This window comes from Cupriavidus sp. WGlv3, from assembly GCF_023952475.1.
In the GTDB taxonomy this organism is placed as follows: domain Bacteria; phylum Pseudomonadota; class Gammaproteobacteria; order Burkholderiales; family Burkholderiaceae; genus Cupriavidus; species Cupriavidus phytorum.
Genome location: NZ_JALHRX010000005.1, coordinates 57,672 through 114,627 on the forward strand (window position 1 = coordinate 57,672; position 56,956 = coordinate 114,627).

Here is a 56,956-nt window from a genome sequence, read left to right on the forward strand (position 1 = left end):
CGGGCTGCGGCAGATATTGCCGATGCAGACCACGAGTACGGTCTTGATCATTTGACTGCGTTCGCGGTGGAGGTGAAGAAGTTGCCGCTCGGCACCAGCTGGTTGATCACGCGGCTCCAGCGCACCACGCCCGCGGCGTCGACATAGACCACGTCGCGCGGCTTCAGCTCGAACGCCTCGGCCAGGGCGAACGCGACCGGCGACTTGCCGTCGAGGTGGAACACCTCGGCCTCGCCGTCAGCGGCCTTGCGGATGACGTAGAGCTCCTTGGCGTTGGCCGAATTGGGATTCAGGCCGCCGGCCTCACCGATCGCTTCGCTGAGCGTGAGCCGGCCGTTGCGCGGCATCACCGGCGTCGGCTTGACGACTTCGCCGGTGACGAAGACCTTGCTGTCCTCGCGCTGCTCCACGCGCACGATGTCGCCGTTGCGCAGCAGGATGCGCGCCGGATCGATGCCCTGCTGCAGCAGCGCCGGCAGGCTGACGTAGTAGATCTTGCCCTCGCGCGAGATGCGGATGCGGCTGTTGTCGCCGGTCAGCACGTTGATGCCGCCGGCGCGGTTGAGCGCCTCGACCAGCGTCATCGGCACGTCGTCGATATTCTGCGGGCCGGGCGTCTTCACCTCGCCGTCGAGGTAGACACGCTTGCTGCGAAACGCCAGCACGCGCACCGTGACCTGCGGCATCGTCACCACCGGCTTGAGCTGGGTACTCAGCTGCCCGCGGATCTGGTCCGGAGTCTGGCCCAGCACCTTGAGCACGCCGGCATAGGGAAACTGGATGGTGCCCGCCGGGCTGACCACGTAGCCCGGAATGTTGGCCGCGCCGCTGTAGCTGGGAATCTCGTAGGCGGCGCCGATCGAGTAGGTCTGCGTGGGAAACACCAGCTCCGGATGGTCCCACACCACGATCGAGAGAATGTCGCCGACGCCTACGGTATAAGGTCCGGGCTCGCCGAACAAGGCCTCGACGCCGGCGTTCGCGGGCGGCGTGGCGGCCTTCAGCGTGCGCACCAGCGCCGGCGTGATCTGCGTGACCTTGGGCACCGACTGCGGGTCCTCCGGATCCAGCGGGCGCTGCGGATCGAAGCGCATACCCGGCGCCAGTGCGCACGATGCCAGCAACGGAACAATCCCCAGGCACATGACGGCCCTGCCAAACCTCAAGCTGCTTGAAAGCTTTAGCACTCTCGATGATTCCCTTGTTTGCAAGAAGACCCGCATGGCCCGCCGCCACCCTGTCGTAACGCACAGCGGTGACCCCGCTGGTTCGGCATGGCACCGGGGGTGCCTGTCCGCTTGTCTGCACGGCTGCGGAACTGAACCTGGCGGTGTTGACTGGTTGTGCCCGGCGCGCTGGGCGCGCTCTTTTCTGCACTGCGTCATCCGTAAATGACCGGCGAAGTTTATGGCTCGCGGGACTACATCTTCAAGGCGCGGCCGGCGTTTTTACCAAGTTTCCGATCCCCCCATCGGAGTGGAAACAAATTCCGTCCCAACGCCTGAGGGGTACCGCGGGTGGTGCGACGCAGCACAATCGCGGGTGGCACCCCGTGCCGACTTAAGGGTGTAGGCGATTGATTCCCTGTTGCGCCTACACCCTCTTTCTTTGCCGGCGAATGAAGGCAGACATAGAGGCAGGCCTCGCTGCCATCGCACCGAGCATTGCCGAACCTTTGAAGGGAACCACTGAAATGACAAGTCGCGTTAGCAAGGCCGTCTTCCCGGTCGCAGGCCTGGGCACCCGCTTCCTGCCGGCCACCAAGGCCAGCCCCAAGGAAATGCTGCCGGTGGTGGACAAGCCGCTGATCCAGTACGCCGTGGAAGAAGCCATGGCCGCCGGCATCACCGAGATGATCTTCGTCACCGGCCGTTCCAAGCGCGCCATCGAAGACCACTTCGACAAGGCCTTCGAACTGGAGGTCGAGCTGGAGGCCAAGAATAAGCAGGCGCTGCTGGACGTGGTGCGCTCGATCAAGCCGGCCAACGTCGAATGCTTCTACGTGCGCCAGTCCGAAGCACTGGGCCTGGGCCACGCGGTGCTGTGCGCGGCCAAGCTGGTGGGCGACGCCCCGTTCGCGGTGATGCTGGCCGACGACCTGATCGACGGCCACCCGCCGGTGATGAAGCAGATGGTGGATGCGTACGACCACTACAACTGCTCGGTGCTGGGCGTCGAAGAGATCCTGCCGGAGCAGAGCCGCTCCTACGGCGTGGTCGAGGGCCGCGAGTGGGCCGAAGGCGTGATCAAGGTCTCGGGCATCGTCGAGAAGCCCGCGCCGGAAGAGGCGCCGTCCAACCTGGGCGTGGTCGGCCGCTACATCCTGACGCCGCGCATCTTCGACCACCTGCGCGCGCTCAAGCCCGGCGCCGGCGGCGAGTTCCAGCTGACCGACGCGATCCAGTCGCTGCTGAGCCAGGAACAGGTGCTGGCCTATCGCTATCACGGCACGCGCTATGACTGCGGCAGCAAGCTGGGCTACCTCAAGGCGACCGTCGAGTTTGCGCTGAAGCACCATGAAACCGGCGCACAGTTCCGCCGCTACCTGGAGCAGCGCGAGCCCCAGCTGCTGCACAGCCTGGCGGCCTGACGGTCTCCTGCCCCACGCCCCTTCCGAACCGCACAGCAACCACGAGGCCGCCGCCAAATGATCGACTGGATCCACCTGGGCAAGGCATTCCTTCTCGGCCTGCTCGAGGGCCTGACGGAATTCCTGCCCATTTCGAGCACCGGGCACCTGATCCTGGTCGGCGACTGGATCGACTTCGCCTCGCACGAGGCGCGCGTGTTCGACGTGGTGATCCAATTGGGCGCGATCCTGGCCGTGTGCTGGCTGTACCGTGCCAAGATCACCGACCTGTGCGAAGGCGTGGTGCGGCGCGATCCCGACGCACTGCGCTTCGCCACCGCGGTGCTGGTCGCCTTCCTGCCGGCCGCCATCATCGGCGCGCTGCTCATCGGCCCGATCAAGCACCATCTGTTCGATCCGGCCGTGGTCGCCGCCGCACTGATCGCGGGCGGTCTGGTCATACTGTGGGTCGAGCGCCGCAGCGCCGTGCCGCGCATCCACGCCATCGAAGACTTCGGCTGGAAGCAGGCCATCGGCATCGGCTTCGCGCAATGCGTGGCGATGATCCCCGGCACGTCGCGCTCGGGCGCCACCATCATCGGCGGCATGCTGTCAGGCGTATCGCGGCAGGCGGCGACCGAGTTCTCCTTCTTCCTCGCCATCCCCACCATGCTCGGCGCCGCCACCTACGACGCCATGCGGCACTACCACCTGCTCAGCCTGCAGGACATCTGGTCCATTGCCGCCGGCTTCACCGCCGCCTTCCTCTCCGCGCTCTTTGTGGTCAATGCGCTGGTGCGGCTGGTGGCGCGGCATTCGCTGCGGGTATTTGCGTGGTATCGGATCGGGTTGGGGGTGGTGATTGGGGTGGGGAGTCTGGGGTGGTGGTTTTGAGTGGCCGGTAGCATCGTCGGGCGGGCCGCAGCCAGTGGCTGCTGTCCGGTGTCGCGCATCGTTGAGCAAGCATAAGGCGCCTCGAAGGCGCCTTGTTTGTTGGATCGCGAATCTCGGGCGCTACCACTCCAGGATGTTCTCCTGACCTACGAACGACACCCCCCAATGGATGGGTGTCCAGTTGGCGCAACAACAGAGCGAATCAGACCGGCGCCGTGACGCAAAGCGCTCCCGCTTTGGCAAAATGCCATGGTCGTCGGCATGCCTGTGCCAGACGGCAATCGTCGCGGCATGGTTACTGCGGCCGACGACGCAACAAAAACATAGAACACAAAAAGGTGTCCGCAGTGGGTCGCATCAAAACCAGCCTGGCGCTTGGCGTGCTGGGCTTCATCCTGTCCGGGTGCAGCGTCGTTGCACCGCCTTATCCGCCATCGCTCGACAACGTCCAGACGCTCAGGAACAGCGGCGCCGCGCCCGCGCGCGTCGGCACGTTCACTGAGAGCGGACCCGGCGTGAAGCACCCCATGTCGCTGCGCGCCAACAGCCTGGAGTCACCGTATGGCGGGACATGGTCGGCGTACCTCTCCGAGGCCGTGACGCGGGAGCTGACCATGGCGGGCAAGTTGTCGCCGACCGCCGATGTGGTGATCTCCGGCACGCTGCTGCGCAACGAGATCGATGCCGCGATCGTCACTGCCTCTGGCGACGTATCGGCGCGCTTCGTCGTCAAGAAAGGCGAGACCGTGCGTTACGACCAGGTCAAGTCGGCCCATCGCGAATGGGATTCATCGTTCGCGGCGGCAGTGGCGATTCCGAAGGCTGTCAGCGAATACGGCTACACGGTGCAAGCGCTGCTCGCCACGCTCTACGCCGACCCCGCTTTCCTCGACGCTTTGAAGTAACGCCCATCACGACGCAAAAAAGGAGAAACACGATGCGTGCCTGGTTCACGATCGCCAGCCGCTGCGCGGCTGTTGCCGCGCTGATCGCGCTGACTGGCTGTGCCCACCCGATTCAGATTGCGACCGACAAGTCCGCGCCCGCCGCACCTGCGCAGAAAAAGGTCGACAAGAACATCGGCTTCGTTATCCCGGACCCGCTACTGACCAAGGAAGTCATCACGCCCGGCGGCGGTGGCGACAAGGTCAGCTACCTGCCGTACCGCGACCTCGAGGTGCCGCTCTACAGCACCTTGTCCAACGTGTTCGCCAACGCTACCAAGCTCAAGGCGCCGGACGACCGCGCGGCAATCGACAAAGCGCAGCTCGCCTATATCCTGACGCCCGAGATCTCGACCGATTCGTCGTCGGACAGCGCCTTCACCTGGCCACCGACCCGCTTCACGGTCAACCTTACCTGCACCGTGACGGATCTCAGCGGCAAGGTCGTGTTCAAGAAAGTCGTCTCGGGCCAGGGCAACGCGGAGTTCTCGGAATTCAAGAGCAACTTCGCGCTGTCGGCCCAGCGCGCCAGCGAGAATATGCTGAGCAATCTGCAAAAGGCGCTCAGCGAAGCCCCCGAGTTCAGCTCGGCTCCGCAGCCGTCGGCAGCGGTCGCCACGGCACGCTGAGGTCTCGCGCGGCTCCGCTGCGCGAAGCAAAAAAAGGGCGCCTTGCAGGCGCCCCGAGCATTCATTTAACGACCTGGCGGGTCACTCCCACTCAATCGTAGCCGGCGGCTTCCCCGACACGTCATACACGACCCGGTTCAAACCCCGGACTTCGTTGATGATGCGGTTGGAGCAGCGGCCCAGCAGCGCATACGGCAGGTGCGCCCAGTGCGCGGTCATGAAGTCGGTGGTCTGCACGGCGCGCAGTGCGACGACGTAGTCGTAGGTGCGGCCGTCGCCCATCACGCCGACGGACTTGACCGGCAGGAATACGGCGAAGGCCTGGCTGGTCAGGTCGTACCAGCTCTTGCCGACCTGATCGGGCTCGCACAGGCCGGCAGCGGCGTCGTGTTCGGTGGCGATGGTCTTGCGCAGTTCTTCGATGAAGATGGCATCGGCGCGGCGCAGCAGGTCGGCGTAGTCGCGCTTGACTTCGCCGAGGATGCGCACGCCCAGGCCCGGGCCCGGGAACGGGTGGCGGTAGACCATTTCGGGCGGCAGACCCAGGGCCACGCCGAGTTCGCGCACTTCGTCCTTGAACAGATCGCGCAGCGGCTCCAGCAGCTTCAGGCCCAGCGTCTCGGGCAGGCCGCCGACGTTGTGGTGGCTCTTGATGGTGGTGGCCTTCTTGGTCTTGGTGCCGCCCGACTCCACTACGTCCGGGTAGATCGTGCCCTGCGCCAGCCATTTGGCGTTGGTCAGCTTGCGCGCCTCGGCCTGGAAAACTTCGACGAACTCGCGGCCGATGATCTTGCGCTTCTGCTCGGGGTCGGTGACGCCGGCCAGGTGGCCCAGGAACTGCTCGGAGGCGTCGACATGGACCACCTTGGCGTGCAGGCGGCCGACGAACATCTCCATCACCAGCTTGCCTTCGTCCTGGCGCAGCAGGCCGTGGTCGACGAACACGCAGGTCAGCTGGTCGCCGATGGCGCGATGGATCAGCGCCGCGGCCACCGACGAATCGACGCCGCCGGACAGGCCCAGGATGACTTCCTCATCGCCAACCTGCTCGCGGATCTTGGCGACCGCTTCCTCGATATGGTCGCGCATGACCCAGTCAGGCTTGCAGCCGGCAATCTGCAGCACGAAGCGCTCCAGCATCTGGCGGCCCTTGACCGTATGCGTGACCTCGGGGTGGAACTGTACGGCGTAGTAGTGGCGCGTTTCGTCGGCCATGCCGGCGATCGGGCAGCTCGGCGTGGATGCCATCAGCTTGAAGCCGGGCGGCAGGCCGGTGACCTTGTCGCCATGGCTCATCCACACCTTGAGCATGCCGTGGCCTTCCGGCGTGCGGAAATCCTCGATGTCCTTGAGCAGCCCGGTATGGCCATGGGCGCGCATCTCGGCGTAGCCGAATTCACGGTGGTCGCTCCATTCGACCTTGCCGCCCAGTTGCACCGCCATGGTCTGCATGCCATAGCAGATGCCCAGCACCGGCACGCCCAGGTCCCACACCGCCTGCGGCGCGCGCAGCTGGTGGTCTTCATAGGTGCTGGCGTGGCTGCCGGACAGGATGATCGCCTTGGGGGCGAATTCGCGCACGAACGCGTCGCTGACGTCGTTCGGGTGGATTTCGCAATAGACGTGCGCCTCGCGGACGCGGCGGGCGATCAGCTGCGTGACCTGCGAGCCGAAATCAAGAATGAGGATTTTGTCGTGCATGATGGGCCGATGGCGTGTCTTCCGGGATGGGCTCGGTCACGACTTCCGTGCCGGGGCCATAGCCCGGCGGCGGCGTGATGACCGGCTCGCGCCGGTATTCTGGGGTATTCGTGGGGCGCGCCGCGGGGGCAACGCCGGGTTCCTTCCTGCTTTCCTGTTCCTGCAGCGCGCGTTCCATCTTCCGTTGCTGTTCGCGCACGCGCACGCGCTTGGCCGCCGGGATCTGCACCACGGCAAAGAACAGCAGCACCACGGCCATGGTCGGCAGCCAGAGCTTGCCGGCGCCTTCCAGCGGCAGCTCCAGGAACACCATCCAGGCGATGATGAGCACCGCGCTGGCGAGGTTCACGTAGCCTGCGGTGCGCGCCACCGGAACCGTCAGCTGGCCATTGAAGGCGGCCTGCCACAGCAGCACCGACAGCCCCACCAGCGCCACGCCCAGCAACTGCCCGAACAGCGCCGGCTGCGGCTGCGGCAGCTGCAGCGCCGCGTACAGCGTGGTGAACGGGGACATCAGCAGCAGGATGCCCAGCAGCAGGTCCACCAGGGCATCGAAAAACAGCACGGCTCGCAGCAACACCTTCATTGGCGCTCCTCGTCTTGGCCCCGGCCGGTGGTGCGGCGGGCATCAGGACAACGCCTGCATGGCGCGCGGCCAGGTTCGGATGGGATGGCGGGTCGGGCGCGGGCACGCACCGGCGCGCCCTCGCCCCGATGCCGGCGGCCGCGCACCGCCTGCAGGGACGGTGCGCGGCCGCGTGGCATCAGTCGATATGGTAGTTCGGCGCTTCCTTGGTGATCTGCACGTCGTGCACGTGCGATTCACGCATGCCGGCTGCCGTGATCTGGACGAACTGGGCGCTCTCGTGCCAGTCGGCAATCGACTTGCTGCCGCAATAGCCCATCGAGGCGCGCACGCCGCCGGTCAGCTGGTGGATGATGGCCATCACCGAGCCCTTGTACGGCACGCGCCCTTCGATGCCTTCGGGCACCAGCTTGTCGACGTTGGCGGTGTTGTCTTCCTGGAAGTAGCGGTCGGCCGCGCCGTCCTTCATCGCGCCCACCGAACCCATGCCGCGGTAGCTCTTGAACGAGCGGCCCTGGAACAGGAAGGTCTCGCCCGGCGCTTCCTCGGTGCCCGAGAACATGCCGCCCATCATCACGGTGTGCGCGCCGGCCGCGAGGGCCTTGGCCACATCGCCGGAGTAACGCACGCCACCGTCGGCGATCAGCGGCACGCCGGTGCCCTTGAGCGCTTCGGCCACGTTGGAGACGGCGGTGATCTGCGGCACGCCGACGCCGGCAACGATACGCGTGGTGCAGATCGAGCCCGGGCCGATGCCGACCTTGACGCCGTCGGCGCCATGCTCGACCAGCGCGCGCGCGGCGTCGCCGGTGGCGATGTTGCCGCCAACCACCTGCACCTGCGGGAAGTTCTGCTTGACCCAGCGCACGCGGTCCAGCACGCCCTGGCTATGGCCGTGCGCCGTATCGACCACAATCACGTCGACACCGGCCTTGACCAGCAGCTCGACGCGCTCGTCGTTGTCCGGGCCCACGCCGACCGCGGCGCCGACGCGCAGCTGGCCGTGGTCGTCCTTGCTGGCGAGCGGGTTGTCCACGGCCTTCTGGATGTCCTTCACCGTGATCAGGCCGCGCAGCTCGAAGGCCTGGTTCACCACCACCACGCGCTCGAGGCGGTGGCGGTTCATCAGCCGCTTGGCTTCTTCCAGCGGCGCGCCCTCGGCCACGGTCACCAACTTGTCCCGCGGCGTCATCTTGGCGCGCACCGGGGCGTCGAGCTCTTCCTCGAAGCGCAGGTCACGGTTGGTGATGATGCCGACCACGGCCTTGCCCTCGACCACCGGGAACCCGGAAATACCGTGCTGCTGCGACAGCGCGATCACATCGCGGATCTTCATGTCCGGCGAAATGGTGATCGGATCACGCAGCACGCCCGACTCATACCGCTTGACGCGCGCGACTTCGCGGGCCTGGTCGGCGGGCTTCAGGTTCTTGTGGATGATGCCGATACCGCCGGCCTGCGCCATGGAGATCGCCAGGCGCGCTTCCGTCACAGTGTCCATCGCCGCGGATACCAGCGGGATGTTCAGTTCGATGGAGCGGGTCAGGCTGGTGCGGAGGGAAACATCCCGGGGAAGGACGGCCGAATAGGCCGGGACGAGCAGCACGTCATCGAATGTGAGTGCTTTCTGGACAAGACGCATAGCAATTCCTCTAGGCGCAAAACCGAATTATACAGGAATGCGCGATTTGCTGATGCCCGGCAACGGCCTTTCCCAGGTGCCGTCTGCTATGCTCGTTGTCTTTTTACTCGGGCACGGCGAAGTATGGGAATCGGCGTATTGTGCGGGCTGCTGGCTGGCGCGTTCTGGGGCATGGTCTTCATCGCCCCCAAGCTGCTGCCCGCGTTTTCGCCGTGGGAACTGGCCATTGGCCGCTACCTGGCCTACGGGCTGGTGGCCTTCGTGGCCGCGCTGCCGCTGCTGCGGCGCATCGCGCGCAAGCTGACCCGCGCCGACTGCGTGGCGCTGCTGCGCCAGGCCTTTACCGGCAACCTCCTTTACTACGTGCTGCTGGCCTTCGGCGTGCAACTGGCCGGGGTCGGCCCGACCTCGCTGATCATCGGCATCCTGCCGATCTCGGTCACCATCATGGGCCGGCGCGACCACGGCGCGGTGCCGCTGGCGCGGCTGCTGTGGCCGCTGCTGGTGGTGGCCGCGGGCATTGCCTGCATCAACATCGACCTGTTCGGCGGCGGACAGGGCGCCCATGCGGCGACGGCCGGCGCCGTGGCGCGGCCGGTGTGGCAGAAGCTGGCCGGGGTCGGCTGCGCTGCCGGCGCGCTGGTCTGCTGGACCCTCTACGCGGTCGACAACGCGCGCTACCTGCAGCGCAACCCGCATTACAGCGGCAATGAATGGTCGGCGCTGTACGGGCTGTCGACCGGCGCGGTGTCCGCAGTGCTGGCGCTGGCCGGCTGGATCATCGCCGGCGACAGCCTGAGCGCCGCCGACAGCGGCCGCGACTGGCAGTGGTTCTGGATGGTCAACGCCGCGGTGGCGCTGGGCGCTTCGCTGATCGGCAACAACCTGTGGAATATCGCCAGCCGGCGCCTGCCGCTGACGCTGTCGGGCCAGATGATCGTGTTCGAAACGCTGTTTGCGCTGGCCTATGGCTTTGTCTTCGACCAGCGCTGGCCACGCCCGCTGGAAATCGCCGCGATCGTGTTGCTGATGATCGGCGTGGCCTGGTCGGTGCGCTTGCACGCCACCGACAAGTCTGCGTAGACTAGCGAACCATGGCGCGGGGGTCACACGCGCCGCATAAAAATACCAGGCATTTACCAGGGTCAGACCGGCGCTACGCATTGCCTTGCAGGCGAGCGCCCGCGATCTCCGCGGTGTCCTGCCGCGGTCCTCGCCACGCATGCAGCCGGCGGCCCATGCTTACAGAGCCACTTTGAGACGTCCCGCCATGCAACGATCGTCCGCGCCGTGCCTGCTTGCCGCTGCCCTTGCCGCCGCTCTGGCGTCGCCCGCGCCGGCCCTCGCCTACTGGCAATGGCGCGATGCCAACGGCCACATGGTCTACAGCGACGTGCCGCCATCCACAGCCGCGGCCAGGGTTCTGCGCGCCCCTGGGCGGCATGCCGGCGATTTCCTGCCGGTCCATGCGGCCCAGGCAGGCGACGCCGCCATAGCCGCACCGGCTCCCGCCAAGGCCTCGACCAAGCCCGCCGCGCCCACGCCCGAAGAAGCGTTCCAGAAGCGCCGCGAAGCCAGCCTCAAGGCCGCCGCCGAAGACACTCGCAAGGAAACCGAGGCGGCCGAGCGTGCCGTGCGCTGCGCGCAGCTGCGCAACTACGCCACCGGACTGCAACAGGGCATGCGCGCCGCGGTCGCCGGCCCCGATGGTTCGCTGCAACACCTGAACAGCGAACAGCGCCAGGCGGAAATTCTCAAGACCAGCGCCAACCTGGAAAAGCACTGCAACTGAAGCAACGAAAACGGGGCCGCCCGGGCCCCGTTTGCTTTTGCGGCGAGACGCGGCTCAACTATTGCCGCGCAACCATTTCTGGCCCTCGCGCGTGCCGCCGGCGCGCTGCTTCTGCACCCGCTTGCGGCGCGCCTGCTTCGGATCCGCCGTCAACGGCCGGTAGACCTCGATGCGATCGCCGTCGCGCACCACCGTCTCCGGGGTCTTGAGCTTGCCGAAAATGCCCACGCGCATGGTAGCCGGATCGACCTCCGGGCATGCCTGCTGCAGCCCGGAGCCGACGATCGCCGCGGCAATGGTGGTGCCGGCGGGCACGTCGATGTCCTGCAGGAACACGGCATCCGGACGCGCGTAGCAGACCGAGATATGCACCGTGCCGGCGCTGCGTTCAGCTGGTGCCATAGACCACCTCGGCGCGCTTGACGAAGGCATCGACAAAGGTATTGGCGATCATGCTGAAGACCGGGCCGATGAGCTTCTCCAGCAGCAGGCTGGAAAACTCGTAGTGCAGGTGGAACTCGATCTTGCACGCGTCTTCGCGCAGCGGCGTGAAACGCCATGAGCCGTTGAAGGTCTTGAACGGCCCGTCGGCAAAGGTCATGTCGATACGCGTCGGGCGCTCCTGGGTATTGCGCGTATGGAAGAACTGCTGGATGCCCTTGAAGTGGATATGGATCTTGGCGTCGAGCTTGGTCTCGGTCTGCTCGAACACCTCCACGCCGCCGCACCATGGCAGGAACTTGGGATAGTCCTCCACGCGGGTGACCAGGTCGTACATTTGCGCGGCGGAGTAACCGAGCAGGACGGATTTATGGACGTCTGCCATGTAAGGGGAAATCTGGCTTGCGGCCTTGCCGCGCGCGCTGCGCGGCAGGCATGCGCCTGTGCCGGGGGCTGGTTTGCTAGAATCCCGATTTTAGCCGACCCGCGCGCCCCGCGGCATCCCGCCATGCGGCGCTGCAGCGAACCGGCCAGCATCCACCCTACCGCACCCTACCCGCACGCATGACCATTGCAGATAACAAGAAGGCCTTCTTCGACTATTTCATCGAGGAACGATACGAGGCCGGGATCGTGCTGGAAGGCTGGGAGGTCAAGGCGATCCGCGCCGGGCGGGTGCAGATCAAGGAAGGCTACGTGGTCGTGCGCGACGCCGAGATGTTCCTGATCGGCGCTCATATCAGCCCGCTGCAAAGCGCCTCCACCCACGTCCAGCCCGATCCGGTGCGCACGCGCAAGCTGCTGCTCAAGGCCGACGAAATCAAGAAGCTGATCGGCAAGGTCGAGCAGCGCGGCTACACGCTGGTGCCGCTGAACCTGCATTACACGCGCGGTCGCGTGAAATGCGAGATCGGCCTGGCCAAGGGCAAGAAGCAGTTCGACAAGCGCGAGACCGAAAAGCAGCGCGACTGGCAGCGCGAGAAGGCCCGCATCATGAAGGGCGACAACAAGGACTGAACCGCCGCGCCGCGCGCCCTTCGTTCAGCCCTCCTTCATTCAGCCCCACTTCAAGCGGCCTTCTGCTGCCCCTTTACGATCTGCAAGGCCGTGGCGATCATGCTGCTCATGTCGCCCATATTGCCCGGCACGATCAGCGTATTGCCCTGCTTGGCCAGGTTGCCGAACGCGGTCACGTATTCCTCGGCCACCTTCAGGTTGACCGCGTCCATGCCACCCTCGGTGCGGATCGCATTGCCGATCTTCTGGATTGCCTGCGCATTGGCCTCGGCCACCGCCAGGATCGCGCTGGCTTCGCCCTGGGCCTTGTTGATGGCCGCCTGGCGCTCGCCTTCCGACTTCTGGATCGCCGCTTCGCGCGCGCCGGTGGCCAGGTTGATCTGCTCCTGGCGCTTGCCCTCGGACGCCGCGATCAGCGCGCGCTTCTCGCGCTCGGCGGTGATCTGCGCCTGCATCGCATGCAGGATCTCCTTGGGCGGGGTCAGGTCCTTGATCTCGTAGCGCAGCACCTTCACGCCCCAGTTGGAGGCGGCCTCGTCCAGCGCATTGACCACGCTGTGGTTGATGAACTCGCGCTCCTCGAAGGTCTTGTCCAGCTCCAGCTTGCCGATCACCGAGCGCAGCGTGGTCTGCGACAGCTGCGTGATCGCGACCACGAAGTTGCTCGAGCCGTACGACGCCTTCATCGGGTCGGTGACCTGGAAGTACAGCACGCCGTCGACCTGCAACTGCGTGTTGTCCTTGGTGATGCAGACCTGGCTGGGCACGTCCAGCGGGATTTCCTTGAGCACGTGCTTGTAGGCGACGCGGTCGACAAACGGCACCACGATCGACAGCCCCGGCGTCAGGGTCGCGTGATAGCGGCCCAGGCGCTCCAGCACCCAGGCGTGCTGCTGCGGCACGATCTTGATGCCCTTGGCAATCAGCACGATAACGGCGATAAGGATGATCAGCGGCAGCAAACCAAGCTGAAAAGCGAGCATGTAACGACCCTCCAGGCAGAACACATCGGTACGGCGCCGCCGGTCGGCGGCAGACGGAACACATCGCGGCCGCGGCCGCGATGCGAAAAGGACTCGGAAGACAGGGCTTCAGCGGGGCGACACCACCAGCGTGCTGCCGCGCACCGCGACGATGCGGTAGCGCCCCGGCGCGACGGCGCGATCGGGGGGACAATCGGGCGCCAGCTCGACGGTCCAGTCGGCGCCGCGATACGGCACGCGCGCGCGCCGGTTGGCGTCCCACGCGGGCACGTCGAGCTCCTGGCCGATATCGAGATTGACGTTGGGATCGGCCGCGGCATTGCCGCGCCGCAGCTTGCCCAGGCGGGTGCGGCGCAGCCCGGCGATCAGCACCGCCGCGACCAGCGCCCCGGTCAGGGTCTGCGCTGCGGGCGAGGCGCCGAGCAAGGCCGCCACCCCGGCGGCAGCCAGGCCCACCGCCACCATCAGCAGATAGAAGGTGCCGGTGTTCAGTTCGACGATCACCAGCAGCACCGCCGCCACGAACCAGATGTAGTACGCCATCCAAGCTCCCGTTCGACCACGGATTTCCCGAAAAAGTAAAAGCCCCGCAGCGCCATACAGCGTCTGCGGGGCTTTGCAACACCTGACGCAGGGCCGGTGCCTCCGCCGGCTACCCGAAGGTGCCGGCAGTCGTTATTGTGACGTCAAATGCCTCAGGAAGCCAGCTTTTGCCAGGTCTCCACCACCGAGTCCGGATTCAGCGAGATCGACTTGATGCCTTCCTTGGCCAGCCATGCGGCAAAGTCCGGATGGTCCGAAGGACCCTGGCCGCAGATGCCGACGTACTTGTCCAGGCGGATGCACGCCGAGATCGCGCGCGACAGCATGAAGCACACCGCCGGATCGCGCTCGTCGAAGTCCCTGGCCAGCAGCTCCATGCCCGAGTCGCGGTCCAGGCCCAGCGTCAGCTGGGTCAGGTCGTTCGAGCCGATCGAGAAGCCGTCGAAGAACTGCAGGAACTCTTCGGCCAGGATCGCGTTGGACGGCACTTCGCACATCATGATGATGCGCAGGCCGTTCTCGCCGCGCCTCAGGCCATGCTTGGCGAGCAGCTCGATGACCTTCTCGGCCTGGCCGAGCGTGCGCACGAACGGCACCATGATCTCGACGTTGGTCAGGCCCATTTCGTCGCGCACGCGCTTCATGGCCTTGCATTCCATCTCGAAGGCTTCGGCAAAGTCTTCGGCGATGTAGCGCGAGGCGCCGCGGAAGCCCAGCATCGGGTTTTCTTCATCCGGCTCGTAGCGCGAGCCGCCGATCAGCTTCTTGTACTCGTTGGACTTGAAGTCCGACAGGCGCACGATCACGGGCTTCGGGTAGAAGGCCGCGCCGATGGTGGCGATGCCCTCGGCCAGCTTGTCGACATAGAACGCGCGCGGGCTGGCATGGCCGCGGGCCACGCTTTCGACGGCCTTCTTCAGGTCGGCGTCGACTTGCGGGTAGTCGAGGATCGCCTTCGGGTGGACGCCGATATTGTTGTTGATGATGAATTCCAGGCGGGCCAGGCCGACGCCGTTGTTCGGGATCTGCGCGAAGTCGAACGCCAGCTGCGGGTTGCCGACGTTCATCATCAGCTTGACGTCGATTTCCGGCATCTCGCCGCGCTGGACCTCGGTCACTTCGGTTTCGAGCAGGCCGTCGTAGATGCGGCCTTCGTCGCCCTCGGCGCACGACACCGTCACCAGCGTGCCGTCCTTGAGCACGTCGGTGGCATCGCCGCAGCCGACCACCGCCGGCACGCCCAGTTCACGCGCGATGATGGCGGCGTGGCAGGTACGGCCGCCACGGTTGGTGACGATGGCCGAGGCACGCTTCATCACCGGTTCCCAGTTGGGGTCGGTCATGTCGGCCACCAGCACGTCGCCGGGCTGCACGCGTTCCATCTCGGACGGGTCGTTGATCACGCGCACCGGGCCGGTGCCGATCTTCTGGCCGATGGCGCGGCCGCTGGTCAGCACCGGGGCGGTGCCCTTGAGCTTGAAGCGCTGCTCGGCCTTGCCGGCCGACTGGCTCTTCACGGTTTCCGGGCGGGCCTGCAGGATGTAGATCTTGCCGTCCTTGCCGTCCTTGCCCCACTCGATGTCCATCGGGCGGCCATAGTGCTTCTCGATGATCATCGCGTAGCGGGCCAGCTCGGTCACGTCTTCGTCGGTGATCGAGTAGCGGTTGCGCAGTTCGGCGGGCACGTCGACGGTCTTCACGCGGCCGGCTTCGCCCGGCTTGGTGAACTCCATCTTGATCAGCTTGGAGCCGATCGAGCGGCGGATGATCGGGTACTTGCCGGCCTGCAGCGTCGGCTTGAACACGTAGAACTCGTCCGGGTTGACCGCGCCCTGCACCACCGTTTCGCCCAGGCCGTAGCTGGAGGTGATGAAGACCACGTCGGGGAAGCCGGATTCGGTGTCGATGGTGAACATCACGCCGGAAGCGGCCAGGTCCGAACGCACCATGCGCTGGATACCAGCGGACAGCGCCACCACGTCGTGGGCAAAGCCCTTGTGCACGCGGTAGGAGATGGCGCGGTCGTTGTACAGCGAGGCGAACACGTGCTTGATCTTGTCGAGCACGTCGTCGATGCCGCTGACGTTCAGGTAGGACTCCTGCTGGCCGGCGAACGAGGCGTCAGGCAGGTCTTCGGCGGTGGCCGACGAACGCACCGCGAACGAGGCCTCGGCGCCTTCGCGCTCGGCCACGCGGGCATAGAATTCGCGGATTTCCTGTTCCAGGCGCGGCTGGAACGGCGCAGTGGCAACCCAGCCGCGGATCTCGGCGCCGGCCTCGGCCAGGGCCTTGACGTCGTCGACGTTCAGGGTCTTCAGGCGCTGCGAGATGCGCTCGGTCAGGTTGTTGTGGGCAAGGAAGTCGCGGAAGGCGAGCGCGGTGGTGGCAAAGCCGCCCGGAACCCGGACGCCGGCTTGCGCCAGCTGGGAGATCATCTCGCCCAGCGACGAATTCTTGCCGCCGACGATTTCCACGTCAGCCATGCGCAACTGCTCGAACGGCAGCACATAGGCGCCGTTATCTGCCTGGTTAGTCATGAGAGCCTCAAAACAAAGTAGAAAACTGGTTGCGCATGCCCGGTATGTTGTTGATGTTCTGTTCCCGGACGGATCGCTTGGCTAAGCAACCCCGAACTGGCGCTGCGGACCTGGCGCTACGGCTCTCATCGCGTAGCGCGCATTGTCGACAATTCCGGGCGCGGTTGTGGCGTAGGCATGTTGCGGAGCCGGCCACCCTATGGAATTGCTTAGCGAAAAGATCGCCGCTATTCTACCGTGCTGCGCCGCACTTTTCTGCGGAAGATTCAATCTATTTATTCCCACCCTCCCCATGTCCCAGCCAGAAGCGCCCGGAACGGCGACACCCGGGTCCCAGCCTGGAACGCACACTGAAACCCCTGCGGCGCCCACGCCTCAGGCGGCCGAGCGCCCTGCGGTGCGCACCGTGTTTATCGTCTCGGATGGCACCGGCATCACCGCCGAGACCTTCAGCCATTCCATCCTGGCCCAGTTCGAAATGCGCTTCCGCAAGGTGCGCATGCCCTTCGTCGATACCCCGGAAAAGGCACATATCGCCGTCGGCAAGATCAACGAGGCGTTCCACAACGAGGGCGTGCCGCCGATCGTCTTCACCACGCTGGTCAACCAGGAAGCGAACAAGGCGCTGCGCCGTGCCAAGGCGATGATCCTGGACATGTTCCAGACCTTTATCGAGCCGCTCGAGAAGGAACTGGGCCTGAAGTCCACCCACGCCATCGGCCGCTTCCACCAGAATGCGGACACCGAGGCCTACAAGAACCGGATCGAGGCGATCAACTTCTCGCTGGCGCATGATGACGGCCAGTCACACAAGAACCTGGAAGAAGCCGATGTGATCCTGGTGGGCGTGTCGCGCAGCGGCAAGACCCCGACCAGCCTCTACCTGGCGATGCAATACGGGTTGAAGGCGGCCAACTATCCGCTGATTCCCGACGACTTCGAGCGCGGCAGGCTGCCGTCGGCGCTGTATGCGTTCAAGCCGAAGATCTTCGGCCTGTCGATCGACCCGCAGCGCCTGACCGAGATCCGCAACGAACGCCGCCCCGGCAGCAAGTACGCCGCGCTGGAAAACTGCCGCTACGAGGTCAACGAAGCCGAGGCGATGATGCGCCGCGAAGGCATCAAGTGGCTGTCGTCAACGCACAAGTCGATCGAAGAGATCGCGACCACGATCCTGCAGGAGATCAAGGTCGATCGGGACAACTACTGAAGCAAGAAAAAAAGCGGCCGCCGGGCCGCTTTTTTTTGGGGCCACGCCGGCGCGCTCAGCCGGCGCGACGCTGGCGCACCGCCTCGAACAGGCAGATCGCCGTCGCCGCGGCCACGTTCAGCGACTCCATCCCGCCCGGTTGCGGAATGCCTACCTTGCGGGTCACATGCGCTATCCAGCCCTCGCTGACCCCTGCCCCTTCGTTGCCCACCACCCACGCCACCGGTGCGCGCAGGTCGGTATCGAACACCGCGGCCTCGGCGTGCGACGAGGTCGCCAGCAGCGGGATCGCCAACCGCGGCGCCAGGGACTCGAGCGTGCAATGCTCGACGATATTCAGGTGGAAGTTCGCGCCCATGCCGGCGCGCAGGGTCTTGACCGACCACGCGAAGGCGCAGCCGGTGGCGAGGAAGGCATCGCGGATACCCGCCGCGGCCGCGCTGCGCAGGATCGAGCCGACATTGCCCGCGTCCTGCACCCCGTCCAGGATGATGCAGTCCTGCTCGATGCGCGCCGGCAGGTGGCCCGCCGGGGTCTCGATCACCAGCATCAGGTCGATGCCGTTGACCACGCCGCTGATCTGCGTGAACAGCGCATCGGCCAGCACCACCACGCGCTCGCTGTCCACCTGGGCCAGCAGCGGCGCCACTTCGGCGTGGTCGTAGTGGCGCTCCGACACCAGGCAGGTCACGGGCTGCCCACGCGCGGCCACGTAGGCCTGCGCCAGGTGCACGCCGTCGAGCAGCGACTGGCCGGCCTTGCGGCGCTGGTGCGTGGAACCGGCAAGCGCCTTCAGGTGCTTGAACAGCGCGTTGTCGCGCGAGGTAACGTGCTTCACGATGCTTCGGGTGGCGGGAAGGCGCCCAGCTGGGTGGCGGCCTCGGTTGCGGCACCGGCGAAGATGCCGGCGTCAGCGACCGCAATGTCTTCGGTCACCGGCGCGGCGGCGACCATGGCGGTAAACAGCGGCCGTTGCGCCAGCGCCTCGCGCACGGGCGCGAACGAGCGGCGATGGTGCGGGGTCGCGCCGAATTCGGCCAGCGCCGCCATATGCTGCGGCGTGCCGTAGCCGACGTGCGAATCGAAGCCGTACTGCGGGTAGGCAACGTGCAGTTCCATCAGCGCGCGGTCGCGCGCCACCTTGGCCAGGATCGAAGCCGCCGAGATCGCCTTGACCAGCGCATCGCCCTTGACGATGGCTTCGACCGGGAACGCGACCTGCGGGCAGCGGTTGCCGTCGACCTGCACCAGGTCCGGCACCACGCCGCTGGCGGCCAGGCCCTGCACGGCACGCTGCATCGCCAGCATGCTGGCGTGCAGGATGTTGATCGTATCGATTTCCTCGACCGTGGCGAAGGCGATATGCCAGCCCAGCGCGCGTTCGCAGATCTTCTCGTACAGCGCCTCGCGCCTGGCGGCGGTCAGGATCTTGGAATCGGCCAGGCCGCGGATCGGGCGTTTCGGGTCGAGCACCACCGCGGCGGCATAGACCGGCCCCGCCAGCGGGCCGCGGCCTGCCTCGTCGACGCCGCACAGGCGCTGGATGGCGACGGCGGCCGGCGCCAGGTCCAGTCCCAGCTGCGGCGAAGCGGCATTGCGGCGTGCCATCAGACGGTCCCCCGGCTGCGCATCAGGTCGACCACGACATCGGCGGCCAGCTGCGCGGTGTTGCACTTGAGCGTCTCGTGCATGCGGGTGAAATGCTCGTACAGGAAGGCGGTATTGCCTTCGTCGTTGAGCTGCAGCAGGGTCTCGCGCGCCAGCGCCTCGGGCGTGGCGTCGTCCTGCAGCAACTCGGGCACGACAAAGCGCCCTGAAAGGATATTAGGCAATCCCACGTAGGGCAGATAACCCTGGCGCTTCATGATCTGCGCGGTCAGCCAGGGCACCTTGTACGAGATCACCATCGGCTTCTTGTACAGCGCCGCCTCGAGCGTGGCGGTGCCGCTCGCCAGCAGCACCACGTCGGCGGCTTCCATGGCCTGGTGCGACTTGCCGTCGACAATGGTGAGGCACAGTTCCGGATGCTGGTGGTGCAGCTCTTCGACGATGGCGCGCAGCGGCGCGCTGGCCGCCGGCAACACGAACGCCAGCTTCGGGTCCATGCGCTGCATGCGAGCCATCGCCGCGAAAAAGGTGGCGCCGAGGTTGCGCACCTCGGACTGGCGGCTGCCCGGTAGCACCGCCACCACGCGGTGCCCCGGCGGCAGCTTCAGCGCCGCGCGCGCGCCGGCCACGTCGGGCACCATCGGGATCACGTCGGCGAGCGGATGGCCCACGTAGGTGGCCGGTATGCCGGCCTTGGCGTAGATCTCGGGCTCGAACGGGAACAGGCACAGGATGTGGTCGACCGCGCGCGCGATGGTGCGGATGCGTCCGCCGCGCCAGGCCCAGATCGACGGGCTGACGAAATGCACCACCGGGATGCCGGCGCGGCGCAGCGGCACTTCCAGGCCGAAATTGAAGTCCGGCGCATCGACCCCGATAAAGCACAGCGGCGGCTCCGCCAGCAGCCAGTCGCGCACCGCGCGCCGCGTGGCGAGGATCTCGCGCAGCGAGCCCAGCACCTCGACATAGCCGTTGACCGACAGCGTTTCCATCGGCCAGCGCGAGGTGAAGCCCTGCGCCATCATGCGCTTGCCGCCGATGCCGGCGTAGTCGACCGTCTCGCCGGCCTCGGCCAGGCGGGCCTGCAGCCCGCCCATCATCAGCGAAGCCAGCAGGTCGCCCGAGGCCTCGCCGGCCACCATGGCGATGGTGCCGCGCTTGCCCGCGGCGCTACCGTTGCCCGCGGGCAGGTCCTTCCGAATCGCGGCGTCAGCCATGTGGGACCGGTCTCAGCGCACGATGCCGCGCTGGGTGGCGGCAAGGAAGTCGACAAAGGCCTGCAGCGGCGCCGCGGTGCCGGCATCCACCTGGGCCAGCAGTGCGGCAATCTCGTTGCGCGCCTCGTCGAAGCTGAGGTCGGACTTGTAAAGCAGCTTGTAGGCCTGGCGCAGCGCGGCGATCTGGCCGGCGTCGAAGCCGCGGCGGCGCAGCCCTTCGACATTGATGCCGTGCGGCGTGGCCTTGTTGCCGCTCTTGTCGCTGGCCGCGATCACGAACGGCGGCACGTCCTGCACCAGCGCCGAGGCGCCGCCCAGCATCGCATGGGCGCCGATGCGCACGAACTGGTGCACGCCGCTCATGCCGCCCAGGATGGCCCAGTCACCGACCTCGACGTGGCCGGCGATCTGCGCGTTGCTGGAAAACACGGTGTGGTTGCCGACCATGCAGTCATGGGCGATATGGACGTAGGCCATGATCCAGTTGTCGTTGCCGATGCTGGTCAGGCCGCGGTCCTGCACCGTGCCGGTGTGGATCGTGGTGAATTCGCGAATGGTGTTGCGGTCGCCGATCTCGAGCCGGGTCGGCTCGTTGCGGTACTTCATGTCCTGCGGCACGCCACCGACCGACGCGTAGGGTCCGATGTTGTTGCCCGCGCCGATCGTGGTATGGCCCTCGACCGTTGAATGCGAGCCGATCCGGGTGCCACTGCCGATCCGCACGTTGGGCCCGACGATGGAGAACGGGCCGACGCTCACGTCGGCTGCCAGTTCTGCCTTCGGGTCGACCAGTGCGGTGGGGTGGATTTGCGTCATGTGTCCTGTCCTGTCCTGTAGTGTGTCTGGTGAAGGATGGGCCAATGCGCTGGGCAAAGGTTCCCGTCCGCGCCGGCCGCCTCCGCTGCGCGGAGGCGCGGCGGTCAGCCGGCGGCGATGCTGCCGGCAGCGGGCGGCCTCACTCGGCCTGCTTCACGGTGCACATCAGCTCCGCCTCGCAGGCGACCTTGTCGTCGACCGTGGCAAACGCCTTGAACTTCCAGATGCCGCGGATATAGCGCTCGACCGTCACGTTCATGTGCAGCTGGTCGCCCGGGTACACCACCTGCTTGAAGCGGGCGCCGTCGATGCCGACGAAGTAGTACAGCGCGCCTTCCTTGCGCTCCATGTCGGCGCCGAAGGTCAGCAGGCCGGCCGACTGCGCCAGCGCTTCCAGGATCATCACGCCCGGCATCACCGGCTGCTCGGGGAAATGGCCCTGGAAGTACGGCTCGTTGATGGTGACGTTCTTCAGGGTCTTGATCCGCTTCTGCGCCTCGAACTCCAGCACGCGGTCGACCAGCAGGAACGGGTACCGGTGCGGCAGCAGCTTGAGGATCTTGCGGATATCGATTTCGGCCGCGCTCATGATGATTTCTCTTTAGTCTTGTGAGGGTTGGGACCCGGCGGCCTGGCCGCGCAGGCGGCGTTCCAGCGCCACCACCCGTTCGCGCAGCTTGCTCAGGCCGCGCACGATGGCTGCGTTGCGCTCCCACTCGCCGTGCGGCAGGAACGGGAACACGCTGGTGAAATGGCCGCCGGGCTTGGTAATGGATTTGGTGATCGAGGTGCCGCCCGACACCGTGGTGCGGTCGGCAATGGTCAGGTGGCCGGCAAAGTTGGCGGCGCCGCCGATCACGCAGAAGCGGCCGATGCGCGTGCTGCCCGACACCGCGGCGCAGCCGGCGATGACCGTATGCGCGCCGACCCGCACGTTGTGCGCGATCTGGACCTGGTTGTCGATCTTGCAGCCATCTTCGATCACGGTATCGGCCATGGCGCCGCGGTCGATCGCAGTATTGGCGCCGACCTCGACATCCTGCCCCAGCACCGCGCGCCCGGTCTGCGGGATCTTGACGTATTCGACGCCGGTCGCGCTGATGTCCGGCGCGAAGCCAAAGCCGTCGGCACCGATCACCACACCGCTGTGCAGGATGGCCCGGGCGCCGACCACGCAGTGGTGGTAGACCGATACATTGGCGTAGAGCAGTGAATCGTCGCCGATTTCCGCGTGCGCGCCGACATAGCCGTTGGCCAGGATGCGCACGCGCTCGCCCAGGCGCGCGCCGGCTTCGATGACCACGTTGGGGCCGATGTAGCACGAGGCCGGCACCACCGCGTCGGGCGCCACGGTCGCGCGCGCGTCGATGCCGGTGCGCGCGTCGGTATTGGCGGCGCGGTCGAAACGCTGCGCCACGCGGGCAAAGCATACGTAGGGATTGCGCGCCACCAGCCAGTTGCGGCCGTCGGCCTTGCCTTCGGCGCGCACGCGCTCGAGGTCGGCGGCCGAGACGATCACGGCGCCGGCCTTGGCATCCAGCGCCTGCTGAAGGTAGAGCGGATTGGACAGGAACGAGAGCTCGCCCGGTCCGGCCTGGTCCAGGGGGGCCAGGCCGGTGATCGCCAGGTCGGGGTCACCCACAACCTGCGCGCCGTTCTCGGTGGCGAGCTGACCCAGTGTGGGTGTCTGCATGGCGGTACTTCCTGATGAAAGAACGAACGAAGGAACGAACGATGAAGCGGCGGCGGCTTACTTGCCGCCGGCGTTCAGCACCTTCATCACGTCGTCGGTGATATCGATGCGCGGATTCACGTACACCGCTTCCTGCACGATCAGGTCGTACTTGCGCTGTTCGGCGAGCTGGCGGATCACGCGGTTGGCGCGCTCCAGCACCTGGGCCAGTTCCTCGTTGCGGCGCTGGTTCAGGTCCTCGCGGAACTCGCGCTGCTTGCGCTGGAACTCGCGGTCCAGGTCAGCCACTTCGCGCTGGCGGCGCTGGCGGTCGGAATCGGCCAGCACGGCCGTGTCCTTGTCCAGCTTGTCGGCCATGCCCTTGATCTTCTGGGCCATGTCCTGCAGCTCGCGGTCGCGCTTGGAGAACTCCTGCTCCAGCTTGACCTGGGCCGCCTTGGCCGGCTGCGAATCGCGCAGGATGCGCTCGGAGTTGACCGCGGCGATGCGCGCTTCCTGGGCCGAGGCCGGCAGCGCGGCACACAGCGCCGCGGTGGCGAGCGCGGCGGCGCCCAGGGACTTGACCAGTTTGGATGTTGTAGTCATGAAAACAGATCCTTTTTCAGAATCAGAATGCCGTGCCGATCTGGAACTGGAAGCGCTGGACCTTGTCGTTGGTGTCGCGCCTGAGCGGGAAGCCCATGCTGAGCTTCAGCGGCCCGATCGGCGACAGCCACGACATGCCGAAGCCGGTCGAGTACTTCAGCTCGCTGAAGCTCAGCGGCTCGCCTTCCTGATAGACGTTACCGAAGTCGAAGAAGGTGAACAGGCGCAGCGTGCGGTCCACCCCGGAGCCCGGCAGCGGGAAGATGAACTCGATGTTGCCGATCATCTTGGAGGCGCCGCCCACCGGGTTGCCGTTCTGGTCCTTCGGACCCAGCGTGCTGGTCTGGTAGCCGCGCACCGAGCCGATACCGCCGGCGTAGAAGTACTTGAACACCGGGAACGGCGTGTTGCCGTAGCCGTGGCCGTAGGCGACCTCGCCGTTCAGTGCCAGCGTGAAGGCCTTCGAGATCGGGTAGAAGTACTGCTGCTGCACGCTGGCGCGGTAGTACTGCGTATCGCCGCCCGGCAGGCCGACTTCGAGGTTGGCCTGGGTGTACGGGCCCTTGGTCGGGACCAGCGCGCTGTCGCGGCGGTCACGGGCCCAGCCGATCGTGAACGGGAAGTTGTTGATGCCGTCGCCGGAGCTCTTGCCGATCTGGTTCAGCCAGTTCGTGTACTGAGTCGGCGTGTTGACCGAGGTGTACACCTGGGTGCGTTCGTAGCCGATGCCGAAGAACACGGTATCGACTTCCGAGAACGGCACGCCGAACTTGAAGCCGCCGCCGGCCGAGACGATCTTGTAGTCCTGGTCGCCGGTGTAGTACAGCGGGCGCGAGGTACGGTAGTAGATATCAGTCGAGCGGCTGATGCCGTCCACCGTGAAGTACGGGTCGTACTGCGTCAGCGCAATGGTGCGGAACGACTTGGCGGTGTTCACGTCCAGGCCCAGGCTGGTACCCGAGCCGAACACGTTGTCCTGGCGCAGGCCGGCCTGCAGCACCAGCTTGTCGGTCGACGAGAAGCCCACGCCCAGGCTGATCTGGCCGGTCGGCTTTTCGGTCACGTTGACGTTCACATCGACCTGGTCGGGCGCGCCGGGCACGTCCTCGGTGGTGATGTTGGTGTCGGTGAAGTAGCCGGTACGGTTGATACGCGCCTGCGACTGCTGCAGCTTTTCGCTGTCGAACCACGAGCTTTCCATCTGGCGCATCTCGCGCCGCACCACTTCGTCGCGGGTCTTGCTGTTGCCGACCACGTTGACGCGGCGCACGTAGACGCGGCGGCCCGGATCGACCATCAGCGTCAGCGCGACTTCGCGCTTTTCCTTGTCGATCTGCGGTTGCGGGTTGATGGTGGTGAACGCGTAGCCATAGGTGCCGAGCAGGTCGGTAATAGCCTTGGTGCTCTGCGTCAGCTTCTCGGACGAGAAAATATCGCCCTTCTTCAGCTGCAGCAGCTTTTCCATTTCTTCCTGCTTGCCCAGCAGCTCGCCGGCCAGGCGCACGTCGGACACCTTGTACTGCTCGCCTTCCTTGATGTTCAGCGTCAGGAAGATGTCTTTCTTGTCAGGCGTGATCGAGACCTGGGTCGATTCGATGGCGAATTCCAGGTAGCCGCGGTTCAGGTAATACGAGCGCAGCGCTTCCAGGTCGGCGGTCAGCTTCTGCTTCGAGTACAGGTCGTTCTTGGTGTACCACGACAGCCAGTTCGGCGTGGACAGCTGCATCTCGTCGCGCAGCGTGCTTTCCTTGAAGGCCTTGTTGCCGACGATATTGATCTGGCGGATCTTGGCGACCGGACCTTCGTCGACATTGAACACCACCGAGACGCGGTTGCGGTCCACCGGCGTGATCGTGGTCTGCACGTCGGCGGCATAGTAGCCGCGCGCGACGTACTGGCGCTTGAGCTCCTGCTCGGCCTTGTCGATCAGGGCCTTGTCGTAGTAGCGGGCCTCGGCCACGCCGACCGCGCGCAGCGAACGGCGCAGCGTGTCCTTGTCGAATTCCTTGATGCCGACGAACTCGAGCTGCGAAATCGCCGGGCGTTCCTCGACCTGCACCACCAGCACGCCTTCCTCGGCGCGGATCTGCACGTCCTTGAAGAAGCCGGTATTGTAGAGGGCACGGATGGCATCGGCACCCTTGTCATCGGTGAAGGTTTCACCGACGCGCACTGGCAGGTAGCCAAACACGGTACCCGGTTCGACGCGTTGCAGTCCCTCAACGCGGATGTCCCTGACAACGAACGGATCGGCAGCCCAGCCCGCCGGGCTCCAGGCTGCAATAACGGCACTCGCCAGCAAACCCAGCGAAATGCGCTTATGTCTGATCAATGTTGATCCCCTCTTTGATTCCATCCAGGATTGCGCTCCGATGCCTCATTGGACTGCGCCTGGCAAATGGCGTCCCCGGCGACGGTGTCCGACGACACCACCACCCCTTGCCGACACACGTTTCTAGCCGTTCGCCAGAAACATTCGGCTGACGTCATTGAACAAAGCGAGCGAAGTCAGGAGCAAGATGCAGGCGATGCCAACCTTCTGCAGCATTGCCTGCCAGTGGTCTGGGACGGGCCGGCCAGTCAAAAATTCCACGCAATAATACAGCAAATGCCCCCCATCCAGAACCGGAATGGGTAACAAATTGAGTACGCCAAGACTAACGCTGACCAGCGCCAGGAAGCTGACAAAGGCTTGTATGCCGAGGTTTGCGGCACGTCCGGCGTAGTCCGCGACGGTCAGCGGACCGCTCAGGTTCTGCAGCGACGCCTGACCCACCAGCATCTTGCCCAGCAGCTTGAGCGACAGCGCGCTGGTGTCCCAGACCTGCCCCGCCGCGCGTGCCAGCGCCTGGTCCGGCCGGTAGCGCACGGTCTCCATCTGCACCGCCTGGGTAAGCGCGGCGCCCAGCTTGCCCGCGGGCGCCGGCGCGGCGCCGCTGGCATCCGTGGCGCCGTCGCGCGCCGCGGCGGTATCGAGCGTGACCGGCACGTCCAGGTGCTGGCCGTCGCGCTCGATGCCCAGCGTCACGGCCTGGCCCGGCTGGCTGCGCACCGCCTTGATCAGCGCGCTGGCCTGCGTCAGCGGGCTGCCCTGCCAGGCCACGATGCGGTCGCCCTTGCGCAGCCCGGCGCGTTCGGCGGCCGAATCCGGCAGCACCTCGGTGATCGTCACCGGCCCGCCCTTCAGGTTCAGGCCGAGCGTGGCGAGCGGGTCCTGCTCGGGATTGCCGCCGGTATTGGGCAGGCGCGGCAGCGTGACATCGCGCTCGGCACCGTCGGCGCCGCGCACGCGCAGCACCGCGCGCGCATCGCCGAAGCCTTCGGCAAACACCGCCATGCGCAGGTCGTTCCAGGAGCGGACCGGCTCGGTATGGCCGTTGGCGGTCAGCGACAGCACCCGGTCGCCCTCGCGCACGCCGGCCTGCGCCGCCATGGTGCCGGCCGCGGGCGCCGCCACCACCGGCACGGGCTCGCGCATGCCGCCGGCGAACAGCGCGAAATACAGGACGATCGCCAGCGCGAAATTGGCCAGCGGGCCGGCCGCGACGATGGCGAAGCGCTTGCCCACCGGCTGGCGGTTGAAGGCGCGCGGCAGGTCGGCGGGGTCGATGGGCGTGTCGCGCGCGGGATCGAGCTCGCGCTCGTCGAGCATCTTGACGTAGCCGCCCAGCGGGATCGCCGCCACGGTCCATTCGGTACGGTCGCGGCTTTTCGAGATCCAGCGCAGCAGCGGCCGGCCGAAGCCGATGGAAAAACGCAGCACCTTCACGCCGCAGGCGCGCGCGGCCAGGTAGTGACCCATTTCGTGCACGTAAATCAGCACGCACAGGGCAACGATGAAAGCGAGTACGGTTTGCATGGTGCGGGACGTCGTTAAGGTCGCTGGGCCGGCCTGCGCGGCCCCGGGGGACCGGCCGGCGCAGCCGCTATTGTCGCAGATGCGGCAGACCGCCCCGCCCGATCAGCGGGCCGCGGCGCGCGCGGTGACGCCGGCCCGGGCCGCCTCGCGCGCCAGCGCGTCGGCGCAGAGCACAGCCTCGAGCGTGTCGGCGGGGCCGTTCGGTGCTTCCTCCAGCACCTGGCGCACGATGCCGGCGATATCGGTAAAACGCACGTGGCCGGCCAGGAATGCCTCCACCGCCACCTCATTGGCGGCGTTGAGAACCGCCGGCGCCACCCCGGCCGCGCGCAGCGCGTCGAAGGCCAGTCCCAGGCACGGGAACCGCACCAGGTCCGGTTTTTCGAAATGCAGGCCGCCGGCAAGGGTCAGGTCGAGCGGGGTCACGCCCGCGTCGATCCGTTCCGGATAGGCCAGGCCATAGGCGATCGGCGTGCGCATGTCGGGGTTGCCCAGTTGCGCCAGCACCGAGCCATCGGCGTAGGCCACCATCGAATGCACGATGCTCTGCGGGTGGATCAGCACCTCGATGCGTTCGGCCGGGGCGCCGAACAGCCAGTGCGCCTCGATCACCTCGAGGCCCTTGTTCATCATGGTGGCGGAGTCGACCGAGATCTTGCGGCCCATGACCCAGTTGGGATGGGCGCAGGCCTGGTCGGGCGAGATATCGTGCAGCGTGGCCGGGTCGCGCGTGCGGAACGGCCCGCCCGACGCGGTAAGCAGCACCTTGGCCACGCCGCGGCCGTAGCGCGGGTCGTCGGCCGGCAGGCACTGGAAGATGGCGTTGTGCTCGCTGTCGATCGGCAGCAGCGTGGCGCCGTGCTCGCGCACCGCGTCCATGAAGATGCGCCCGGACATCACCAGGGCTTCCTTGTTGGCCAGCAGCACGCGCTTGCCCGCGCGCGCCGCCGCCAGCGTCGGGCGCAGGCCCGCCGCGCCGACGATGGCGGCCATCACCGCATCGGCCTGCGCATCGGCGGCGATGGATTCGAGCGCGGCTTCGCCGTAGCTGACCTCGGTCGGCACGCCGGCAGCGCGCAGCAGCGTTTCCAGTTCGCGCGCCGCCTCGGCGGTTCCGACGACCGCGCGCGCCGGGCGGAACTCGATGCACTGGTCGGCCAGCTTGCGCACCTGCCGATAGGCGCTGAGCGCATGCGCCGCGTAACGGTCGGGATGGCGCCGGATCACGTCGAGCGTGCTTGCTCCGATCGAGCCGGTGGCGCCCAGGATGGTGATGCGATGCATGGCAGACGGCTTCAGAGAAAAATCAGCATCAGGGCGGCCAGCGGGAACACCGGCAGCAAGGCGTCGATGCGGTCCAGCACGCCGCCATGGCCGGGCAGCAGCCGGCTGCTGTCCTTCTTGCCGACCTGGCGCTTGAGCAGGGACTCGAACAGGTCGCCCACCACGCTGGCCGCAACCAGCAGCGTGGTCAGCGCGGCGACGAAGCCCAGCCCGCCGCGGTCACCCATCGCCGAGAACCAGGTTGGGGCAAAGGCATGGGTGGCGGCCAGCGCGAGGCCGATCGCCAGCGCCAGCACCCAGCCGCCGATGGCGCCCTCCCACGACTTGCCCGGGCTGATGCCGGGCGCCAGCTTGCGCCGGCCGATCGCCTTGCCGGTGAAATACGCGCCGATGTCGGCGGCCCATACCAGTACCGCGGCGGTCAGCAGCACGCCGATGCCGGCACCGCGCAGGATCATGGTGGCATGGGCAAACGCGGGCAGCATCACCAGCCCCAGCACCGCGCCCAGCGCGGTGAAGGCCGGAGTGGCGGTGCGCACGCCGCGCGCCAGCAGCAGCACGGCCACGCCCCAGCACACCACCGCAGCCTCGAGCAGCCAGGTGGTGGCGTGGCGCAGCGGCAGGTCATGCCAGGTGATGGTGGCGATCAGGCAGGCCAGCGCATAGACATAGGGCCACGGCCCGCGCAGGCCGATCAGGCGCCCGAATTCCCAGCCGGCCAGCAGCACGATCACGCCGAGCAGTCCCGCCAGGCCCGCCGGCGGCGCCAGGAACAGGATCGGCAGGATCAGCAGCAACAGGCACAGGGCGGTGATGACGCGGGTGAGGAGCATGCGCTGCAGTCCCGTGAAAAGTTGGAGTGGCCGGGCTCAGGCCGTACCGGAAAGACCGGGCGCGACCAGCTGCGCGCTGGTGCGGCCGAAACGGCGTTCGCGCTGGCGGTACGAGGCAAAGGCCTTGTCGAGTTCCGCGGCGTCGAAATCCGGCCAGTAGACGTCGGTGAAGTACAGCTCGGAATAGGCGAGCTGCCACAGCAGGAAATTGCTGATGCGCTGTTCGCCGCCGGTGCGGATGAACAGGTCCGGCTCCGGGGCGTAAGCCATGGCCAGGTGCGGCGCCAGCAGCGATTCGTCGATGGTTTCGGGATCAAGCATGGGCGAGCGCGCCAGCATCTTGCGCATGGCCTGCAGCAGGTCCCAGCGCCCGCCGTAGTTGGCGGCGATGGTGACGGTCAGGCCGGTATTGCCGGCGGTGCGCGCCTCGGCATCCTTGATCAGCCGCTGGATGCGCGGGCTGAAGCGGCCCAGGTCGCCCACCACCCGCAGCCGGATGTTGTTGGCGTGCATCTTCACCACTTCGCGCCGCAGCGACATCATGAACAGCCGCATCAGGAACGAGACCTCATCGGCCGGACGGCGCCAGTTCTCGGAACTGAACGCGAACAGCGTCAGGTACTGCACGCCCCGGGCGGCGCAGGCTTCCACCACCGCGCGCACAGCGTCGAGCCCGCGGCTGTGCCCCGCCACGCGCGGCAGGTGCCGCTGGGTCGCCCAGCGGCCGTTGCCGTCCATGATGATGGCAACATGCCTGGGCACGTAGGAAGTATCGGGTACGGCAAGCGTCGAGCTGATGTGCTGCATGGGCGTGAGACGGTCGCTGACAGACCCGGCAAGGCCGGGACGGGCGTCAGACCGTCATGATCTCCTTCTCTTTTTCGGCGACCATCTTGTCGATCTCGGCCACGTACTTGTCGGTCAGTTTCTGCACCTCGTCCTGGCCGCGGCGCTCGTCGTCCTCGGAAATGGTCTTGTCCTTGACCAGCTTCTTGAACTGCTCGTTGGCATCGCGGCGCAGGTTGCGCACCGCCACCTTGGCACCCTCGGCCTCGCCCTTCACGACCTTGGTCAGCTCCTTGCGGCGCTCTTCGGTCAGTGCCGGCATCGGCACACGGATCACTTCGCCCATGGTGGCCGGGTTCAGGCCCAGGTCGCAATCGCGGATGGCCTTCTCGACCGCGCCCACCATTTTCTTTTCCCACGGCTGCACCGTGATGGTACGGGCATCGGCCAGGCCGATCGCCGCCACCTGGCTGATGGGCACCATCGAGCCGTAGTAATCCACCTGAACGTGGTCGAGCAGGCCGATATGGGCACGGCCGGTGCGGATCTTAGCCAGATCGGCCTTGAAGGCTTCGATCGACTTCTGCATTTTCTGCTCGGCGCTCTTCTTTGTGTCGGCGACGCTCATTTTTACCTCCGGAAATCAGCCAACCAAGATCCCCTCTGGTGGGGATCGAAAATGAATCATTCTACTCTTTGCCCGGCTGGATACCAGCGCCGCGGCGCGGCATCCGTTACCGGACTCACAGATGCGGCTCAGCGATGAGCATCACACATGCACCAGCGTACCCTCATCCTCGCCCAGGATGACGCGCTTGAGCGCGCCCGGCTTCACGATCGAGAACACCTTGATCGGCAGCTTCTGGTCGCGGCACAGCGCGAAGGCGGTGGCGTCCATCACCTGCAGGTTGCGCGAAATGGCCTCGTCGAAGCTGATGGTGGTGTAGCGCGTGGCGCTCGGATCCTTCTTCGGGTCGGCGGTGTAGACGCCGTCGACCTTAGTCGCCTTCAGCACGATCTCGGCGCCGATCTCGGAGCCGCGCAGCGCGGCCGCAGTGTCGGTGGTGAAGAACGGGTTGCCGGTGCCGGCGGCGAAGATCACCACCTTGCCCTCTTCCAACTGGCGGATCGCACGCGGGCGGATATACGGCTCGACCACCTGGTCCATGCGCAGCGCCGACTGCACGCGGCCTTCGATATTGGCGTGGCGCATCGCGTCCTGCAGCGCCAGCGCGTTCATCATGGTCGCCAGCATGCCCATGTAATCGGCAGTGGCACGGTCCATGCCGGCAGCGCCGCCGGCGACGCCGCGGAAGATATTGCCGCCGCCGATCACCACCGCCACCTGCACGCCGAGCTTCACGATCTCGGCAATGTCGTTCACCATCGCCTCGATGGTGGAGCGGTTGATGCCGAAGGCATCGTCGCCCATCAGGGCTTCACCGGACAGTTTCAGAAGGACGCGCTTGTAGGCTGGCATGTTCACCCTCGGAAGGAGCAGTTCGCTCGGTTGAGACGGCTCGGTCGAGACGACTCGGTTGAGACACTGGGACGTATGTTTTGGCACCGGCGGCACGGATCATCGTGCCGCCGGCAGGAGAAAAGCCGGTTTTCGGGGTGCCCCGGCCGGAACCGGACCACCGCGGAAACAGACTGCTGCAGTGCCACGCCGGCTGCGCCGTGCTGCACTACTTATGCAGAGGGGCACCTCGCGGCGCCCCTGCGGCATTATAGGCGCCCGCGCCGGCCCTGACGGCCAGCCCGGTGCGCCCCGGACATCAGCCCTTCTGGGCTGCGGCCACCTGGGCGGCCACTTCAGCGGCGAAGTCGTCCTGCTTCTTCTCGATGCCTTCGCCCACCACGTACAGGGTGAAGCCCTTCACGGTCGTGTTGGCGGCCTTCAGCATCTGCTCGACGGTCTGCTTGTCGTTCTTCACGAACGGCTGGTTGAACAGCGAGACTTCCTTCAGGTATTTCTGCACCGAACCCTCGACCATCTTGGCGACGATCTCGGCCGGCTTGCCCGATTCGGCGGCCTTCTGCTCGGCGATGCTGCGCTCCTTGGCGATCAGGTCGGCGGGGACTTGTTCGGCCGACAGCGACACCGGCTTCATCGCGGCCACGTGCATGGCGACGTCCTTGGCGGCGGCTTCGTCGCCGTCGAACTCGACCATCACGCCGATGCGGGTGCCGTGCAGGTACGAGACCAGCTTGCCGCCGTTGGCATAGCGCACGAAGCGGCGGATCGTCATGTTCTCGCCGATCTTGCCGATCAGGGCAGCGCGGGTGGTTTCGACGCTGACGCCGTCGATTTCCAGCGCCGACAGCGCAGCCACGTCGGCCGGGTTCTGCTTGGCGATCAGTTCGGCCACCTTGGCCGAGAAGGCCAGGAAGTCGTCGTTCTTGGAGACGAAATCGGTCTCGCAGTTCAGTTCGACCAGCACGCCGGTGGTGCCGTCGATGAACGAAGCGACCACGCCTTCGGCGGTCACGCGCGAGGCGGCCTTGCTGGCCTTGTTGCCCAGCTTGACGCGCAGCAGCTCTTCGGCCTTGTTCAGGTCGCCGTCGGCCTCGGTCAGGGCCTTCTTGCACTCCATCATCGGCGCGTCGGTCTTCGCGCGCAGTTCTGCAACCATGCTTGCGGTAATTGCCGCCATTTGTCACTCCTTGAATGGTTCGCGCCGGCTGCCGGCAGTCGCCCGCGGCACCCGGTCGGTGGGTCTTCAGCGCACCCGCGGCAGATCTTGCCTGCGGCGGATGACAACAATTCAAATTCGAAAAAAGGGGGCGCCAGATGTGCCCCCTTTTTTTTTGCCCTGCTGCCGAAGTACCCCGGCTTGCGCCCTGCGCGCTGCCCGGCGTGCCGGGCGGCAAGCGATGCTTGCCTGTCGTATGTTGACGTGCGCGCTAACGGGTTCCTTTCAGCAGCGGGCCGGGAGGCTATCAGCCTTCCTGCACTTCGACGAATTCGTCGTCGCCGCGCGCGGCTTCAACGACTTCCTGCACGGCGTTGGCACGGCCTTCCAGGATGGCGTCGGCCACGCCGCGCACGTACAGGGCCACGGCCTTGCTCGAGTCGTCGTTGCCCGGGATCACGTAATCGATGCCTTCCGGCGAGTGGTTGGTATCGACCACGCCGATCACGGGGATGCCCAGCTTGTTGGCTTCGGTCACGGCAATCTTGTGGTAGCCGACGTCGACCACGAAGATCGCGTCAGGCACGCCGCCCATTTCCTTGATGCCGCCGATCGACTTTTCCAGCTTGATCATCTCGCGCTCGAACATCAGCGCTTCCTTCTTGCTCATGGTTTCCAGCGCGCCGGCTTCCTTGGCGGCTTCCATGTCCTTCAGGCGCTTGATCGAGGTCTTGACCGTCTTGAAGTTGGTCAGCATGCCGCCGAGCCAGCGGGCGTCGACGTAGGGCATGCCGGCACGGCCAGCTTCTTCAGCCAGGATTTCGCGCGACTGGCGCTTGGTGCCCACGAAAAGGATGGTGCCGCGATTGGCCGCCAGCTGACGCACGTACTTCATGGCGTCCTGGAACATCGGCAGCGTCTTTTCGAGGTTGATGATGTGGATCTTGTTGCGATGACCGAAGATGAAGGGGGCCATCTTCGGGTTCCAGAAGCGGGTCTGGTGGCCGAAGTGGCAACCGGCTTCCAGCATTTCGCGCATGGTCACGGACATGTAATTCTCCAAAGGGTTAGGTCTGAAGCCCGCCCCGACATTCCTGAAAAGGAACACCCCGGATAGGCGGGCCAGCGATTTCAAGCGGCAGGAAGGGCCCTGCCAAAAACCGAACCGGCCGGCGCAATTGCTGCGGCGCAACCAGGTCAGCCCGCTATTGTAGCAACAAAAGTGCCGCCCGCTCAAGCCGCCCCGACCTCTCCCACCACTGGTACCCGCTTGCAGGCGGCCCGGAACAGGCTGCGATCCGGCCTCGATGGTGCGATAATCCCACTTTGATTCATCGATTCCGGCGCGGCCCATGGCCCCGCCATCACATTTTCTGGCGACGCAGCATGAGCATTTACCTGAACACCGCCGAAGACATCGCCCACATGCGCGTGGCTTGCCGCCTTGCCTCCGAAGTCCTCGACTACATCACGCCCTTCGTGCAGCCCGGCGTCACCACCGGCGAACTGGACCGCCTGTGCCACGCCTATATGCGCGACGTGCAGGGCACCGTGCCGGCGCCGCTGAATTACGCGCCGCCGGGCTACCCGCCCTTCCCCGGCGCGATCTGCACCTCGGTCAACGACGTGATCTGCCACGGCATTCCCGGCGAGCGCGTGCTCAAGAGCGGCGACGCCGTCAATCTCGACATCACCGTCATCACCAAGGACGGCTACTACGGCGACACCAGCCGCATGTTCATCGCCGGCGAGGGCTCGATCCTGGCCAAGCGCCTGGCGCAGGTGACCTACGAGTGCATGTGGAAGGGCATCGCGCAAGTGCGCCATGGCGCGCGCCTGGGCGATATCGGCCACGCCATCCAGGTGCACGCCGAAGCCGCCGGCTACAGCGTGGTGCGCGAGTACTGTGGCCACGGCATCGGCAAGAACTTCCACGAAGACCCGCAGATCCTGCACTACGGCCGTCCCGGCACCGGCGCCGAGATCAAGGCCGGCATGATCTTCACGGTGGAGCCGATGATCAACGCCGGCAAGCGCGATATCCGCACCATGCCCGACCAGTGGACCGTGAAGACCCGCGACCGCAGCCTGTCGGCGCAGTGGGAGCACACGGTGCTGGTCACCGAGACCGGCTACGAGGTGCTGACGGTGTCCGCCGGCACCCCGGCGCCGCCGGCCTTCATTACCGATTCCGTGGCGGCCTGACGCCGCGCAGAAGCCAGGGCGCCTGACCGGGCGCCCTTCTTTTTCCAGCCGTGCCGACGAACCCCTCCGCCCTCTCCATGGACACCACGCCGGAACTGTTGCTGGCCGCGCGCGTGCGCGACCAGCTCAAAGCCGACAAGCAGGCGCTGTTTGCGGACTTCAACGCCAGCGCCAATGCCGCCACGCTGACCACGCGGCTGCGCCGCGCCGTCGACGCCGCGCTGGGCGAGGCCTGGCGCGGGCTGGAAATGCCGCAGGACGCGGCGCTGGTGGCGGTGGGCGGCTACGGCCGCGGCGAGCTGTTCCCGTACTCCGACGTCGACGTGCTGCTATTGCTGCCCGCCGAGCCCGACCGGGATACCGCAGGCAAGCTGGAGCGCTTTATCGGCCTGTGCTGGGACCTGGGACTCGAGATCGGCTCCGCCGTGCGCACGGTGGATGATTGCATCCGCGAGTCGCGCCAGGACGTCACCATCCAGACCTCGCTGCTCGAGGCGCGCCTGCTGACGGGCAACCGCAAGCTGTTCGAGGCGCTGCGCAGCCGCTACCAGGACGACCTCGACCCGGCGGCGTTCTTCCAGGCCAAGCTGCTGGAAATGCGCCAGCGCCACGCCAAGTACCAGGACACGCCCTACGCGCTCGAGCCCAACTGCAAGGAAAGCCCGGGCGGCCTGCGCGACCTGCAGGTGATCCTGTGGATGACCAAGGCCGCGGGCCTGGGCGACAGCTGGAAGGAATTGTTCGAGAAGGGCCTGCTGACGCAGCGCGAAGCGCAGGAGCTCGCCCGCAACGAGCGCCTGCTCAAGACCATCCGCGCGCGCCTGCACCTGGTCGCCGGGCGCCGCCAGGACGTGCTGGTGTTCGACCTGCAGACCGCGCTGGCCGAGGCCTTCGGCTACCGCCAGAACGCCCACAAGCGCGCCAGCGAGCAACTGATGCGGCGCTACTACTGGGCGGCCAAGGCGGTGACCCAGCTCAACAGCGTGCTGCTGCTCAATATCGAGGCGATGCTGTTCCCGAGCGAGTCGCAGGTGACGCGCGTGCTCAACGAGCGCTTCGTCGAGCGCCAGGGCATGCTCGAAATCACCAGCGACGACGTCTACGAGCGCGACCCGCACGCCATCCTCGAGACCTTCCTGCTGTACGAGCGCACCCCCGGCGTGAAGGGGCTGGCGCCGCGCACGCTGCGCGGGCTGTACAACGCGCGCACGGTGATGGACGCGCGCTGGCGCAACGATCCCGAGAACCGCCGGCTGTTCCTGGCCATCGTGCAGGAGCCGCAGGGCATCACCCATGCGCTGCGGCTGATGAACCAGACCAGCGTGCTGGGCCGCTACCTGATCAACTTCCGGCGCATCGTCGGACAGATGCAGCACGACCTGTTCCACGTCTACACCGTGGACCAGCACATCCTGATGGTGGTGCGCAACATGCGCCGCTTCGCCATCGTCGAGCACACCCACGAGTTCCCGTTCTGCAGCCAGCTGATGGCCAGTTTCGACAAGCCCTGGGTGCTGTGCGTGGCGGCGCTGTTCCACGACATCGCCAAGGGCCGCGGCGGCGATCATTCCCGGCTCGGCACCGTCGATGCGCGCCGCTTCTGCAGGCAGCACGGCATTGCGCGCGAGGACGCCGACCTGATCTGCTGGCTGGTCGAGCACCACCTGACCATGAGCCACGTCGCGCAGAAGCAGGACCTGACCGATCCGGAGGTGGTCCACGCCTTCGCCGAAGTGGTCGGCAGCGAACGCTACCTGACCGCGCTCTACCTGCTGACCGTGGCCGATATCCGCGGCACCAGCCCCAAGGTATGGAATGCGTGGAAGGGCAAGCTGCTGGAAGACCTGTACCACATCACCCTGCGCGTGCTGGGCGGCGCGCGGGTCGACTCGCATTCGCTGTGGTCGCAACGCAAGCAAGACACCATCTCGGAGCTGCGCCTGAAGGCGTTCGACCCGGCGCTGGGCAAGTCGCTGTGGGCGCAGCTGGACGTGGCCTTCTTCCTGCGCCACGATTCGCACGACATCGCCTGGCTGACGCGCCATCTCTACAACAAGGTCGACAGCCCCGTGCCGGTGGTCAAGGCGCGCGTGTCGCCGGCCGGCGAGGGCCTGCAGGTGGCGGTCTACATCAAGGACCAGCCCGACCTGTTCGCGCGCATCTGCGGCTATTTCGAGCGCAAGGCGTTTTCGATCCAGGACGCCAAGATTCACACCACGCGCCACGGTTACGCACTCGATACGTTCCAGGTCACCGACCCCGGCATGGCCGGCGATGGCGGCAATTACCGCGACATCATCGCGCTGGTCGAGCACGAGCTGTGCGAGCGGCTGCGCCTGCAGGGCGCGCTGCCCGAGCCCACGCAGGGGCGGCTGTCGCGCCAGTCACGCAGCTTCCCGATCAAGCCGCGTGTCGACCTGCGCCCGGACGAGCGCGGCCAGTATTACCTGCTGTCGCTGTCCGCCAACGACCGCACCGGCCTGCTGTACGCCATCGCCCGCGTACTGGCACGGCATCGCGTGTCCGTGCACACGGCACGCATCAACACCTTGGGCGAACGCGTCGAAGACGTGTTCCTGGTGGACGGCAGCCGCCTGGCCGCCGACAACCGATTGCAGATTCAGCTTGAACAGGACTTGCTCGCCGCCCTCGCCATCTGAGGCGGGCGGGCAGCATCAACATATGACCGACAGCAATTCGCCGAAGCGCAAGACGCTAGGCATCAAGGCCGCCAGCGATACCGGCACGCCCGCGCGCAAGGGCGGCACCCGCCCCGTGCGCGTGTCCGACCTGAACCGCAAGCGCGTGCAGTCCGTTTCCGAGGGCATCAAGCGCGCCCAGCAGCGCGCCGGCGGCAAGACCGGTGCCAGCGGGGGCCAGGGCGAAGCGCCGGCACAGCCGCGCAAGCCGCGCGCGCCCCGCCCCGCTGACGGCGAACGCCAGGCGCGTCCGCGCCGCCCGGATGCCGGCGAGGCACGCCCGCGCCGCTTCGGGGACGACGAAAGCCGATCGCGCCGCTATGGCGATGACCGCGGCGACGCGCGCCCGCGCCGTTTCGAAGGCAACGAATCGCGCCCGCCGCGTCGCTTCGGCGATGACGACAACCGCCCGCGCCGCTTCGAAGGCGGCGAGTCGCGTCCGCCGCGACGTTTCGGCGACGACGACAACCGTCCGCGCCGCACTGGCACCGACCGCGGCGAAGCGCGTCCGCGCCGCTTCGAAGGCGGCGAGTCGCGTCCGCCGCGACGCTTCGGCGACGACGACAACCGTCCGCGCCGCACTGGCGATGACCGCGGCGAAACGCGTCCGCGCCGATTCGAAGGTGGCGAGTCCCGTCCGCCGCGTCGCTATGGCGACGACGACAACCGTCCGCGCCGCACTGGCGATGACCGCGGCGAAGCGCGTCCGCGCCGCTTTGAAAGCAGCGAGTCGCGCCCGCCGCGCCGCTATGGCGACGACGACAACCGCCCGCGCCGCACTGGCGAAGACCGTGGCGAGGCACGCCCACGCCGTTTCGAAGGCGCTGACACCCGCCCGCGCCGCTTTGGCGACGACGAGAACCGTCCCCGCCGCTTCGAAGGCGCCGATTCGCGTCCGCGCCGCTTTGGCGATGACGACAGGCGCGCGCGTCCCGCACCGTCGGGCGAGCGCCGCCGCGAAGGCATGGCGCCGGCGCCCCGCTTCAGCGACGCGGCCGACCGTATCCGCACCGCCGGCCCGGCACGCGAGCACGCACCGGCCGCACGCCAGGAAAAGCCCGCTCCGGTCCGCGACGAGTCCACTCACGACGACGGCCTGGTACGCCTGTCCAAGCGCATGTCCGAACTCGGCCTGTGCTCGCGCCGCGAGGCCGACGAATGGATTCCGCGCGGCTGGGTGCTGGTTGACGGCAAGCCCGTGACCGAACTCGGCAGCCGCATCCGCCCCGACGCCGAGATCGAGATCCTGCAGGAAGCGCGCTCCGAGCAAGGCGAGCGCGTCACCGTGCTGCTGAACAAGCCGGTGGGCTACGTTTCCGGCCAGGCCGAGGACGGCTACGAGCCCGCCGCGACCCTGTTTGCCCCCGAGAACCAGTGGGAAGGCGACCCCACGCGCAAGCGCTTTGCGCCGTGGCAACGCAAGAACCTGGCGCCGGCCGGCCGCCTCGATATCGACTCCACCGGCCTGCTGGTGCTGACCCAGGACGGCCGCGTCGCACGCGCGCTGATCGGCGAGGATTCGACCGTCGAGAAGGAATACTTGGTGCGCGTGGTCTGGCACTCGACGCAAGGGCCGGTCGAGCGCAATATCAGCGCGGAATTCCCGGCCGATGACCTGGAACTGCTGCGCCACGGCCTGTCGCTGGACGGCGTGCCGCTCAAGCCGGCCAAGGTCAGCTGGCAGAACGAAGAGCAGCTGCGCTTCGTGCTGCGCGAGGGCCGCAAGCGCCAGATCCGCCGCATGTGCGAGCAGGTGGGGCTGCAGGTGGTGGGCCTCAAGCGCGTGCGCATGGGACGCGTGGTGCTGGGCGACCTGCCGCCGGGCAAGTGGCGGTTCCTGGGGCAGTTCGAGAAGTTCTGATGAAAAAAAGCGGCTGGGATGGCCGCTTTTTTTTAATCGTCGCTGTTCGCCGGCAAGTCCGGAAACAGAACCTCGGTAAACCCGAAGTTCGAAAAATCCTTGATCCGCATCGGATAAAGAATCCCCTGCAGATGGTCGCACTCATGCTGCACCACGCGCGCATGGAAGCCCTCGGCCACGCGTTCGATGTGGTTGCCCATCAGGTCGTAGCCGCTGTACTTCAGCCGCAGGTGGCGCGGCACCACGCCGCGCAGGCCCGGCACCGACAGGCAGCCTTCCCAGCCGTCCTCCATCTCGTCGGACTGCATTTCCAGCACCGGGTTGATCAGCACGGTCTTGGGCACGGTGGGCGCGTCCGGGTAGCGCGGATTGCGGTCGAAGCCGAAGATCACCACCTGCAGGTCCACGCCGATCTGCGGCGCGGCCAGGCCCGCGCCGTTGGCGTGGTCCATGGTGTCGAACATGTCTTCAATCAGTGTGCGCAGCTCCGGTGTGTTGAAGCGCTCCACCGGCCGCGCCACCTGCAGCAGGCGCGGATCGCCCATCTTGAGAATCTCGCGGATCATGGTTGTGTTCCCGGTTATTGCTCGGCCGGCGCGGCGCCGGCTTGCGCCAGCAGTGCCAGCATGCCGGCCTCGTCCAGCACCGGCACGCCCAGCGCTTCGGCCTTGTCCAGCTTGCTGCCAGCCTCGGCGCCAGCGACCACGTAGTCGGTCTTCTTAGAGACCGACCCCGCCACCTTGGCGCCGGCGGCTTCCAGCAGCTCCTTGGCGTCTTCGCGCGACAGCGTCGGCAGCGTGCCGGTCAGCACAAAGGTCTTGCCCGACAGCGGCGCCGGCGCCTTTGCCACCGGCTCGCTTTCCGGCCAGTGTACGCCGGCGGCGCGCAGTTGCTCGATGACCTCGACGTTGTGCGGCTCGGCCAGGAAGTTGGCGATCGACTGCGCCACCACCGGGCCGACATCGTTGACCTCGAGCAGCGCCGCTTCGTCGGCAGCCAACAGCGCATCCAGCTTGCCGAAGTGCCGGGCCAGGTCCTTGGCAGTGGCTTCGCCGACGTGGCGGATGCCGAGCGCGAAGATAAAGCGGTTCATGGTGGTCGCGCGCGACTTGTCGATCGCCGCCACCAGGTTGGCGGCGGACTTGTCCGCCATGCGCTCCAGCGCCGCCAGCTTGGCCACGCCGAGCTTGTACAGGTCGGCCGGCGTGCGCACGATGCCCTGGTCGACCAGTTGCTCGACCAGCCTGTCGCCCAGGCCTTCGATGTCCATGGCGCGCCGCTGCGCGAAATGCAGCAGCGACTGCTTGCGCTGCGCCGCGCAGATCAGGCCGCCGGTGCAGCGGGCAATGGCTTCGTCCTCGAGCTTCTCGATATGCGAGCCGCACACCGGGCAGGCGCTCGGCATCACGAAGGCGCGGGCGTCGGCCGGGCGCCGCTCGGTCACCACCGCGACGACTTCCGGGATCACGTCGCCGGCGCGGCGCACGATCACGGTGTCGCCGACATGCACGTCCTTGCGCCGGATCTCGTCCTCGTTGTGCAGCGTGGCGTTGGTCACGGTCACGCCGCCGACGAACACCGGCTTGAGCCGGGCCACCGGCGTGATCGCGCCGGTGCGGCCGACCTGCACCTCGATGTCCTCGACGATGGTGGTCATTTCCTGCGCCGGAAACTTGTGCGCCAGCGCAAAGCGCGGCGCGCGCGAAACAAAGCCCAGGCGCTCCTGCTCGGCCAGCGCGTTGACCTTGTAGACCACGCCGTCGATGTCGTAGGGCAGGTCGTCGCGGCGCTTGCCGATATCGCGGTAGAAATCGAGCAGCCCCTGCGCGCCCTTCACCACGGCACGGTCCTTGCACACCGGCAAACCCAGCGCGGCAAAGCCGTCGAGCATGGCGCCGTGGGTCGGCGGCCGCTCCACGCCCTGCAGCTCGCCCAGCCCGTAGGCGAAGAACGACAGCGGACGCCGTGCGGTGATGCGCGGATCAAGCTGGCGCAAGCTGCCGGCGGCGGCATTGCGCGGGTTGACGAAGGTCTTGTCGCCGGCCTCGGCCTGGCGTGCGTTGAGCTTGTCGAAGTCGCGGCGGAACATGAAGACCTCGCCGCGCACTTCCAGCACCGCGGGCGCCTGGCCGCGCAACTTGAGCGGGATCGCCTTGATGGTGCGCACGTTGACGGTGACGTCCTCGCCGGTCTCGCCATCGCCGCGCGTGGCGGCCAGCACCAGGCGGCCGTCTTCATAGCGCAGCGACATGGCCAGGCCGTCGAACTTCAGCTCGCAGGCGTATTCGACCGCGTCGGCGGCGCTGAACAGGTCGGCCTCGCCCGCCGGGGGCGCGCTGCGGCCAAGGCCCTGCGCGCAGCGGCGGTCGAAGTTGAGCACGTCTTCGTCGGCGAAGGCGTTGTTGAGCGACAGCATCGGCACGCGGTGCCGCACCGAGTCGAACGCCGCCAGCGGCTCGCCGCCCACGCGCTGGGTGGGCGAGTCCGGCGTCTGCAGCTCGGGATGCTCGAGCTCCAGCGCCATCAGTTCGCTGAACAGCGCGTCGTACTCCGCATCGGGAACGGTGGGCGCGTCCAGCACGTAATACTGGTAGTTGTGGCGGTCCAGCTCGTCGCGCAGCCAGGCCACGCGGCTGGCGGCGGCGTCGGCCGGCAAGGCGCCGGCGGGCGCGGAGGCATCTGCCTGCGCGCCGCGGTGTTTTGCGGTCATGGCAGGCTCCGGCTAGTTGCTGAACAGGCGCAGCGCCACCGGCGAACCCGCCGGCATGCCGCGCGCTTCCAGCTTCTGGTACAGCGCTTCGAGCTGGCTGAAGATGGCGACGAACGAGGCTTCGGTCAGCGGCCGCATATTGTCGTCGACCAGTTGCGCGCCCATGCGCTGGGCCAGCGTATGGCCGTACTCGCACACGGTCTTGAACGGCCTGGCGCCCTGGTCGGCCACCGGCACGTCGAGCAGCAGCGTGATCTGGCGGCCGGCCTTGACGGTGAGGTCGTCGCGCAGGAAGTTGGTGTCGCCGAACTGCAGCGTGAACAGCGGGCGCTGCACGCCCTCGGCATTGGCCTGGTAGCGGATAAAGCGGGTGCCATCGCGCGACAGCACCAGCCCGTCCTGCGTCGCCACGTTCTGCACATAGGCGGCCGACCACGGCGCGCCGTCGGAGATCACGTTGACGCCCAGCTGCACATCGCAAGCGGCGCCAAAGGCGTCGAGCTCTCGCGCGTTGGCGACGGTCTCGCCCATGTCCGGCAGGTCGGCCGAGGCGTCGAGCGACTCGGCCAGCGACTCCACCGCGGTGACGAATTCCGAGAACTCGAGTGCGTTGAGCGGGCCGCCGCGGTTGGCCAGCTGCACGCCGACCTGCAGGTCTTCGTACTGATGGCCGGCAGTGACGGGCTCCCACGCGTTGGCTTCGGCGCGCAGGCCTTCGATATGGACCGGCTTGGTGCCGGCGCGGCGCAGCCGGCCGGTCAGCGGCAGGATGCGGTCACCGGACGCCTTGCGTTCCAGGTGCAGCGGCACGATGCAGTCGATCAGCGGATCGACGACTGCGGGCGCGGGCTGGCCGTCCGGTACCGCAGCGACCGGGGCCGGTGCAGGCGCCGGCGCTGGCGCTGGCGTGGGTGCGGGAGCTGGCGTCGGCGCCGGTGCCACGGCGATAGCGGCATCCGCCTCATCCTGCGACGCGCGCGACGCCGCGGCCCCGACCGCGACTTCCTCGGCGACGGCTTCGTCGGCATCGGCGCTGCTGGCTGCCGCGGCCGCGGCCGCAGCGGCGTGGTTGTTGTCAGCCACGGCGGCGCCGGCGCTGCCCGGTGCCTGCGACAAGGTGGGCTCGCGCCGCGGCGGCTGCTCGGCGGCGGCTTCGTGCAGGCGCGCGGCGGTTTCCGGCGCGGTGCTCTGGCCGACCACCGGCTCGCGCATCGGCGGCAGGTCGTCTTCGGGCCGCAGCTCGCGCGGGCGGCGCGCCTTGCGGATCTGCCACTGGTTGTAGCCGAACACCAGCACCACGAAAACCAGGCCCGCGACGATCAGCGCGGTCTGCAGGTCCATATTGAGCTTCATGCTGCAATCTCCAAAGCGCCCGGGATGGTTACAGCACGGTAGTGTCGGTTGCGCGCAGCATTCGCGGACGTGCGCCTCCCCGCTGCGCGGGGCCCCTGCTTACTGCTCATGCTGCCTCCGCCATCGACACGGCTGCATCCATATCCACGGCCACGATCCGTGAAACGCCCTGCTCCTGCATGGTCACGCCAATGAGTTGATGAGCCATTTCCATGGCGATCTTGTTATGTGAGATGAAAACGAATTGGGTCTTGTCCGACATGCGCGCCACCATATTGGCGTAGCGCTCGGTATTGGCGTCGTCCAGCGGCGCGTCGACCTCGTCCAGCAGGCAGAACGGCGCCGGGTTCAGCTGGAACATCGCGAACACCAGCGCAATCGCGGTCAGCGCCTTCTCGCCGCCCGACAGCAGGTGGATGGTCGAGTTCTTCTTGCCCGGCGGCTGCGCCATCACCTGCACGCCGGCATCGAGGATTTCCTCGCCGGTCATGATCAGGCGCGCCTGGCCGCCGCCGAACAGCGACGGGAACAGCTCGCCGAAATGGTGGTTGACCTGGTCGAAGGTGCCCTGCAGCAGCGCGCGGGTTTCCTGGTCGATCTTGGCGATCGCGTCCTCGAGCGTGCCAATGGCGTCGTTCAGGTCGGCCGACTGCGCGTCGAGGAAGGTCTTGCGCTCGCGCGCCGCGGCCAGTTCGTCGAGCGCGGCCATATTGACGGGGCCCAGTGCATTGATGGCGTTGTTGATGCGCGTGACTTCGCCCTGCAGGTAGGACGGTTTCAGGTCGCCGGTCAGCTTGTCGGCCAGCGCGGCCTCGTCCACCTCGGCGGTGGCCAGCTGCTCGCTGAACTGTTCCTGGTTCAGGCGCGCAGCCTGTTCCTTGAGCTGCAGTTCGGTGATGCGGTCGCGCAGCGGCTGCAGGCTGCGCTCGGCGGCCAGGCGCTGCTCGTCGTGCTGGCGCAGCTGCGCCGACAGCGCATCGAGCTCGGTGCGCGCGATGGTCAGCTTCTCTTCCTTCTCGGCACGGCGTTCGAGCGCTTCCTGCAGGCCGGTATGCGCGGTCTGCTCGTTGATGGTCTCGAGTTCGGCGCGGGCGTTCTCCAGCGATTCGGCGATGCGCTCGGCCTGGTCCGCCGCCACCTGGATATTGCGGCGCAGCTCGTCGATGCGGCTGGCCAGGTTGCGCTCGGCAAACAATGCTTCCTGCGCGGCGCGCTCGAGGTCGCGCAGCTGGTGGCGCGCGCCGGAGAGCTTGCTGTCCAGCGCCTCGAAGGCCATCTGCTGGTCTTCGTGGGTGGCCTGCATCTCGGCCAGCGCGGCGTCGTGCTGCTCGAAGCTGGCTTCGGATTCGGCGCGGATCGCGCGCTGCTCTTCGATCTGCGCGTGGATCTCGTCCAGTTCCTCGCGGATCTGGCCGCTGCGGGCGGCATAGCGCTCCATCGCCTGCGACAGCTTGAGCACGTCCATCTGCAGCGCATGCACGCGGCGGGTGGCCTGCTCGGCGCGGGCACGGGCGTCGCCCAGGGCCTGGCTGGCCTGGGTATAGGCCGCTTCGGCACGCACCGCCTCGGTCTTGGCCTCGTCGGAGAGCAGTACCTGCGCGCGCGCCTGCTTGTGCAGGTTTTCGATTTCCTGCTCGCGCGCGAGCATGCCGGCCTGCTCGGAATCGGCGGCGTAGATCTGGATCGCGTTGCGGCCCACCAGGTGGCCTTCGGCGACCACGAACGAGGCGCCCTCGGGCAGCGCGTTGCGCGCGGCCAGCGCCTGCGCCATGTCGGTGGCGACATAGACGTCGGCCAGCCAGTCCTGCATCACCGCGCGGATGCCGGGCTCGGTGATCTGCACCAGCGCCATCAGCGGGCGCAGGCCGGCGGGCGTTTCCAGCGGACGAGCCGCGGCCGGCGGCGAGTAGAACGCCAGCTTGGCCGGCGGCGCGTCGGACAGGAAGGCCTTGACCCAATCCAGGTTCGACACTTCCAGCGCTGCCAGCTTCTCGCGCAGCACGGATTCGAGCGCGTTTTCCCAGCCCGGCTCGATATGGACCTTCTTCCACAGTCGCGGCAGCTCGGCCAACTCGTGCTTCGCCAGCCAGGGCTGCACCTTGCCGTCGGTCTGCACGTTCTCCTGCAGCTGGCGCAGCGCCGCCAGGCGGGCTTCGAGCGTGGCGATGGCGGCGGCTTCGCTGTGCACGCGCGCCTGCGCGGCGCGGCGCGCCTCGTCCAGGCGCGGCACGTTCTCTTCGGCGTCGGCGAGCATGGCCTGGGCTTCCTCGACCAGCGCCTCCTGCTCGGCCAGCTCGGCGCGGGCCTGCTCCAGCCGGGTTTCGTCGGGGCGGTCCAGGCCCTTGTCTTCGGCCGACAGCCGTTCGCGGCGCTGTTCCAGCTGCTGCAGCATCTGGTCGGCGCTGCGCTGCTGCGCGGCTTCCAGCTTCAGCGCCTGCTCGGCCTGCATGATGCCGGCGCGCTGCTCGTTGAGCAGTTGCTGCGCGTCGCGCCACTGCGCTTCGAGCGTTGGCAGCTCGTCGTTCTTGTGCGCGACGGCCTCCTGCGCCTCGACCGTGCGGCCTTCGGCCACGGCCAGGTTTTCCTCGGCCTGCGCGAGTTCGTCGGTGGCCTGTTCGGCCTTGCCCTGCCACTGCTCGCGCTGCGCGGTCAGCGCCGCGATCTGGGCCTGCACGCGGTTGCGCGACTCGACCACGTAGCGGATCTCGGCCTCGAGCTTGCTGACCTCGGCATTGGCCTCGTACAGCGCGCCCTGCGCGGCGTGCATGCCATCCGATGCCGCATAGTGCGCGGCGCGCATGGTTTCCAGCTCGGCCTCGACATGGCGCAGCTGCGCGGTCTGCGCTTCCAGGTCGATCTGGGCCTGCTCGATGGCGCGCTGGTGGCGTTCCTGCTCCTGCTGGGCCTCGCGCTTGCGCAGCAGCCACAGCAGGTGCTGCTTCTCTTCGCCGTCGGCCTGCAGCGTCTTGAAGCGCTGCGCCACTTCGGCCTGGCCTTCGAGCTTTTCGAGGTTGCTGCCGAGCTCGCGCAGGATGTCCTCGACCCGGGTCAGGTTTTCGCGGGTGTCGGACAGCCGGTTCTCGGTCTCGCGGCGGCGCTCCTTGTACTTGGACACACCCGCCGCCTCTTCCAGGAAGATGCGCATGTCATCGGGCTTGGCCTCGATGATGCGCGAGATCATGCCCTGCCCGATGATGGCGTAGGCGCGCGGGCCCAGGCCCGTGCCCAGGAAGATGTCCTGGATGTCGCGCCGGCGCACCGGCTGGTTGTTGATGTAGTAGGACGAGGTGCCGTCGCGGGTCAGCACGCGCTTGACCGCGACTTCGGCGTACTGGCTCCACTGGCCCGCGGCGCGGCCTTCGGCGTTGTCGAACACCAGTTCGACGCTGGCGCGGCCGGCCTGCTTGCGCGCGGTCGAGCCGTTGAAGATGACGTCCTGCATGGACTCGCCACGCAGCTCGGACGCGCGTGACTCGCCCAGCACCCAGCGCACCGCATCGATGATGTTGGATTTGCCGCAGCCGTTGGGACCGACGATGCCGACCAGCTGGCCCGGCACCTGGAAATTGGTGGGATCGACGAATGACTTGAAGCCCGCCAGTTTGATCGAGGATAGTCGCACGGTTTCTCGTGTGGTATCGGCCACTCCGGCTGGAACGCGGGGCGGCCTGGTATCGGGTATCGGGGCTATTGCACGGTTCGGAAAAGCCGGGCTGCGCGGGAGCCCGGCGCGGCGTGACGCCAGCACCTCAAAACACCCCTCCAGCCCGAGAATTGGGGCTAATCATACCATCGCAGATGCCTTCGCCGGCCCGTTTGGGGTGCTCCCGGGGGCAGTGCGGGCTGGCGGAATTCCTTTGCCTTTCCGACCCTTACATGCGGTTTCGCAAGCACTTTAGGAAGCCGGGCGTGGGTAGCCGGCCAAGCTAGCCGGGTGGCGCGTGCGAAACTAATTAGGGTAAATGCTAGTCTCTGCTCTGTCGGCGTGATGCCGGATGCGCTCCGGCCTCACGCACCATGAACGCCCGCCCCAGCAGCCTTTCGCCGCCTTTGGGCGAACCAGGAGGACAGAGCATGAGTGAACCGTCAGCGGCCGCCCGGCCGTGGTTGGTCAGCGACATCCGATACGAGGCGATCGACGTCGCGCGCGTGCGCGGCGACCGCGACCTGTTCTACCTGCTGGTGTCGGCCTCGTTTATCGAGAGCGGCTCCGACACCTATGCCGGCAACCTGGCCACCTATTACGCCCGCGTGCCCGAAGCCGCCGGCTGGCTGTCCCAGCACTGGGAAGCCGAGGAACTGCAGCATGGCCTGGCGCTGCGGCGCTATGTCGAGCATGTCTGGCCGGAATTCGACTGGGAGCGCGGCTATGCGCGCTTCTTCGACGAGTACAGCCAGACCTGCTCGATCGACCAGTTCGAGCCCACCCAGGCGCTCGAGATGGCGGCACGCTGCGTGGTCGAAACCGGCACGGCAGCCTACTACCGGGCGCTCGAGCGGGCCAGCGACGAACCGGTGCTGCGCGACCTGACGCGGCGCATCTCCAACGACGAGGTGCGGCACTACAAGCACTTCCTTCACTTTTTCAACCGCTTCGCCGAGGCCGAGCGCCTGGGCCGGCTGCGCGTGCTGGGTGCGGTGGCGCGCCGGCTGCTGGAGATCAAGAACGAGGACGCGGCGATCGCGCTGCGCAACGTGCTGCGCATGGAACGCGGGGTCGAGTCGGTGCCCGAGGCGGAGGTACGCGCGCTCAATACGCGCGTGTCAGGCGTGATCCGCCGCAACATCCCGATCGAGATGACCGTCAAGATGCTGCTGCGGCCGCTGCAACTGCACCGCGGCGTGGAGCGCGCGGTGCGCGCGCCGCTGGTGGCGATGGTGTCGCGGGTGATCCTGCACTGAGTCGCGCCGGAGCTAGTGGCAGGCCGCGGCCTCGGCGCCCGCGGCCGGCGCGGGCGCGGCGCGGCTGCGATGCACCAGTCCGGACAAGGCCCCGGCGGCGATGATGCACAGCCCGCCCGCGGCCTCCTTCCAGCTCAGCACCTCGGTCGCCAGCCACCACGACGAAACGGCGGCGATGACGATCTCGAACAGCATCAGCAGCGACACACGATTGGCCGGGAGCCGCTGCAGCCCGTACTGCACCACCGAGTTGCTGACCACCAGTACCGCCGCCAGCCCCAGCACCAGCATCGCCGCGCTGACCTGCGCGCCCGGCACGACCGCCACCGCCGGGCCGTCGAGCAGCAGCGCGGCCGGCACGCCGACCACGGTGCAGCCCAGGTAGACCACCACCGTGCGCACGCGGGCGTCGGTGTCCGGAAAGCGCTGGCCAGCGCGGCGCGACAGCACGTTGTTGACGGCAAAGCCCATGCCGCCGACCAGGCCCGACCATTCCGCGGCGGAGCCCGGCAGCGGCACGCCGACCGCGGGCGTCCACAGCATCAGCCCGGCGCCGAACAGCGCCAGCCCCACCAGCGACAGCCCCGCCGCCGACAGGCGCTCGCCCAGGAACAGCCGCGCGAACAGGGCGGTCCAGACCGGCGTCAGGTAGAACAGCAGCAGCACCCGCATCACGTGCCCGTTGACGCTGCCCCAGACGAAGCCGGCGTTGGTCACGCCCGCCGCCAGGCCGATCGCCAGGAACAGCCAGTGCGGCCGCAGCCCGCCCAGGTGGCGGCGGAACGCCAGCAGCGACAGCACCGCCGCGACCGCGCTGACCAGCGCCGCGGCATGCATGCCGCCCAGGCCCCAGCCGGCCAGCACGCGGTACGGGAACCAGGCGATGCCCCATACCGAGGCGCCGATCAGGATGGAAAGCGATGCCTTGACCGCATGGCGATCGGCCGGCGCCAGCGGCGCCGCAACTGAATTTGTGCTCATAAAGGGAATCGGTGCGAGGCGAGCCGGAGCGCCCGCCATGCGCGGCGGGCAGCGTCCGGACGGCGCCGGCGGCATCACCGTGGCGTGATGCCCGCCATCCGTGGCGGCCCAACCCTTGCCAAAGACCGCCTGGCGGGCCGGGCCGGCGCACGGAAACCCGCGCCGTTCCTCTATAATGCGTCGTTTTAACCGGCCCCGACTGACACTGTGAATCCGCGCCTCGACCTGCTCCAGCCCTACCCGTTCGAGAAACTGCGGGTGCTCTTTGCGCAAGTAAAGGCTGCCGACAAGCCGGCCATCAGCTTCGGCATCGGTGAACCCAAGCATCCGACGCCTGCGTTCATCAAGCAAGCGCTGGCAGAGTCGCTTGCGGGGCTGGCGAATTATCCCACAACGGCCGGTTCCGATGCACTACGGCAGTGCATCGCGGGCTGGCTGGAGCGCCGCTACGGCCTGCCCAAGGTCAACGCCGCCACCGAAGTGCTGCCCGTGACCGGCTCGCGCGAGGCGCTGTTCGCCTTTGCCCAGACCGTGGTCGACGGTACCCGGCCAGGCGCGCTGGTGCTGTGCCCCAACCCGTTCTATCAGATCTACGAAGGCGCGGCGCTGCTGGCCGGCGCCACCCCGGTGTTCGCCAACAGCGACCCGGCGCGCAATTTCGCTCCTGCCTTCGACCGCATTGCCGACGAGGTCTGGCAGCAGGTACAGCTGCTCTTTGTCTGCACCCCCGGCAACCCGACTGGCGCGGTGCTGTCGCTGGAAGACTGGCGGCAGCTGTTCGCGCTATCCGACCGCTACGGCTTCGTGATTGCCTCCGACGAGTGCTATTCCGAGATCTATTTCGACGAGGGCCGCGCGCCGCTGGGCGCGCTCGAGGCGGCGCACAAACTGGGCCGCGCGGATGGCGCCAACCGTTTCGAGCGCCTGGTGGTGTTCTCGAGCCTGTCCAAGCGCTCCAACGTGCCGGGCCTGCGCTCGGGCTTCGTCGCCGGCGACGCCGCGCTGCTGAAGCAGTTCCTGCTGTACCGCACGTACCACGGCGGCGCCATGAACCCGGCGGTGCAGAGCGCCAGCATCGCCGCGTGGAACGACGAGTCGCATGTGCGCGAGAACCGCGCCGCCTACGTGCGCAAGTTCAGCGAAGTTACGCCGATGCTGGCGGAGGTCCTCGACGTGGCGCTGCCCGATGCCGGCTTCTACCTGTGGGCCGACGTCTCGCGCACCGGCCTCTCCGATACCGAATTCGCCGCGCGGCTGCTGGCCGAGCAGAACGTCACGGTGCTGCCCGGCAGCTACCTGGCGCGCGCGGCCGATGGCATCAACCCCGGCGCCAGCCGCGTGCGCATGGCGCTGGTGGCGACGCCGGAGGAATGCGTGGAGGGGGCGCGGCGGATCGTGGAATTCTGCAAATCGCTGGGCTGAGGCCTGATTGTCCCTTTGTGTTCTCCCTCTCCCCTCAAGGGGAGAGGGTCGGGGTGAGGGGTGGTTTAGCAAGGCACCACGCCCGTAGAACCGCCCATCCTCACCCCCTGCCCCTCTCCCGCCAGCGGGAGAGGGGAGCAAACAAGAGGTCGAGGCTGAGACTCGACGACCGAACATCAACATCAACCCTGAGAATCCAACCATGACGCAAGCTCTGCAAGCCCTGATCGACCAGGCCTGGGAAGACCGCACCAGCCTGTCGCCGAAGTCCGCCCCCAACGACATCCGCGAGGCCGTTGCCAACGTCATCGGCCAGCTCGATGCCGGCACGCTGCGCGTGGCCGAGAAGCAAGGCAAGGACTGGATCGTCAACCAGTGGGTCAAGAAGGCCGTGCTGCTGTCGTTCCGCCTGGAAGACAACGCGCCGATGAGCGCCGGCGGCTTTGCCCAGTTCTACGACAAGGTGCCGACCAAGTTCGCCAACTGGAGCGGCGACGACTTCGCCAAGGCGGGCTTCCGCGTGGTGCCGCCCGCCGTGGCCCGCCGCGGTTCGTTCATTGCGAAGAACGCCGTGCTGATGCCGTCGTACGTCAACATCGGCGCCTATGTCGATGAAGGCACCATGGTAGACACCTGGGCCACGGTCGGTTCGTGCGCGCAGATCGGCAAGAACGTGCACCTGTCGGGCGGCGTGGGCATCGGCGGCGTGCTGGAGCCGCTGCAGGCCAACCCGGTGATCATCGAAGACAACTGCTTTATCGGCGCGCGTTCGGAAGTGGTCGAAGGCGTGATCGTCGAGGAAAACTCGGTGATCTCGATGGGCGTGTACCTGGGCCAGTCGACCAAGATCTACGACCGCGAAACCGGCGAGATCCACTATGGCCGCGTGCCGGCCGGCTCGGTGGTGGTGGCGGGCAACCTGCCGTCCAAGGACGGCAAGTACAGCCTGTACTGCGCCGTGATCGTGAAGAAGGTCGACGCGCAGACCCGCGCCAAGACCAGCCTGAACGACCTGCTGCGCGGCGACTGATTGCCGCTCGCGGCCCGCATCGGCCGCGACGCCCCGGGGCCCGGCTCCGGGGCTGATTTACCGTCGTCACCCGCCTGGCCAGGCTGAACATGCCCTCCCTCCGCAAGCGACTCATGGCCCTGGATCCCACCACCGTCAGTACCGTGCTTTCCCTGCTGCCCACCATTCTCGAGCAGGCCAACAAGACCCTCGAGAAACTGAAGAAGAACAAGCGCAAGGACGGCACGCCCGACGCCGCTGTGGCCGACGCGCGCGACCCCGCGGCCCGCATCGCCGAACTCGAAGCCGCGGTGGTGCAGCAGGCCGAGGCGGTCAAGCTGCTGGCCGAGCAGCATGCCATCACCATCGACGCGCTGCGCAAGGAAGCCGCCCGGCTGGACCGGCGCCTGCGCCTGATGACGGCGGTGGCGATGGGTGGCGTGGCGCTGGGCCTCGGCGGCCTGGTGATCGCGCTGAACCTGCTGTTCCGCTGAACCTGCCGGATTCCCGACCGGATTCCGCATCGACTTACCCCGAGACTCGCCATGACCGTCCTGCTCTACGGCATTCCCAACTGCGATACCGTCAAGAAGGCCCGCACCTGGCTGGATGCCAACGGCGTCGCCTACACCTTCCACGACTTCAAGAAGCAGGGCGTGGACGCGGCCATGCTGCGTGGCTGGCTGCGGCACGTGCCGCTGGCCACGCTGCTCAACCGCAAGGGCACCACCTGGCGCGCGCTGTCCGATGCCGACAAGGCCCGCGCCGACGAAGAAGCCGGCGCGATCGCGCTGATGCAGCAAAGCCCGTCGCTGATCAAGCGCCCGGTGCTGGCCCACGATGGCAAGGTGATGGTCGGCTTCTCCGCCGACCAGTACGCCAGCCAGTTCTGATTTCCGATTCCGCCGTCCGATGAACCCCACCCTCGCCCTTACCGAAGACCTGATCCGCCGCCGCTCCGTCACGCCCGCCGACGAAGGCTGCCAGGCCATCCTGGAAACCCGCCTGAAGGCGCTCGGCTTCGACTGCGAAGCGCTGGTCAGCGGGCCCGACGATTTCCGCGTGACCAACCTGTGGGCGGTCAGGCGCGGCACCCAGGGCAAGGACGGCAAGCTGCTGGTGTTCGCCGGCCATACCGACGTGGTGCCGACCGGCCCGCTGGAGCAGTGGCATTCGGACCCGTTCGCGCCGACCCACCGCGACGGCAAGCTGTACGGCCGCGGCGCCGCCGACATGAAGACCTCTATCGCAGGCTTCGTGGTGGCGGTGGAAGAGTTCGTCAAGGCCCATCCCGCGCATGCCGGTTCGATCGGCTTCCTGATCACCAGCGACGAGGAAGGCCCGGCGCATGACGGCACCGTCAAGGTGGTCGAGGAGCTGTCCGCGCGCGGCGAGCGCCTGGACTACTGCGTGATCGGCGAGCCGACCTCGGTCAACGCGCTCGGCGACATGGTCAAGAACGGCCGCCGCGGGTCGCTCTCGGGCAAGCTCACGGTGAAGGGCATCCAGTGCCATATCGCCTACCCGCACCTGGGCCGCAACCCGATCCACGACGCCGCGCCGGCGCTGGCCGAACTGGCCGCCGAAACCTGGGACCAGGGCAACGAATACTTCCCGCCCACCAGCTGGCAGATGTCGAACATCCACGGCGGCACCGGCGCCACCAACGTGATCCCGGGCCACGTCACCATCGACTTCAATTTCCGCTTCTCGACGGCGAGCACGCCCGAGGGCCTGAAGGCGCGCGTGCACGCCATCCTGGAGCGCCACAGCCTCGACTACACGCTCGACTGGACCCTGGGCGGCGAGCCCTTCCTGACGCCGCGCGGCGAGCTGTCCGAGGCGCTGTCGTCGGCGATCCAGGCCGAGACCGGCTTCGACACCGAGCTGTCGACCACCGGCGGCACCTCCGACGGCCGCTTCATCGCGAAGATCTGCCCGCAGGTGATCGAGTTCGGCCCGCCCAACGCCAGCATCCACAAGATCGACGAGCACGTGGAAGTGCGCTTCATCGAGCCGCTGAAGAACGTGTACCGCGGCGTGCTCGAACGCCTGATCGCCTGAATTTTTCGCAAAGACAACCCATCCATGGCAACGCCCTCTCCCCTGCGCACCGTGCGCGACCTGCTGCGCCTGGCCGTGTCGCGCTTTACCGCCGCGCGCCTGTCCTTCGGCCACGGCAGCGCCAACGCCTATGACGAGGCGGCCTACCTGGTGCTGCATACGCTCAACCTGCCGCTCGATACGCTCGATCCCTTCCTCGATGCGCGGCTGCTGCCGGAAGAAGTCGAGGCCGTGCTGAAGGTGATCGACCGCCGCGTCAACGAGCGCGTGCCGGCCGCCTACATCACGCACGAGGCCTACATGCACGGCCTGCGCTTCTATGTCGATTCACGCGTGATCGTGCCGCGCAGCTTTATCGGCGAACTGCTGCAGGAAGGGCTGGAACCCTGGGTCGGCGAGAGCGACAGCATCGGCCCGGTGCTGGAGCTGTGCACCGGCTCCGGCTGCCTGCCGATCGTGGCCGCGCATGTGTGGCCGAACGCGAAGATCGATGCGGTCGACATTTCGCCCGACGCGCTCGCCGTGGCGCACCGCAATGTGGCCGACTACAAGATGGAAGACCGCATCCGGCTGTACCAGGGCGACCTGTACGCGCCGCTGCCGCACGGCGCCACCTACGACGTGATCCTGACCAACCCTCCCTACGTCAACGAAACCTCGATGCAGGCGCTGCCGCCCGAATACCTGGCCGAGCCGCGCATCGCGCTCGCCGGCGGCGACGATGGCATGGACGTGGTGCGGCGGATCATCGCCGGGGCCAAGGCGCGACTGAATCCGGGCGGCGTGCTGGTGGTGGAGATCGGCAACGAGCATGCCAATGTGGAAGCGGCCTTCCCGGAACTGGACATCGTCTGGCTGCCGGTCAGCGCGGGGGACGAGCAGGTGTTCCTGCTGACGTACGACGCGCTGCCGGGCTGATGCGCTGACTCCCGCGCCGGTTTGCTCCCCTCGCCCGCTTGCGGGAGAGGGGCCGGGGGAGAGGGGCGGCGCTTGCGAATAGCGAAGGCCTTCGCTCCGTGGAGGCTCCCGCCCTCTCCCCGACCCTCTCCCGCAAGCGGGAGAGGGAGCACCCAATCGCAATCTGGGCGAACACCGGCCAACCGTTGACGCGGCAACGCGCGCAGGCCCTACACTCGCAGCAGAGACAGCGCCACTGACGCCTTGACCCCCAGCAATATCCCCCCTTCCGGATCGCCTCCCGGCGCCGCCGCCGTGCCCGCGCGCAGCCCGGCCACGTATGCCGTGCGCGGCATCGCCATCCTGACCTTTGCGTTCGCGCTCAGCCAGTTCTTCCGCTCGTGCCTGGCGGTGATGGCGCCGGAGCTGCAGCACGATTTCGGCTTGTCGCCGGCGGGCTTCGGCGCGCTGTCGTCGTCGTTCTTCCTGGCCTTCGCCGTGGCGCAGATCCCGGTGGGCATCGCCTTCGACCGCTATGGCGTGGGCCGTCCGACCGCGCTGCTGCTGGCGGTGGGCGCGCTGTCGTCGATCCTGTTCGTGCTGGCGCCCAACGGCGCCGCGGCCACGCTGGCGCAGGTAGGGCTGGGGCTGGCGTGCGCGCCGGTGTTCATGGGGCTGCTGCATTTCGCCTCGGAGCAGCTGTCCGAACGCGACTACACCCGCGTGGTCAGCCGCTCCAACGCCACTGGCATGATCGGCTCGCTGTGCGCGACCGCGCCGCTGGGCTGGGCCATCTCGCTGGTGGGCTGGCGGCCGTCGATGGCGGTGTCGGCACTGGGCATGGTGGCGGCCTGCTATGGCGTGTGGCGCTGCGTGCGCGACCAGGGCCATGCCGAGGCCCGCAGCGCGTCGTGGCCGGCGATGCTGTCGGAAAGCCTGCAGCTGCTGAAGCTGGCGCCGCTGTGGACGCTGATCCCGCTGTGCGTGGCAATGGCCGCCGGCACCGCCTTCCGCAATGCCTGGAGCGGGCCCTACCTGGCCGACGTATTCAGCCTGGGCTCGGCGCCGCGCGGCGTGGCGCTGACGCTGCTGAGCCTGGCCGGCTTCCTGACCGCCTTCGTGCTGCCGGTGCTGGTGCGGCGCAGCACGCTCAAGGCGACCATCACCGGCTGGTCGTGCCTGGCCATGGCCGGGGGTGTGCTGCTGTCGCTGTGGCCGGACCGCGGCATCGGCCATGGGGTGGCGATGATGGCGCTGCTGTCGACCATCGGCATGCTGCATCCGCTGGTGATGGCGCAGGGCCGCGGGCTGATCCCGCCATCGCAGCGCGGGCGCGGGCTGGGGCTGCTCAATACCTTCGTGTTCCTGGGTTCGGCACTGACCTCATGGGCCTTCGGCCTGATCGCCAATGCCGGCCATGTGCGCGGCTGGCCGCTGCCGTCCACCTATGCGGCCATCTTCCTGTCGGCGGCGGTGCTGATCGCCGCCGCGCTGGTGCCCTACTGGTTCAGCCCGCCGCATCCGACCAGCCATTAGCCGGAACCGGGGGCCGGCCTCGATTTCCCGGTACCGCTTCGCCCGCAAAAAGCCAGACTTATCGATTTAAGAATTCCGCTGGCAGCCTGACGCCATTACCGTTGGTGACATCCACTTCCCCGCCGGATCCGGCGCAGGGACCCCGGCTGCATGCGCGGCCGGCACAACCAGGAGACAACCGATGGCATCCACTCCGCGCCCCGCCCGGGGCCGCCGCGCATGGCTGGCCGCCATGCTGGCCACCGCAGCCGCAGCCGCCCTGCCCACCGGCGCCGGCGCCGAGACCTGGCCGGCACGCCCGATCCAGCTGCTGATCCCCTACCCGCCTGGCGGCAGCGCCGACCTGCTGGCGCGCCCGGTCGCCGCGAAGCTGCAGGAGCGGCTGGGCCAGCCGGTGGTGCTGGAGTACCGGCCCGGCGCCGGCGGCACCATCGCCAGCCAGGCGCTGGCGCGCGCCAAACCCGACGGCTACACGCTGATCATGGTGCTGGCCGCGCATGCCATCAACACCA

At 67.4% G+C, this 56,956-nt stretch carries 51 protein-coding genes (2 of these 51 only partly in view); 20 read left to right on the plus strand and 31 right to left on the minus strand.

Translation table 11 applies throughout. The features are described from left to right. Both MKD38_RS11200 and MKD38_RS11205 read right to left on the minus strand, forming a co-directional pair. On the minus strand, nt 1-51 hold the 5' end (the start) of the coding sequence (locus MKD38_RS11200) for a low molecular weight protein-tyrosine-phosphatase (protein ID WP_252676814.1). 387 nt of this gene lie to the left of the window's left edge; 51 of the gene's 438 nt are visible here — the first part of the coding sequence; the start codon lies at nt 49-51; its stop codon lies beyond the left edge, outside the window. Further along, nucleotides 48-1,187: a polysaccharide biosynthesis/export family protein gene (locus tag MKD38_RS11205; protein ID WP_018005665.1), complete on the minus strand. Its 1,140-nt coding sequence runs from the start codon at nt 1,185-1,187 to the stop codon at nt 48-50. Before MKD38_RS11205 ends, MKD38_RS11200 begins: the two co-directional genes overlap by 4 nt. Nucleotides 1,188-1,693: 506 nt before the next feature. Here MKD38_RS11205 and galU point away from each other — a divergent pair. From galU to MKD38_RS11225, 4 genes are all read left to right on the plus strand, one after another. Continuing rightward, the gene (gene galU, locus MKD38_RS11210) at nt 1,694-2,590 is read left to right on the plus strand and encodes a UTP--glucose-1-phosphate uridylyltransferase GalU (RefSeq protein ID WP_115703274.1); all 897 of its coding nucleotides are present in this window, start codon (nt 1,694-1,696) and stop codon (nt 2,588-2,590) included. A gap of 57 nt (nt 2,591-2,647) precedes the next feature. After that, nucleotides 2,648-3,463: an undecaprenyl-diphosphate phosphatase gene (locus MKD38_RS11215; RefSeq protein WP_252676816.1), complete on the plus strand. Its 816-nt coding sequence runs from the start codon at nt 2,648-2,650 to the stop codon at nt 3,461-3,463. Nucleotides 3,464-3,810: 347 nt separating this feature from the next. Next, a complete protein-coding gene (locus MKD38_RS11220; RefSeq protein ID WP_252676819.1) occupies nt 3,811-4,368 on the plus strand; it encodes a hypothetical protein in 558 nt (185 codons plus the stop codon). Between the two features lie 32 nt (nt 4,369-4,400). Further along, nucleotides 4,401-5,036 (plus strand): hypothetical protein, encoded by a 636-nt coding sequence (locus MKD38_RS11225; protein ID WP_252676821.1) that lies wholly within the window; start codon nt 4,401-4,403, stop codon nt 5,034-5,036. A gap of 81 nt (nt 5,037-5,117) precedes the next feature. Here the strand turns inward: MKD38_RS11225 and guaA are convergent, their stop codons facing one another. From guaA to guaB, 3 genes are all read right to left on the minus strand, one after another. Continuing rightward, on the minus strand, nt 5,118-6,737 hold the full coding sequence (gene guaA, locus MKD38_RS11230) for a glutamine-hydrolyzing GMP synthase (protein WP_252676823.1): 1,620 nt from the start codon (nt 6,735-6,737) through the stop codon (nt 5,118-5,120). Continuing rightward, the gene (locus MKD38_RS11235; protein ID WP_115662005.1) at nt 6,712-7,323 is read right to left on the minus strand and encodes a hypothetical protein; all 612 of its coding nucleotides are present in this window, start codon (nt 7,321-7,323) and stop codon (nt 6,712-6,714) included. Before MKD38_RS11235 ends, guaA begins: the two co-directional genes overlap by 26 nt. A 178-nt stretch (nt 7,324-7,501) precedes the next feature. Further along, nucleotides 7,502-8,965, minus strand: a complete 1,464-nt coding sequence (guaB, locus tag MKD38_RS11240; protein ID WP_252676825.1) for an IMP dehydrogenase — start codon at nt 8,963-8,965, stop codon at nt 7,502-7,504. 123 nt (nt 8,966-9,088) lie between these two features. On the opposite strand from guaB, the gene MKD38_RS11245 reads away from it, so the two are divergent. Both MKD38_RS11245 and MKD38_RS11250 read left to right on the plus strand, forming a co-directional pair. After that, the gene (locus MKD38_RS11245; RefSeq protein ID WP_252676827.1) at nt 9,089-10,048 is read left to right on the plus strand and encodes a DMT family transporter; all 960 of its coding nucleotides are present in this window, start codon (nt 9,089-9,091) and stop codon (nt 10,046-10,048) included. A gap of 187 nt (nt 10,049-10,235) precedes the next feature. Beyond that, entirely contained in the window at nt 10,236-10,757 is a 522-nt protein-coding gene (locus MKD38_RS11250; RefSeq protein WP_252676829.1) for a DUF4124 domain-containing protein, read from the plus strand. Nucleotides 10,758-10,811: 54 nt separating this feature from the next. On the opposite strand, the gene MKD38_RS11255 is transcribed toward MKD38_RS11250, so the two are convergent. Then, nucleotides 10,812-11,159, minus strand: a complete 348-nt coding sequence (locus MKD38_RS11255; RefSeq protein ID WP_252676831.1) for an RnfH family protein — start codon at nt 11,157-11,159, stop codon at nt 10,812-10,814. Beyond that, nucleotides 11,146-11,583 (minus strand): type II toxin-antitoxin system RatA family toxin, encoded by a 438-nt coding sequence (locus tag MKD38_RS11260; protein ID WP_092308601.1) that lies wholly within the window; start codon nt 11,581-11,583, stop codon nt 11,146-11,148. The genes MKD38_RS11255 and MKD38_RS11260 overlap by 14 nt, the downstream gene beginning before the upstream one ends. Before the next feature lie 179 nt (nt 11,584-11,762). Between MKD38_RS11260 and smpB the strand changes: the two genes are divergently transcribed. Further along, nucleotides 11,763-12,215 carry an SsrA-binding protein SmpB gene (smpB, locus tag MKD38_RS11265; protein WP_252676834.1) on the plus strand — a complete coding sequence of 151 codons (453 nt, stop codon included), beginning with the start codon at nt 11,763-11,765 and terminating at the stop codon, nt 12,213-12,215. A gap of 50 nt (nt 12,216-12,265) precedes the next feature. Here smpB and MKD38_RS11270 read toward each other — a convergent pair whose 3' ends face one another. The 3 genes from MKD38_RS11270 to ppsA form a co-directional block, all read right to left on the minus strand. Further along, a complete protein-coding gene (locus tag MKD38_RS11270; RefSeq protein ID WP_252676836.1) occupies nt 12,266-13,198 on the minus strand; it encodes an SPFH domain-containing protein in 933 nt (310 codons plus the stop codon). Nucleotides 13,199-13,306: 108 nt separating this feature from the next. Beyond that, on the minus strand, nt 13,307-13,741 hold the full coding sequence (locus MKD38_RS11275) for an NfeD family protein (RefSeq protein ID WP_252676838.1): 435 nt from the start codon (nt 13,739-13,741) through the stop codon (nt 13,307-13,309). A gap of 152 nt (nt 13,742-13,893) precedes the next feature. Beyond that, nucleotides 13,894-16,278, minus strand: coding sequence for a phosphoenolpyruvate synthase (ppsA, locus tag MKD38_RS11280; protein WP_252676840.1), 2,385 nt, complete (start codon nt 16,276-16,278; stop codon nt 13,894-13,896). 406 nt (nt 16,279-16,684) lie between these two features. Here ppsA and ppsR point away from each other — a divergent pair, with 406 nt between their 5' ends. Then, nucleotides 16,685-17,488 (plus strand): posphoenolpyruvate synthetase regulatory kinase/phosphorylase PpsR, encoded by an 804-nt coding sequence (gene ppsR, locus MKD38_RS11285; RefSeq protein WP_010809585.1) that lies wholly within the window; start codon nt 16,685-16,687, stop codon nt 17,486-17,488. Nucleotides 17,489-17,543: 55 nt separating this feature from the next. Here the strand turns inward: ppsR and MKD38_RS11290 are convergent, their stop codons facing one another. The 16 genes from MKD38_RS11290 to rpsB all read right to left on the minus strand — a co-directional run bounded on the left by MKD38_RS11290 (nt 17,544) and on the right by rpsB (nt 33,856). Further along, complete coding sequence (locus MKD38_RS11290) at nt 17,544-18,326, minus strand: TrmH family RNA methyltransferase (protein ID WP_252676842.1); 783 nt, start codon at nt 18,324-18,326, stop codon at nt 17,544-17,546. Further along, nucleotides 18,323-19,096: a ribonuclease HII gene (rnhB, locus tag MKD38_RS11295; protein ID WP_252676845.1), complete on the minus strand. Its 774-nt coding sequence runs from the start codon at nt 19,094-19,096 to the stop codon at nt 18,323-18,325. Before rnhB ends, MKD38_RS11290 begins: the two co-directional genes overlap by 4 nt. Continuing rightward, nucleotides 19,096-20,313: a lipid-A-disaccharide synthase gene (gene lpxB / locus MKD38_RS11300; RefSeq protein ID WP_252676847.1), complete on the minus strand. Its 1,218-nt coding sequence runs from the start codon at nt 20,311-20,313 to the stop codon at nt 19,096-19,098. Before lpxB ends, rnhB begins: the two co-directional genes overlap by 1 nt. A gap of 12 nt (nt 20,314-20,325) precedes the next feature. Next, complete coding sequence (gene lpxA, locus MKD38_RS11305; RefSeq protein ID WP_252676849.1) at nt 20,326-21,129, minus strand: acyl-ACP--UDP-N-acetylglucosamine O-acyltransferase; 804 nt, start codon at nt 21,127-21,129, stop codon at nt 20,326-20,328. A 139-nt stretch (nt 21,130-21,268) separates the two neighbouring features. After that, the gene (gene fabZ / locus MKD38_RS11310) at nt 21,269-21,718 is read right to left on the minus strand and encodes a 3-hydroxyacyl-ACP dehydratase FabZ (protein ID WP_010809590.1); all 450 of its coding nucleotides are present in this window, start codon (nt 21,716-21,718) and stop codon (nt 21,269-21,271) included. A gap of 12 nt (nt 21,719-21,730) precedes the next feature. Next, nucleotides 21,731-22,822, minus strand: coding sequence for a UDP-3-O-(3-hydroxymyristoyl)glucosamine N-acyltransferase (gene lpxD / locus MKD38_RS11315; protein ID WP_252676851.1), 1,092 nt, complete (start codon nt 22,820-22,822; stop codon nt 21,731-21,733). A gap of 57 nt (nt 22,823-22,879) precedes the next feature. Then, the gene (locus tag MKD38_RS11320) at nt 22,880-23,407 is read right to left on the minus strand and encodes an OmpH/Skp family outer membrane protein (RefSeq protein ID WP_092308635.1); all 528 of its coding nucleotides are present in this window, start codon (nt 23,405-23,407) and stop codon (nt 22,880-22,882) included. A gap of 22 nt (nt 23,408-23,429) precedes the next feature. Beyond that, nucleotides 23,430-25,763 (minus strand): outer membrane protein assembly factor BamA, encoded by a 2,334-nt coding sequence (gene bamA, locus MKD38_RS11325; RefSeq protein ID WP_172581741.1) that lies wholly within the window; start codon nt 25,761-25,763, stop codon nt 23,430-23,432. 99 nt (nt 25,764-25,862) lie between these two features. Continuing rightward, on the minus strand, nt 25,863-27,266 hold the full coding sequence (gene rseP / locus MKD38_RS11330) for an RIP metalloprotease RseP (RefSeq protein ID WP_252676853.1): 1,404 nt from the start codon (nt 27,264-27,266) through the stop codon (nt 25,863-25,865). 102 nt (nt 27,267-27,368) lie between these two features. Further along, entirely contained in the window at nt 27,369-28,550 is a 1,182-nt protein-coding gene (gene ispC, locus MKD38_RS11335; protein ID WP_252676855.1) for a 1-deoxy-D-xylulose-5-phosphate reductoisomerase, read from the minus strand. A gap of 11 nt (nt 28,551-28,561) precedes the next feature. Further along, nucleotides 28,562-29,383 carry a phosphatidate cytidylyltransferase gene (locus MKD38_RS11340; RefSeq protein ID WP_252676857.1) on the minus strand — a complete coding sequence of 274 codons (822 nt, stop codon included), beginning with the start codon at nt 29,381-29,383 and terminating at the stop codon, nt 28,562-28,564. A gap of 36 nt (nt 29,384-29,419) precedes the next feature. Next, nucleotides 29,420-30,190, minus strand: a complete 771-nt coding sequence (gene uppS, locus MKD38_RS11345; RefSeq protein WP_092308646.1) for an undecaprenyl pyrophosphate synthase — start codon at nt 30,188-30,190, stop codon at nt 29,420-29,422. 46 nt (nt 30,191-30,236) lie between these two features. After that, a complete protein-coding gene (gene frr, locus MKD38_RS11350) occupies nt 30,237-30,797 on the minus strand; it encodes a ribosome recycling factor (protein ID WP_252676859.1) in 561 nt (186 codons plus the stop codon). Nucleotides 30,798-30,938: 141 nt separating this feature from the next. Then, the gene (pyrH, locus tag MKD38_RS11355) at nt 30,939-31,649 is read right to left on the minus strand and encodes a UMP kinase (RefSeq protein ID WP_012352952.1); all 711 of its coding nucleotides are present in this window, start codon (nt 31,647-31,649) and stop codon (nt 30,939-30,941) included. Between the two features lie 298 nt (nt 31,650-31,947). Continuing rightward, on the minus strand, nt 31,948-32,826 hold the full coding sequence (gene tsf, locus MKD38_RS11360) for a translation elongation factor Ts (protein WP_252676861.1): 879 nt from the start codon (nt 32,824-32,826) through the stop codon (nt 31,948-31,950). Between the two features lie 286 nt (nt 32,827-33,112). Then, the gene (rpsB, locus tag MKD38_RS11365) at nt 33,113-33,856 is read right to left on the minus strand and encodes a 30S ribosomal protein S2 (protein WP_012352954.1); all 744 of its coding nucleotides are present in this window, start codon (nt 33,854-33,856) and stop codon (nt 33,113-33,115) included. Nucleotides 33,857-34,191: 335 nt separating this feature from the next. Between rpsB and map the strand changes: the two genes are divergently transcribed. From map to MKD38_RS11380, 3 genes are all read left to right on the plus strand, one after another. Continuing rightward, nucleotides 34,192-35,010: a type I methionyl aminopeptidase gene (gene map / locus MKD38_RS11370; protein ID WP_116337113.1), complete on the plus strand. Its 819-nt coding sequence runs from the start codon at nt 34,192-34,194 to the stop codon at nt 35,008-35,010. Between the two features lie 77 nt (nt 35,011-35,087). Beyond that, the gene (locus MKD38_RS11375) at nt 35,088-37,670 is read left to right on the plus strand and encodes a [protein-PII] uridylyltransferase (RefSeq protein ID WP_252676863.1); all 2,583 of its coding nucleotides are present in this window, start codon (nt 35,088-35,090) and stop codon (nt 37,668-37,670) included. A gap of 22 nt (nt 37,671-37,692) precedes the next feature. Continuing rightward, nucleotides 37,693-39,570, plus strand: coding sequence for a pseudouridine synthase (locus tag MKD38_RS11380; protein WP_252676865.1), 1,878 nt, complete (start codon nt 37,693-37,695; stop codon nt 39,568-39,570). A 32-nt stretch (nt 39,571-39,602) separates the two neighbouring features. Here the strand turns inward: MKD38_RS11380 and def are convergent, their stop codons facing one another. The 4 genes from def to smc form a co-directional block, all read right to left on the minus strand. After that, nucleotides 39,603-40,136, minus strand: a complete 534-nt coding sequence (def, locus tag MKD38_RS11385) for a peptide deformylase (RefSeq protein ID WP_252676866.1) — start codon at nt 40,134-40,136, stop codon at nt 39,603-39,605. Nucleotides 40,137-40,150: 14 nt separating this feature from the next. Next, a complete protein-coding gene (gene ligA, locus MKD38_RS11390) occupies nt 40,151-42,280 on the minus strand; it encodes an NAD-dependent DNA ligase LigA (RefSeq protein ID WP_252676867.1) in 2,130 nt (709 codons plus the stop codon). A gap of 12 nt (nt 42,281-42,292) precedes the next feature. Further along, the gene (locus tag MKD38_RS11395) at nt 42,293-43,633 is read right to left on the minus strand and encodes a cell division protein ZipA C-terminal FtsZ-binding domain-containing protein (protein WP_252676868.1); all 1,341 of its coding nucleotides are present in this window, start codon (nt 43,631-43,633) and stop codon (nt 42,293-42,295) included. Nucleotides 43,634-43,739: 106 nt separating this feature from the next. Further along, a complete protein-coding gene (gene smc / locus MKD38_RS11400) occupies nt 43,740-47,255 on the minus strand; it encodes a chromosome segregation protein SMC (RefSeq protein WP_252676869.1) in 3,516 nt (1,171 codons plus the stop codon). A 452-nt stretch (nt 47,256-47,707) separates the two neighbouring features. On the opposite strand from smc, the gene MKD38_RS11405 reads away from it, so the two are divergent. Next, entirely contained in the window at nt 47,708-48,535 is an 828-nt protein-coding gene (locus MKD38_RS11405) for a ferritin-like domain-containing protein (protein WP_252676870.1), read from the plus strand. Between the two features lie 12 nt (nt 48,536-48,547). On the opposite strand, the gene MKD38_RS11410 is transcribed toward MKD38_RS11405, so the two are convergent. Continuing rightward, a complete protein-coding gene (locus MKD38_RS11410; protein ID WP_252676871.1) occupies nt 48,548-49,516 on the minus strand; it encodes a DMT family transporter in 969 nt (322 codons plus the stop codon). A 207-nt stretch (nt 49,517-49,723) separates the two neighbouring features. Here MKD38_RS11410 and dapC point away from each other — a divergent pair, with 207 nt between their 5' ends. The 8 genes from dapC to MKD38_RS11450 all read left to right on the plus strand — a co-directional run. Beyond that, nucleotides 49,724-50,938 carry a succinyldiaminopimelate transaminase gene (dapC, locus tag MKD38_RS11415; RefSeq protein WP_252676873.1) on the plus strand — a complete coding sequence of 405 codons (1,215 nt, stop codon included), beginning with the start codon at nt 49,724-49,726 and terminating at the stop codon, nt 50,936-50,938. A 202-nt stretch (nt 50,939-51,140) separates the two neighbouring features. After that, nucleotides 51,141-51,968 (plus strand): 2,3,4,5-tetrahydropyridine-2,6-dicarboxylate N-succinyltransferase, encoded by an 828-nt coding sequence (dapD, locus tag MKD38_RS11420; protein ID WP_012352965.1) that lies wholly within the window; start codon nt 51,141-51,143, stop codon nt 51,966-51,968. An 89-nt stretch (nt 51,969-52,057) separates the two neighbouring features. Next, entirely contained in the window at nt 52,058-52,441 is a 384-nt protein-coding gene (locus MKD38_RS11425; RefSeq protein WP_252676875.1) for a hypothetical protein, read from the plus strand. 51 nt (nt 52,442-52,492) lie between these two features. Further along, complete coding sequence (locus tag MKD38_RS11430; protein ID WP_115709737.1) at nt 52,493-52,840, plus strand: ArsC family reductase; 348 nt, start codon at nt 52,493-52,495, stop codon at nt 52,838-52,840. Between the two features lie 19 nt (nt 52,841-52,859). Continuing rightward, complete coding sequence (dapE, locus tag MKD38_RS11435; RefSeq protein ID WP_252676877.1) at nt 52,860-54,011, plus strand: succinyl-diaminopimelate desuccinylase; 1,152 nt, start codon at nt 52,860-52,862, stop codon at nt 54,009-54,011. Nucleotides 54,012-54,035: 24 nt separating this feature from the next. Then, on the plus strand, nt 54,036-54,929 hold the full coding sequence (gene prmB, locus MKD38_RS11440) for a 50S ribosomal protein L3 N(5)-glutamine methyltransferase (protein WP_252676879.1): 894 nt from the start codon (nt 54,036-54,038) through the stop codon (nt 54,927-54,929). Nucleotides 54,930-55,223: 294 nt separating this feature from the next. Next, nucleotides 55,224-56,444 carry an MFS transporter gene (locus MKD38_RS11445; protein ID WP_252676881.1) on the plus strand — a complete coding sequence of 407 codons (1,221 nt, stop codon included), beginning with the start codon at nt 55,224-55,226 and terminating at the stop codon, nt 56,442-56,444. Nucleotides 56,445-56,625: 181 nt separating this feature from the next. Continuing rightward, on the plus strand, nt 56,626-56,956 hold the 5' end (the start) of the coding sequence (locus MKD38_RS11450) for a tripartite tricarboxylate transporter substrate binding protein (protein WP_252676884.1). Its footprint extends 668 nt past the window's final position; only the first 331 of its 999 coding nucleotides appear in the window; its start codon is at nt 56,626-56,628; its stop codon lies beyond the right edge, outside the window.

Excerpts from the sequence above, each read along its gene's own strand:
- ispC (WP_252676855.1), bottom strand. The coding sequence starts at position 28,550 with ATGCATCGCATCACCATCCTGGGCGCCACCGGCTCGATCGGAGCAAGC.
- MKD38_RS11250 (WP_252676829.1), top strand. The coding sequence starts at position 10,236 with ATGCAACGATCGTCCGCGCCGTGCCTGCTTGCCGCTGCCCTTGCCGCC.
- smpB (WP_252676834.1), top strand. The coding sequence starts at position 11,763 with ATGACCATTGCAGATAACAAGAAGGCCTTCTTCGACTATTTCATCGAG.
- dapE (WP_252676877.1), top strand. The coding sequence starts at position 52,860 with ATGAACCCCACCCTCGCCCTTACCGAAGACCTGATCCGCCGCCGCTCC.
- lpxA (WP_252676849.1), bottom strand. The coding sequence starts at position 21,129 with ATGACGCAAATCCACCCCACCGCACTGGTCGACCCGAAGGCAGAACTG.
- lpxB (WP_252676847.1), bottom strand. The coding sequence starts at position 20,313 with ATGGCTGACGCCGCGATTCGGAAGGACCTGCCCGCGGGCAACGGTAGC.
- dapD (WP_012352965.1), top strand. The coding sequence starts at position 51,141 with ATGACGCAAGCTCTGCAAGCCCTGATCGACCAGGCCTGGGAAGACCGC.
- rnhB (WP_252676845.1), bottom strand. The coding sequence starts at position 19,096 with ATGGCACGCCGCAATGCCGCTTCGCCGCAGCTGGGACTGGACCTGGCG.
- ppsA (WP_252676840.1), bottom strand. The coding sequence starts at position 16,278 with ATGACTAACCAGGCAGATAACGGCGCCTATGTGCTGCCGTTCGAGCAG.
- rseP (WP_252676853.1), bottom strand. The coding sequence starts at position 27,266 with ATGCAAACCGTACTCGCTTTCATCGTTGCCCTGTGCGTGCTGATTTAC.
- frr (WP_252676859.1), bottom strand. The coding sequence starts at position 30,797 with ATGAGCGTCGCCGACACAAAGAAGAGCGCCGAGCAGAAAATGCAGAAG.
- MKD38_RS11425 (WP_252676875.1), top strand. The coding sequence starts at position 52,058 with ATGCCCTCCCTCCGCAAGCGACTCATGGCCCTGGATCCCACCACCGTC.
- map (WP_116337113.1), top strand. The coding sequence starts at position 34,192 with ATGAGCATTTACCTGAACACCGCCGAAGACATCGCCCACATGCGCGTG.
- galU (WP_115703274.1), top strand. The coding sequence starts at position 1,694 with ATGACAAGTCGCGTTAGCAAGGCCGTCTTCCCGGTCGCAGGCCTGGGC.
- guaA (WP_252676823.1), bottom strand. The coding sequence starts at position 6,737 with ATGCACGACAAAATCCTCATTCTTGATTTCGGCTCGCAGGTCACGCAG.
- MKD38_RS11275 (WP_252676838.1), bottom strand. The coding sequence starts at position 13,741 with ATGGCGTACTACATCTGGTTCGTGGCGGCGGTGCTGCTGGTGATCGTC.
- MKD38_RS11245 (WP_252676827.1), top strand. The coding sequence starts at position 9,089 with ATGGGAATCGGCGTATTGTGCGGGCTGCTGGCTGGCGCGTTCTGGGGC.
- MKD38_RS11395 (WP_252676868.1), bottom strand. The coding sequence starts at position 43,633 with ATGAAGCTCAATATGGACCTGCAGACCGCGCTGATCGTCGCGGGCCTG.
- lpxD (WP_252676851.1), bottom strand. The coding sequence starts at position 22,822 with ATGCAGACACCCACACTGGGTCAGCTCGCCACCGAGAACGGCGCGCAG.
- MKD38_RS11235 (WP_115662005.1), bottom strand. The coding sequence starts at position 7,323 with ATGAAGGTGTTGCTGCGAGCCGTGCTGTTTTTCGATGCCCTGGTGGAC.
- MKD38_RS11430 (WP_115709737.1), top strand. The coding sequence starts at position 52,493 with ATGACCGTCCTGCTCTACGGCATTCCCAACTGCGATACCGTCAAGAAG.
- fabZ (WP_010809590.1), bottom strand. The coding sequence starts at position 21,718 with ATGAGCGCGGCCGAAATCGATATCCGCAAGATCCTCAAGCTGCTGCCG.
- guaB (WP_252676825.1), bottom strand. The coding sequence starts at position 8,965 with ATGCGTCTTGTCCAGAAAGCACTCACATTCGATGACGTGCTGCTCGTC.
- MKD38_RS11215 (WP_252676816.1), top strand. The coding sequence starts at position 2,648 with ATGATCGACTGGATCCACCTGGGCAAGGCATTCCTTCTCGGCCTGCTC.
- rpsB (WP_012352954.1), bottom strand. The coding sequence starts at position 33,856 with ATGTCCGTGACCATGCGCGAAATGCTGGAAGCCGGTTGCCACTTCGGC.
- MKD38_RS11270 (WP_252676836.1), bottom strand. The coding sequence starts at position 13,198 with ATGCTCGCTTTTCAGCTTGGTTTGCTGCCGCTGATCATCCTTATCGCC.
- MKD38_RS11255 (WP_252676831.1), bottom strand. The coding sequence starts at position 11,159 with ATGGCACCAGCTGAACGCAGCGCCGGCACGGTGCATATCTCGGTCTGC.
- MKD38_RS11260 (WP_092308601.1), bottom strand. The coding sequence starts at position 11,583 with ATGGCAGACGTCCATAAATCCGTCCTGCTCGGTTACTCCGCCGCGCAA.
- def (WP_252676866.1), bottom strand. The coding sequence starts at position 40,136 with ATGATCCGCGAGATTCTCAAGATGGGCGATCCGCGCCTGCTGCAGGTG.
- MKD38_RS11410 (WP_252676871.1), bottom strand. The coding sequence starts at position 49,516 with ATGAGCACAAATTCAGTTGCGGCGCCGCTGGCGCCGGCCGATCGCCAT.
- ligA (WP_252676867.1), bottom strand. The coding sequence starts at position 42,280 with ATGACCGCAAAACACCGCGGCGCGCAGGCAGATGCCTCCGCGCCCGCC.
- uppS (WP_092308646.1), bottom strand. The coding sequence starts at position 30,190 with ATGCAGCACATCAGCTCGACGCTTGCCGTACCCGATACTTCCTACGTG.
- bamA (WP_172581741.1), bottom strand. The coding sequence starts at position 25,763 with ATGGAATCAAAGAGGGGATCAACATTGATCAGACATAAGCGCATTTCG.
- MKD38_RS11375 (WP_252676863.1), top strand. The coding sequence starts at position 35,088 with ATGGACACCACGCCGGAACTGTTGCTGGCCGCGCGCGTGCGCGACCAG.
- prmB (WP_252676879.1), top strand. The coding sequence starts at position 54,036 with ATGGCAACGCCCTCTCCCCTGCGCACCGTGCGCGACCTGCTGCGCCTG.
- MKD38_RS11320 (WP_092308635.1), bottom strand. The coding sequence starts at position 23,407 with ATGACTACAACATCCAAACTGGTCAAGTCCCTGGGCGCCGCCGCGCTC.
- MKD38_RS11340 (WP_252676857.1), bottom strand. The coding sequence starts at position 29,383 with ATGCTCCTCACCCGCGTCATCACCGCCCTGTGCCTGTTGCTGCTGATC.
- MKD38_RS11225 (WP_252676821.1), top strand. The coding sequence starts at position 4,401 with ATGCGTGCCTGGTTCACGATCGCCAGCCGCTGCGCGGCTGTTGCCGCG.
- pyrH (WP_012352952.1), bottom strand. The coding sequence starts at position 31,649 with ATGCCAGCCTACAAGCGCGTCCTTCTGAAACTGTCCGGTGAAGCCCTG.
- MKD38_RS11405 (WP_252676870.1), top strand. The coding sequence starts at position 47,708 with ATGAGTGAACCGTCAGCGGCCGCCCGGCCGTGGTTGGTCAGCGACATC.
- MKD38_RS11380 (WP_252676865.1), top strand. The coding sequence starts at position 37,693 with ATGACCGACAGCAATTCGCCGAAGCGCAAGACGCTAGGCATCAAGGCC.
- tsf (WP_252676861.1), bottom strand. The coding sequence starts at position 32,826 with ATGGCGGCAATTACCGCAAGCATGGTTGCAGAACTGCGCGCGAAGACC.